This window comes from Gottfriedia acidiceleris (assembly GCF_002128425.1).
Lineage (GTDB): Bacteria > Bacillota > Bacilli > Bacillales > Bacillaceae_G > Gottfriedia > Gottfriedia acidiceleris.
In genome coordinates this window covers 57,672-113,966 of the sequence record NZ_NESS01000013.1, presented here as the reverse complement: position 1 = coordinate 113,966, position 56,295 = coordinate 57,672, and the positions used below count along the sequence as shown (strand labels likewise).

The following is a 56,295-nucleotide window of genomic DNA, read 5'->3' as shown; positions in this document are numbered from 1 at the left end:
GCAAACTTAATAATTAATGTTTTAGCATGTTTATCACTTGTGTTAATCGTATTTAGTGGAATCACAATGTGGTGGAAACGCCGTCCAACAGGAACAGTTGGAGTTCCAAAAGCAAGTGAAGGAAATAAATTTTATTTAGGTGTTTTGTTGATTTCAGTAATTTGTGGACTTTTAATGCCAATGGTTGGTATATCAATATTTGTCATAGGTTTAATCGAGTTTATAGTTAAATTTATTAAAAAGAAAGTTCGTCAGACTGGTATACAATAAAACAATGATTAATTTATAACTGAAAAAAGCTAAGCTAACAAATAAACGTTTGCTTAGCTTTTTTAGTAATAAAAAACATTAGAAATAAACAGAGGTGTATCATGAAAATAATAAATGGCTTTATACTATTATTGGTGGCTGTAACAATTTTTTATGGATGTGGCAAGTCGGAAGAAACAGTCTCGAACAAATATTTAGATAATTTAAGTGTTACTCTATCGGATCAGCCAACTTCTAAAGATTCAGAACATAGCTATGAAGTAACTTTAAAAAATAACGAGAATAAATTAGTTAACGTTGATTCAGTGGAAATAATATTAAATATGAAAAGCATGAATCATAAAGCAGATGGAAAATTAAAGAAAGTTTCAAAAGGTGTTTATCAAGGAAAAGTGAAATTACCAATGGATGGCTTATGGGATAAGACAATTGTATTAAAACAAGAGAAATTTGTCCGTAAGGTGAGTGGGGGAGCATTAAAGTAACACAAAATAGGTTGCAAAATAAGTAAAAGTTGAAAACTAATTATGCAGCAACAAATACGTTAGTTGAAGAACACGAGTAACTATTGCTACTTTTTTTGGAGTAAACTAGAAAGTTGAAGTAATTCTTATTGGTTCTTTTTAACATGAATTTGACCGAAATCGGGTGTATCCTAAACAGCTAATTGGATTTTTTGAAAAATGACCTTCGAAAAACCCAGTGATATCAACGGGTGTATCCTATACATTTAAACCAATACAATCGACACAGTACGCTAATGTCCGCGTATAAAAACATAGATGTGTTCCATTCTATGAAGAGCTTTTTCAAGCAGGAGCATGAGAAGGCAGTGAAATAGAGAGCGGGTATGGAGAATTAAATAGCGTGCGAAATTGGTAGAAAGTGAGAAACCAGAAAACCTGTTTGAAGGCTTTTCTGGTTTTTTGTCATTGAATCCAATTTAATACATTTGCCCCGTTTTCATTGGTACGTATATCTAATTGAATTTTTGTACTTTCCAAATAGGAATATCACATAATTGCAAATAGAAGACTGCAAATTTATAGGATAATACAAAAAAATAACCATAAACGAGTTATGATTATTCATTTTATTTGGCAAAACAAGATCTTTTCAAATTGGTGTAGTTCTTTTAAAAGTATAGGACCGTATAAATATAAGTAGTAATAATATTTTAAGATAAAACCGAAATTGATTTAATTGTAGTTAATATACTTGTAGTAATTGCAACACCTAGAACTGTTAAAATTGAATATAGAACTCTTATGTCTTTTAAGAAAAAAATCCCAAGGGATATGATGATCGAATCAATAACTAAAATTACTAAACCAAAATTTACTGAAAATGTTTTTGAGAGAAAAAAAGCAATTAAATCAATTCCTCCAGGACATGTGTCTTTCCTTATCATAATTCCAATTCCAGAACCAATTACTAATCCACCTAAGAAAGCACTGACTAAAATCGGTAAATGGATTGTCCCTTCAAATGGCATTAACAAATCAATCATAACTGAAGTAAAGATAAGAGCAATTATGCTGTTAATAAAATATGATCGATTTTTTATAAATGTAAACAAATAGATTGGAAGGTTTAAACAGAAAACGAGGAATCCTAATTTAATTCCCCATATGTAATTCAAAATAAGACTAATTCCTAAAATTCCACCATTTAATAAGTGGAGGGGGACTATAAAGGCATTTAATCCTATACCAATTAAGAGACTACCTAATACAATCGAAGTAATTTTCCTTTGCATATCACTTCTCCTTTTTAAACATTTTTATGAAGAATTCTAAGTATATATACTCATCTAATTCTAATGATTATTTTTATTTTAAGACATTCCGTAAGAATAAGAATAGTGGATTGTAGTCCAAGGAGGGTAAAGATGAATATAAACGATTTATGTAATAAATTTGATGAAATTGCTGGTGGTAAACATCATCTAGAAAATGGTACTTGTTCTGTTACAATTCATAGGAACATCAATGTTTCAATATTAGGGAAACCTTCAAAATCAGCTCATACAATCGGTGCTTCAATCTCTTTTCAAAGTTTAGATGAGAAAGGATATTCCCTCAATCTAGGAGAAATCGCTTTAATTGATGAGGAAGTTTATCCATTTACTAAATCATTACAAGATTAAGGGATATTAGTCAGTGCATTGCATAATCACTGGCTGTTTATTAAACCAAATATTGTATACGCTCATTTTATGTCTATTGAAAATCCATTAGAATTTGCAATGAAAGTAAGAATTTGTCTTTAATTATCTTGTCCGTTAGTTATATAAATGGGCTTTTAAGCATACATCTTAAAGGCCCATTTATAGGTTTTACATAAATTTACCTGTTTTAGGAAAAATTATATTCAAATTAAAAGTGGAGGAATGGTATATAATGCTTAACTATAAACAAGTAAATAGTTCAGTGAATAATAACCAAATTCCATTTCAAAGTGATTTAACTCGAACTTTAAGTAAAGAGATAAATGAAAATATTAATAGAATAAAAGCAGATTTAGGTGATAGTTCTGATCTCATAATTAGACAGGAAACTATTGGAAAAGATATGGAGCACTCCTACGCAATTATACGAATTGATGGCATCTCTAATGAAGAAGTTGTAAACGATGGTATTATTGAGAAAATTGTTTACTTAAATTTACATAAATTGACTTCCAATGCTAAAAAAATTTCGATATTGGATTTGGAAAATGGATTAAAAGGTGTTATTTCAGTATCAAGTTTGAAATCACTATCTAGTTACACCAATCTTCTAACAGCTCTTCTTCTAGGAGATACGATTATATTATTGAATCAAGACTGCAATTTTTTAGTTGCTTGTACAAAAATGGTTCAATCAAGGGATATAACTGAGCCTTCGACACAAACAATTATACGAGGTCCAAAAGATAGTTTTACAGAGAGTATAAGGACAAATACGTCCCTTATTCGTAATCGAATTCAGCATACGGCACTTCGATTAGAAACATTTAAAGTAGGAGAAGTGACCAGAACTGATGTAGAAATTATGTATGCACAAGGTGTTGTTAATCAGGAACTCTTAAAAGAAGTAAAAAAAAGAATCAAATCAATTAAAATTGATGCCGTTATTGATTCAAGTTATCTAGAGAAATATATCCATAATGATCAACAAACTTTTTTCCCAACCTCAATCTTTACTGAACGACCTGATGCTGCTGTTGGTAATTTATTAGAAGGTCGAATAATTATTCTTATTGCTGGTAGTCCATTTGTAATGATAGTACCAGCAACTTTTAACCAATTTTTTCAATCTCCTGAAGATTATTATCAAAGTACATATGTATCGACCTTTATAAGAGTACTTCGATATTTTTGCTTTTTATTAGCTATGTTTGTACCAGGAATTTATGTTGCAGTTACTTCATTTCATCAGGGAGTTATTCCCACGATTTTATTAGTAAATTTTGCAGAACAGCGTGAAGGAGTGCCATTACCTGTAATTGTAGAAGCAATATTAATGGAAATAGTATTTGAGTTATTAAGAGAAGCTGGTGTTCGAATGCCAAGATTAATTGGACAAACACTTTCAATAGTCGGTGCTTTAATATTAGGACAAGCAGCCGTTCAAGCTGGTTTTATATCAAATTCCATGATCATTATTGTTGCAGTTACTGCAATAGCTAGTTTCGCTATTCCATATTACAATATGTCGATTGTAGCGAGACTTTTTCGATATGCAATATTGTTGGCTGGAGCATATATAGGCTTGTTAGGAGTTTTAATTGTGAGCATGACAATCTTGATTCATTTATTAAGTCTTCGTTCGTTTAGTGAACCATACTTTGCTCCTTTTGCTCCATTTCGCTTTAAAAGCCAACGAGATACTATTTTAGTTCTGCCTCCAGGAGGTAATCCTAATCATGTTAAAGAACAAAGTAATGGTGAATAAGTAGGTAAAACAAGTAAAAAAGAAACACCATTGCTTAAAATAATTAGGTGTTTCTTTTTATTACATTTTAATCTTCAGTGAAGGCTAATACATATCCTTTAATTTTTTAAAGGGTGAAGCAGCTTTATTAATACTTTGATGATGAATATTCTCTTTTTGAAGTTCTTTAAATAAAGAAATAAGGATTAAAATCACTATAAATGCAAAAGGAAATGCAGCAAGAATTGCAGCAGATTGCAAGGAATCAAGTCCACCATTATTCAATAAAACTGCTGCAATAATTGATATTGTAATACCCCAAATAAATTTGATAAAAATTTGTGATTAAACAAAGTCCAATTATAGTTAATACACCGCTAAGTGGCAAGTGGCTGAACTTCGCAAAAAGTCCAACTTCTTCCCCATTAGTTGCAAATTTGTTTAATGCGTTTGAAATAAGTCTAAATGAATAGAAGTTCCTCCAAATACTGTAAACTAAAACATACATATCAATGCTTGTACAAATATTACTCCTGTAACGAACTCGCGAATTGTTCGTCCCATGGAAACACGTGCAATAAAAGATCCAACAAATGGTATCCATGAAATCCACCAACCCCAATAAAAAATAGTCCAGTTTTGAATCCACTCGAGCGCCATCTTTTTTTAATCGACTCAGACGTAAGCTCATTGTATGTAGATTTTGAATGTAATTTCCTATAGTTGTAGTAAAGTAATTCATTAGTTCTTGTAGCCAATTTTTATACTTAAGTATATCCCATTTCTACAAAGGAGAGATTAAATGGAACACGGATTATTAGAGGTTTCAAATATGATAATAGGAGAATTCTTAATATTACTTTTATTTGGTGTGATTGCTTGGTTAGTTGCAAATAAATTTAATAAACCATACACAATATTTCTTGTAATTATTGGTTTAATAATTGGTTTATTGAATATTGATTTTTTAGATAAAATTGCTGATTTATTTACAAATAGTGAGACTTTTTCATTGATAGTTCTTGGTCTCTTTTTACCTTCGCTTCTTGGAGAGGCTTCGATGAAGTTTGAATACAATGAAATTAAAAAGTTCAAAAATGAAATCTTAAGTTTAGCTTTATTAGGTACTTTTTTAACATTTGTTCTTGTATCAGTTGGTCTGATTTACATTTGTAAGTTACCAGTAGTAGTATCATTCACCATTGCTTCACTTATGTGTGCAACTGATCCTATATCAGTAATGGGAATGTTTAAAACTTACAATGTAAAGAAAAGTATTGCAGCTAGTTTGGAAGGTGAAAGCCTGTTTAATGATGGAATAGCCGTTGTATTCTTTAAAATATCTACCGTATTCTTATTAAGTTATATAAATATGGGCTTATCAGGTATTGGAGCTGGTGTTTTATTATTCGTTAAGGTTGTTCTGATTGGAATCGTTATAGGGTTATGTTTAGGATTTTTAGCTTCATACATGATTAGCTTTGTAGATAATTATCCTCTTGAAACAATGGTGTCTTTCTTACTTTTTTATGGAAGTTATATTATTTCAGAGCATTTTCATGGAAGTGGTGTAATTGCAGTAGTAGTTGGAGGCATTGTATTTGGGAATTATGGAAAGAAAATCGGAATGAGCACGGTAACTGAGGATTACATAGCAAGTTTTTGGGACATCATTTCGTTTGTAGGAAATACGATTTTATTTCTACTTATTGGTTTAGTAGTTTATCGATTAGATGTACTAGCGAATTGGAAAGTGTCTTTATTAACAATCATTATTGTATTAATTGCAAGATCAATTGCTGTAAGTATTAGTCTATTAAAAATCAAAACTTTTACAAATTCTGAAAAGTTTCTGATTAACTGGGGAGGATTAAAAGGTGCGTTGTCAATTGCACTGGCATTGACTTTACCCGTTGACTTTCCATATAGAGTAAATATCTTGTTAATTGTATATGCAAATGTGGTATTTTCATTGCTAATACAAGGCTTGAGTATACCTAAAGTAATAATGCATTTAAAAAGTAAAGAACCAGCTAGACAGTGATGGGAAAGTCAAATCGTTAAACAACTTAGGATATTGTGTTTGGAAAAATTGAATAAAATAAAAAAACAAGCGACTAGCTTGTTTTTTTATAATTTGTTGGTTTAATCAAGTCCATTTATATTTGGTCGCCATTCTTTTTCTACTATTTTTCCATTTTTCCATGTTTGAATCCAACTATCGTTATAATTTATGCCATATGATATATCAATTTGATTATCAAGATCTACGTTATGGCAGGCAAAATAATAGTTAATTGCTTTATCTTTTTCTATACCAACATAGATAATGTCTACTTTTTTATATCCTTTACCATAGACTAAATAAATTGTTTCCATGTGACACCTCTTTCAAATTTAATTATAGACTTACATAATCCTCATTTGTTTTAGTATAGAACTCATTTGTAATCTATCAATAGAAAAGTTTTAATTGAAATGTAAATATATCTCCTTTAATATAAGATAATATACTAAACTAATATATAAGTTTTTAATGGAGGAGTCTGTCATACAAGGGAGTATTATGCCTTGGGACAGGCTTTTTTTTGTTTTAGATTAAATATTCATATTCACATCAGTTTCGGGGGGAAAGAAATGGAACATTTAGAACATGGGTATAATTGGAGGTATTATGCAACTATTATTGTATTTTTAGTTGCCTATGCATTCATTATAACTGAAAAAATGAATAGAGCCTTAATAGCTTTATTAGGTGCAGGAATCATTGTTGGAATTGGCGCAGTTGATTTGCATTCTGCATTGACCACTCATATTGAATGGGAAACTATAACACTTTTAATTGGAATGATGATAATTGTATATATTACAAGTAAATCAGGGCTATTTGAATATATAGCAATTAAGACAGCTAAGATTTCAAAAGGACAACCTATACTTATATTAATCTCATTGTCATTACTAACAGCCATTTGTTCAGCATTTCTTGACAATGTAACAACGATTTTATTAATAGTTCCAATTACATTATCTATAACCAAAATTTTAAAAGTCGATCCAAGACCATTCTTAATACTGGAAGTTATTTATTCTAATATTGGTGGAACAGCAACATTGATAGGTGATCCGCCTAATATTATGATTGGATCTGCTAATAAACATTTGTCGTTTAATTCATTTTTCATTAATTTAGCGCCTATTATCGGAATTATAGTTCTGTTATTAACTATCATAATATATTTTATTTATCGAAAAAGGTTAGTAACATCGTCAGACCAAATTAAAATATTGATGTCAATCAATGAAGCAGACTATATAAAAGATAAATCCTTATTAATTAAATCCCTTATAGTACTTGGAGTGACTTTATTAGGATTTATTCTTCACTCTGTTTTACATTTAGATGCAGCGCTTGTAGCCATTTTAGGTGCAACAATACTAATGATAATTGGTGTAAAAGAACATGATCTAGAAGATGTATTTGCGAATATTGAATGGGTGACTATTTTTTTCTTTGCTGGTCTATTTGTACTAGTAGGTGGGTTAGTAGATATTGGATTAATCGGTTCATTGGCTAAAAAGGTCTTAGAATTAACAAATGGAAATATTCATGTGGCAGCACCTTTAATTTTGTGGGTGTCAGGAATTGCTTCTGCTACAATCGATAATATTCCTTTTGTTGCAACTATGATACCTTTGATTCAAGATTTATCCGTAGGGATGGGGCTTTCACCAGACGCTCCGCAAATTGAAGTATTATGGTGGTCACTTGCATTAGGGGCTTGTCTTGGCGGAAATGGAACATTAATAGGCGCTTCTGCAAATGTTGTAGCAGCAGGAATTGCATCAAGAGAAGGACACAAGTTTGGATATTGGGAGTTCTTGAAGATAGGTCTTCCAATCACATTATTTTCACTTCTATTATCTAACTTATATTTATATGTTAAATTTCTAATGTAAATCACTTAATTTACGAATATTTTATGTAATTGCTCAAATCCTATAACTGAAATTTAAATTAATGTCTATTATATTCAAAGTAAATTTATTTGGAAAGTATTTTTATAAGATTTTTAAGAGTCGGGTTTATAAGATGACCATTCTTATTATTAAGAATGGTCATCTTCACGCTGTTGAAAAAAGACTTCGTCAAATAAATGCCACGAATTTTTCGTGGCATTTTTGTTTTTGTTGTTCATTTAGTCTGTTTTTTGGTAAATTAAATGAAGACCTATTTCCTTTAGTGAGAGAAGTTTGGTCCATTTAATTAAGTTTTGTATGATGGCGGTCATCAAAACTTGTCTTTTTACTTTGTGAACTCCTCGGTATCGTGCATAACGTAAGCCGTGGAGTTCTTTACTTTGGGCAAAACTTATTCAACGGTTGAAGGTCTTACTGACTTTAATATCTTTCCTCGGGTTGATAGTCTTTGTTCACTTAACTTATCGTAAATTGGTTGATTAACTGAAATTCTTAAAACACGATCATCTTTTTTGAATGTGTAATTTTAAAAAATTAATTAAAGAAAGGATGAATAATAGATTAATGCAGTTAACACTTGTCATTAAAACGATCGCTGTTTTTTTTAGCGGTAAACAGTCTGAATTTTATAAATAATTTTACTTTTTTATAATAATTGTAATTTTCAGGTTATTATAATAAAATAATTTTATGTAGAAGTGAAGAGTCATTTCTACACAATTTGGGATATATTTTCTTAAAGAGAATGTTATCAATTAATAGTTTTATCTACTTCATTGTTAAACGGAGGAATTTCATGGATACTCAAGTACTTATATCGATTTCTATTTATTTTATTTTTATGTTAGCTATTGGTGCTTACGCTTATAAAAAGTCTACTAATAGTTTATCTGAGTATATGCTAGGAGACCGTGGTCTTGGACCAGCAGTTACTGCACTTTCAGCTGGTGCAGCTGATATGAGTGGCTGGATGCTGATGGGATTACCAGGAGCAATGTATGCGACTGGGATTTCTTCTGTATGGATCGCAATTGGTCTAACGGTTGGTGCATATTTAAACTATTTACTTTTAGCTCCAAGACTACGAGTTTTTACAGAGATTGCAGACAATTCCATTACAATCCCAAATTACTTTGAAAAGAGATTCCAAGATACAAGTAGAATATTAAGAATTGCTTCTGCAATTGTTATAATTATTTTCTTTACATTGTATTGCTCAGCTGGTCTTGTATCTGGTGGTACATTATTTGAATCAGCATTCGGTATCGACTATAAAATTGGGTTATTTGTAACGGCAGGAGTTGTAATAGCTTATACTTTATTTGGGGGCTTCTTGGCTGTTAGTTTAACAGATTTTGTTCAAGGTTTAATTATGTTTATCGCACTTATAATGGTTCCTTTGGTGGCTTTTACGAATATAGGTGGTGTAAAGCCTGTGTTTGATGAGATTCAACATATTGATCCAAAGTTATTAAATATTTTCACTGGGACTTCTTTCGTTGGAATTGTTTCATTACTTGCTTGGGGATTAGGTTATTTTGGACAACCACATATTATTGTACGCTTTATGGCTATATCGACTGTCAAAGAATTAAAACCAGCTCGACGAATTGGAATGAGTTGGATGCTTTTTACAATTGTAGGTGCGACACTTACAGGACTTGTAGGAATCGCTTATATATCTATTAATAATTTAACGTTAAAAGATCCTGAAACAATCTTTATCTTTTTCGCAAATACTTTATTTCATCCCTTAATTACAGGCTTCTTGTTATCTGCAATTTTAGCAGCTATTATGAGTACGATTTCTTCACAGCTTTTAGTAACATCAAGTGCATTAACTGAAGATTTATATCGTATTTTTGGTAAAAAAGACATTACGGAGAAAGAGCTTGTACGAGTTGGGCGATTAGCGGTTTTAATCGTTGCACTTGTATCGCTTCTATTGTCATTAAAACCAAATGATACGATTCTAAACCTTGTAGGTAATGCTTGGGCAGGCTTCGGAGCTGCATTTGGACCAGCAATTTTATTAAGTTTATTCTGGAAACGAATGACTCGTTGGGGAGCGCTTGCGGGTATGATTGTAGGAGCTTTAACGGTTATTATTTGGATAAGTGTAGATGTTATTAAACAAACGATTAATTTATATGAAATGGTACCAGGTTTTATTTTAAGTTTAGTAGCGGTTATTATTGTTAGTTTAATAACTTCAAATCAAAATCAAAAAATAGAAGAACAATTTAAAGAAATGGAAAAAAGACTAGCATAAAAAAAATTTTATTATATAGATAAACTTGTTAGTACAGTGGTAAATTCATAGGTAATGGAAAACTGAAAAACCAGCTTGTTGGTTTTTCTGTTTTTTAGAATCCAATTCTTAAAATGATTTAAATGGAATAGAATAAGAATTCACGTAAGATTGCCAGCATAATTAGCCGAAAAAAATGATCGACAATTCGTCGGTCATTTTTTATTAAGTAAACTATTTGTTAACCTATCAATAGGAAAGTTAAAATAAAGCTAATCACTTTTTGTAAACTGTCACAAATTAACGTGCTGGGCAATAGACTAAAAATGAAGTACGATTAGACGCAAGTAAAACCCCAAAAAGCCCGATAGAGGGCTTTTTGGGGTTTTATAATGTAAATATATGATTGCTAAACTTTTCTTTTTTGTTTTAACGATCATAAAATAATCCCACTTGTATACATAAATACCTTTGTGTTGACCTCACATTGAACTTTTGAATAGTCCTTTTCCCAATTTAATTTCTTCCATATATCGGGATGATAGGCCATTAAATATCTGCCAATTCCTAATGCATCACAATTCGCATCTTGAAGTATGTTAAATACTTCATTTAGCTCCTTTTTGATATTTTCAGCAATTTTATTTTCTATTTCCTTTTTCTTTTTATTACTAGCTAAATTTTCACCTGTATATTCAGTTAAATCAATCTTAATTTTTAAATCGATTCTTACCTTAGGTCGTTCTTCGTTTTTGATTTGTATGTTTCTTTTTATACTTTTTACTTTAAAAGAGATAACTTCATTATTGTTCCCTAATGGTTCAGACAAACTCATCGTATTACTTTTTTTGTCTTGAAGTAATAACAATAATTTTGACTGTTTATTATTTAAGACTTTTCCAGTAAATTGATTGTTTTCTAAAAGTGCTACACCTTTAATTTTAATAGTTTCATCATTTGTTTTTTCTAAATAAGGTAGGACTAAATCACTGCCTGGATCATCCATTTTTTTGTAAATAGTTTCTTGTGTCTCTTTTGGAATAACAGAAATATTTTCAGCAGCTTCAAGCATTTCTGAAAGTGACTCACTGATAAAAATATCCTTGTAAGTTTTCATTTCAATAATACTAGAGGCCTGGCCTTTTACAATTGCTACTCGTGAAGTTAGAGGGCTTCGAATAAATCGGAAAAAATTATCAAAATAAGGATACAAATTATTTTTTGCCAGTTTTTCACCTAAAAGCATCACTAGTAATTTGTTGGCAGAAAAACTACCAGGAATTTGGTAATCAATATTGTTGCGTACATCTCTTACAGTTGCACCTTGATCATTAATAATATAATTAGTGGCCTCGGTTTGGTCACCTTTTGAAATATTGGTTCTGACACTTGCCGTTGCTTTAATATTGTCTTTGGGAATTTGGTCAAATGCAATACTTAATACTAGTGCAGAGTCCTTCAATGAGTGTTGATCCCAGCAGCCTGTTAGAAAAAAAATTAATAAATAAGTAATGAAATGATATTTTTTCATGACAATTTAACTTCCTTACTTTTAATCTTAAAGAGTAGGGATATACATAAGATTAACGCTGGAATCAAAAGTATAAAAATAAAACTCGAAATTGATAAAGTTTTTATCAGAATATCTATAAATCCAGTTGAAGAAGGTACTAAATTACCAACTAAAAAGATAAGAAAGCAAATTGTCAGAGTAGAAAATGTATTATTTCTTTTTTTTCTTATTAAATTTGAAATACCGACATTAGCTAGGTTTAAATAAGACACATAGGATGAGGCAATTATGACAAACCAAACTGAAAGAAATAGTAAATCTAGACGTTCTAGTTCTTTAAAAAAAGTTAAGGTTTTAAATAAATATATTGTCGGTTCTGGTATTAACTGCATTTCCTTTTTACTAAAAAATATGAAACATAAAACGACAGTAAATAGATTAATCATGGTAATAAATAAAATAGAAAAAATAGTACTTTTTATCGTTTTTCTATGAGAACCTTGGATAAAAGGGTAGAGAACTAATAGGCACTCAAAACCATGTAAGAAGATATAGGACTTATAACTTCCTTTAAATATATGGACAAAGTTAACTTGAACTACCGGTAGCAAAAACTTCCATTCCACTTGTTGAAATGCTTCTATACTAAAAATGAAAATGATTAAAAATGTCCAAAATGATAATTGGAAAAATCGAGTCGTAGTCCGAATATTTTCTTTCCCTAAATAAATCCCAATTATGAATAAGAGTAGTAAAATACCCCATGATGGTGAGTTTGGAAAAACCCATTTACTAAAAATAAATAGATAAAATTGATTAATTAAATAGGCAATATAAATAAAATATAAAATATAACTAATTTTCAATACTCCACCAATCCACTTTCCAAAAAATAACGTACAAATTTCAAAAATTGTTAAATTCGGAAACCGCTTAAGTAAAAATGAATAGAGAAATATAGTACAAACTGAATACAGACAAGAAAATAATAAGGAAATCCATCCATCATGACTACTTTCTTTATATAAATGCATTGGTAACGTTAATATAGCTACATTTAATTGGGCGATTACCAAATAAAAAAATAATTGAAAGGATGAAATAGTCTCATTTTGCCTAATTATCATTTTTTCCACCCTTTCATATTTTTGGATTGAATCGTATCAATAGGAAGTGCATTTGTTGGCCTGGTCTTCATTTTCCAATTTGGTATTCTAATTATAGCGTCCTTTAAATCTTTTATACGAATTGGAGCAAGAGGTGAAAAGTATGGAGAACCAAAAGATTCAAGTTTAACCATATGAATAAAGATAAGCGTTAAACCGAATATAATCCCTACAAATCCGTATAGTGATGCCAAAATAATCATTGGAAAGCTTAATAATCGAAGTGAAAAACTCATTTCATGAACAGGAACAACAAATGACGCAACTGCTGTAATTGCGAGTACGACTGTCATGGTATTTGAAACTAAGTTAGCCTCTACAATAGCTGTTCCGATAACGAGTCCTCCAACGATGCCGATCGTTTGAGCAATTGGGCTTGGTAATCGAACGGCTGCTTCTCTTAATAATTCCAATATCAATTGCATAATGATCGCTTCGACAAATGGTGAAAAGGGTACGAATTCGATACTGTTTTGAATAGTTGTAACTAATTCATATGGGAGAATTTCATACCCAAAAGAAACAATTGATATGTATACTGCAGGTAAAGTTATACAAAGAAAAAAACTAAATAGCCTAATAATCCTTAAAAAAGTTCCAATTAAAACTCTTCCATTATAGTCATCAGGCGTTTGGAAAAACATAAAAAAAGTAGCTGGCATAATTGAGACTGTTGGACTGCCTTCAACTATTACGCCAATTTTTCCGTCGAACAAATTAGATATAACGCGATCTGGACGCTCTGTTTCTAATAATTGTGGGAAAGGAGATAACGAACTATCCTCGATAAATTCTTCCAATTTACCTGTTGTTAAATTATTTTCAAGTTCAATTGAGTTAATACGGTTTTTAACATTTTGTAGAATATCTTTATTTACTATATTATCTAAATATAAAATTCCAACATTTGTAACAGGATCACCAACTTCCAAAACTTCTATTTTAAAGTGAGTACTTCTTATTCTGTTTCTTAGAAAATTGATGTTTTTACTTAAACTCTCAACAAAACCATCATGAGCACCTGCAACTACTCTTTCATTTACTGGTTCACTAGTCGATCTTACTTCAAATAAAACAGTATCAATTATATAGGCTTCCTTTGATCCATCCTCTAACAAAATTGTTTTTCCATTAATAAGAGAATCGTTAATTTCATTAAAACAATTAGTTGTAGAAATAGTTGAAACTGGAAGATCCGTCATAATATTTCCATGTTTTATATTTAAAAGTACTTTAATAATTTTTTCGTTAATAATTTCTTTATTTGAGATTGTATCAATAAAAGCAATACACAGTGGTCTATCATTGAAAGTAATCTTTCTTGTTTTAAAATCAAAAACATTTGAAAACTCATCTTTTAATTTTTCTAAATTACTATTAATATCTTTCAGTAATGGAATGGTTGGTTCCGTTTTCAATAATATTCCACCTCCTGTGGAATATTGTTTGTAAAATTGTAAAACATATTCATAGTCAATTTAAGGAATGTGTACGACTGATAAACGATTGATAATTCACCATATTGGGGCAAAACATTGGATACCGTTTTAGAAGCTCTTGGGATATTGAAAAAGCGGTAACCTCTAATGAGGTTACCGATTTTTTGTTCATTCCTCCATATCAACAGGCGATTTAATTTGATCTTTATATAAATCAAAATACAGTTGACCATTTGTTCCTCGAACACAATATGAAACATCAGCTAATTTTAAACCTCGCCGTTCAATTTCAGTAACGATCCAATCCTTTGTTAGGTGGTTTTGAGTGATGTTTTTATCTATAATTTGACCATCCATAATGATTTCAATAGGGAAATCTGATTGGGAAGGACTAGAAATCCCCAAATCTTTTCTAGTTACAAAACGATACGAGGGCTTCTTTAATATAGATAAATGTCCGTCAGGTTCAAAAATAGCGAATTCTACTTCTTCTATATCAAAAACATCTCTTCTTCTTAGTGCTTGATTGAATGAATCCATTGTAACTTTTAGTTTTTCTATGTTTTTTTCTAGTATTTTCCCATCTTGTATGACAACAGTAGGCTGTCCATTGAATAACGCTCTAGCTTTTTTATTTTTTAATGAAACTAAAGTAGCAAGAAATAAAAACGTACTGAAGATTGTTAATGCAGTAATATAGTTACTAAAATGTATAGAAGTATTAAACGTCAAATTACCTGCAATAGATCCTAATGTAATTGAAGTAATATAATCATGGTAAGTCATTTTTGATATTGTTTGTTTTCCAAGTAAGTGGGTAATACAAATAAGTAAAACAAACGCTGAAAAAGTTCGAATTATGACTTCAAAAGTTCCAATCATTACCTTCACCTTTAACTTTTTTTCTTACTATATTTTTACATAAAATCTATAGAAAATACGTTAAAGTAAATTCTTTTATAAAGTTATGAAGGACTCTTTTAATCTTAGAAAAATTGTTCAATATATAACCGGTCCAAAGTGACAATCTTTAAAAGTACAACATTAAGAAGTTAATATGATAAATAATAATTAAGTAATGGTGAACGATCGTCGATAAATTACAGAGTTTAACAAGGGCCTAAATGAAGGCTGAAAAGAATAGTAACCTTCTCAAACTACTGGCATGAAGTTTGAAGAAGGTATTTACCAATTTTTACCGAACTCCCAATAATAACCTTTTTAAAGATTGGGTGGTACTTATAGTAAATCAAAATGAAATATATAGTAGTGTACAAATTAAAAATAGTATAATCGAGCAACTTCGGAACGCCGGTTGCGTTTTTGCAGAAGAAGAGGCTCAGCTTCTTATTTCTGAAGCTGATACTTTAGAAGAACTTTTAACCATGGTAAATCTGCGAGCAGCTGGCTCACCCATTGAATATATTCTAGGTTGGGCGGAGTTTTATGGCAATAGGATTGCAGTAGTACCAGGTGTCTTCGTTCCTCGCCGTCGGACAGAGTTTCTTGCTCAAAAGGCTATTGAATTATCAGTACCTGGTGTCAAAGTGATTGATCTTTGTTGTGGTTCTGGAGCAGTGGGTGTAGCGATTTCCATGGCTGTTGGGTTGGTTACGTTGTATGCTGTCGATATTGATCCTACTGCAGTTCAGTGTGCTAAGTGCAATGTTTCTAAACTAGGTGGTCTTGTATATGAAGGTGATCTTTATAATCCACTGCCACCTCAATTACTTGGGAATGTTGATATTATAGTGGCGAACTCACCATATGTTCCAACTGAGGCAATAAAGTCGCTCCCTCAGGAGGCACGTCTTTATGAACCAAAAGTGGCACTTGACGGTGGTAATGATGGAAATGACATTCACCGAAGAGTGGCAGAAAATGCGTCTTTTTGGTTAGCTTCAGGCGGCCATTTATTAGTAGAAACAAGCAAAATTCAGGCACCTCAAACAGTAGAAATTTTTAATCAATATGGACTAATAGCCAGGTTAATTCACAATAATGAATTGGACTCTACAATCGTAATTGGTACAAAACCATCATAAAAAAACAACCAGAAAACCCGGATAAAGGGTTATTCTGGTTATTTTTTATAAAAGATTAAACTATAGCAAAGATTATTTTTTGTTAGACTTTTTTGCTAAATTCTGTAGTTCACTTTGAGGCTCAGTTGAAAATTCAACGTCTTTTCCGTATCCTTGTGGATTAACACTTGGAGCTTTTTGTCCTCTTCCAGATGATTTCTTACTCATGTGCATTCACCTCCAAGGATAGTGTTTCCGAAGAAAGTAGATTTATGAGTAAAAGTAATCTAGTGCATTCTATATAGAAAGATTTTTCTCTTTTTCGAAGTTGGAAGATGTACTAGAGTCAGATAATACTTGGTTTAAAAATTTTTTTGTAATTGGCATAAAATAATTAAGGATTAACCCACCAAAACAAACGGTTAGTATCGTTCCAATGCCGATTGGTCCACTTGAAATTAATGCAGCTATTAAGAAAATAAGATAAATGACTGTTTTCGAAAAAAAGATATTTGTTCTAGTTAATTCTTGTAGGATTAATGTTAACCGATCAACTGGAATCGGTGCAAAATTTGTGTGTAAGTAGGTTGCAGTTCCTACACCTGAAATAATTAATCCGATACTATAAAAAGCTATTTTGCTGTACCAAAATTCAGGTGTTATGAAATTGTGTAATAAAAACAGCCACATATCAATGCCAATACCCGTTATAAAGGCAGTTACTAAACCTAAAAATTCTGGTCTTTTTCTTTTTAATAAAGAATTTATACATAATAGTAATAAAGCAACGATTATTTCCCAACTTCCTACAGTCAGACCCACATTTTTGGATAACCCTACTAAAAGTGCATCAAATGGTGAAGTTCCAAGGTTAGATTGTATATTGATTGAAATACCTAGTGTTAATATTAAAATTCCTAATACATAAAAAAAATACTTCGTTTTAATTAATCGCTTTATCATTTAGTTATTTCTTTTAGCATGAGAATATGTGGGATTCCATCTTCTATAAAGATATTAGAGGAAGTATGATATCCAAGCTTTTTATAAAAACCTTCTGCATGTGTTTGGCCATGCAATTTTACTTTTTTGGCTCCTTGTTCTACCGCGATTTCTTCTAATGCTTTAATAATGGATTTTCCAAGACCAAATTTACGGAAAGGTTCGAGGATGCAGATTCTTTCTAATTTACCTACTTCATCAATAAACCTAATCCTTCCCGTACCGACTGGTTGTTCATTGTAATGAACTAATATGTGTTCGCAATGACTATTTAATTTATCATATTGATCAAATTCATCTTCTATAGGTACACCTTGTTCTTTTACAAATACATCTTTCCTTATTGCAAAAGCTATTTTTAACTCTTTTTCATTCATTACTTTTTTTGTATTCGTCATTTTTATCAGTCCCTTTTAACCAAATTTTTTACTGTATTATTGCAAATGCAACAAAAATAAGTTAAATTTAATATATATCATTTTTATTGCATTTACAACAATATTAATACTAAGGAGTTAATTATGAAGGAAATTCTTCGTGAAATTGGGATGATTGCAAGAGCATTAGATTCGATTAGTAATATTGAGTTTAAAGAATATGACCTTACAAAAGGTCAGTATTTGTATCTAGTGCGAATAGTTGAAAACCCAGGAATCATTCAAGAAAAGTTAGCTGAGATGATAAAGGTAGATCGAACAACAGCAGCACGTGCTATAAAAAAACTTGAAATGAATGGATTTATTGAAAAGAAAGAGGATAAAGAGAACAAAAAAATAAAAAAGCTCTTTGCAACAGAGAAGGGGGAAAATGTTTATCCTTTTATAAAAAGAGAAAATGATTATTCCAATATCGTTGCATTAGATGGATTGTCCGAAATAGAAGTTGAAACTATTTTCAATCTTCTTCTAAAGGTAAGAAAAAATGTCGAAAAAGACTGGGAATTTGTTAAAAAGGGAAACAAGAGAAATTATTGATTAAATAGAGGAGAGACATATTAATATGACAATAAATATAACAAAGTGTAACTCTAAAGATTCGCACAAACTTCAACAAATCGGATATGAAACGTTCAATGAGACATTTAAGGATCAGAATACACTAGAAAATATGAATGCTTATTTAGAAAAAGCATTTAATATAAATCAAATAGAAAAAGAACTGTCCAATAAATCTTCGCAATTCTTTTTCATTTATTATAATCAATTCATCGCTGGCTATTTAAAGGTCAATACGAATGAGGCCCAATCTGAAGAAATGGGTGATGAATCACTTGAAATTGAGAGGATTTATATAAAGAAAGAATTTCAAAAACACGGTCTTGGTAAAGTTCTGTATATTAAAGTTTTAGAAATTGCGGAGGAACTCAATAGAAAGAAAATCTGGCTAGGCGTATGGGAAAAAAACGAAAATGCGATTGCTTTTTATAAAAAAATGGGATTTGTTCACACTGGGTCACACTCATTTTTTATGGGGGATGAAGAACAAACAGACTTTATCATGACTAAAACACTCATATAGTTTTTATTTGAGTCTTACCTATCGTTCATATTAAGGATTAAGTAAAGAGGGCAGAGTGAAAAGAGTGCTCAATTTGGATAGTCAAAATAAATTTGCAAATAATAAAATTATCATATTTCAATTAAAAAATGGAGTAAGTAAACCACTTGAAAACTTTAATATTCTGTTCAATTATTTTTTTTCCTATTATCATGATTGGATTAGCTAGATTTAATCGGATCTTTAACACAATTTTTAATATAATAGCAATCATCTGTTATATAATTTTTGGGGGAATTTCAGCAATATCAATTTATCAAATTATAAAACATGATGTTGTTTTTATGACAAATATTCATGCTGTATTTCTTAATATTTATTTTTTAATTACTGGCTCTTACTTAGGGATGTTTGGTTTATATCAATTGATTAATCTGACGATGAAACAGCTTAATCAAACTAATAAGTAATTTACAATGATTGTTCCAATGAAAAACACCATAATGCATCATTTAAGTAAATAATGCATTATGGTGTTTTTATTCTGTTATTATTCTATTTGCATTTTTTGTTTTGAATCATACTCTTTTTTCGAAAGTTCACCTGGCCAATATGCAAATCTACCTAATACTGTAGTAATTGCTGGAACTAAAAGTGGACGAACAATGAATGTATCAATTAATACTCCAACACAAGTAACGATACCAAATTGTACTAGTACTTGAATTGGTAAAGTTGCTAACACTAGGAATGTACCGGCCAAGATTAATCCAGCGGATGAAATAACAGCCCCAGTTTTTGCTACTCCATTTGCTACTGCATCGCGATGAGCTTGCTTCTTCTTATTTTTCCATATTTCAGAAACCATGAATATATTGTAATCTTCACCTAATGCTACTAAAAATACAAATGAATATAAAGGAATAGAACCTTGGATCGCGTTAGCCCCAAATCCGTAGTGAAGAATTAGCCAGCCTGCACCTAATGCAGAAAGATAAGATAATATGACTGATAAAATTAAGTAAATCATTGCTGTAATAGAACGTAAATAAGTTAACAGTAATAATGCAATTAATCCAATCATTACAGGAATAATAACAGATTGATCGCGCTCAGTTATATTTTTTGTATCTAAATTCGTTACTGTTTCTCCACCAATCCAGTAATGCTCATCTACTTTTTGTATATTATTTTCGTTCAATAGCTTCTTAATTTTCTTTTCTAGTTGAGGAATTCTCTCTAATCCTTTAATAGAATAAGGATTTTCGACTAAAGAAATTTCATATAATTGTAATCTTTTATTATTTTTGCCTGTATTAGGTTTAGAAACATCTTTTACGAATGAAAGTGATTCTAATTCCTTTTTTACAGGAATATTTTTATTTTCTGTATCGATTATTACTTTAACAGGTGCTAATAAACCTGATGAATAGTGGTCTGATATTAAATCAAATCCTTCTCTTGAAGGCATATCTTTAGGAAATGATTGAAGTAAATCATATGTGTATTGTACTCGAGGTACAAACAGAGCTAGCCCGCCTAAGAGAATGATAGAAACTAGAATAATTGTCCAAGGTTTATGAGTAACCAGTTTTCCTATTTTTTTATTAAATGTCACTTTGGTTTGTTTTTTCGTAATCGATTTTCCTTTTTTATTAGCTCTCAAAACTTCCATTTCTTCAGTTCTTGGAATAAAAGGAAAAAATGAAACTCTACCAAATAAGGATAGAAGGGCAGGAAGGATTGTTATTGCAGCAATACCCATAAAAAGAACTGCCAAACTAAATGGTACTGCGAAACGATGAAACGCACCATATTGAGCTAATAAGAGTGTACCTAAACCAATAACAACTGTTAAAGCGCTCATCGTAATGGCTCCACTAGATTCCTTAATCGCGAGTTGAAGTGCTTTATATTTATTTTCTTCATAAAGTAAATATTCACGATACCTAGATATCAAAAATAAACAATAATCAGTACCAGCACCAAATAATAAAACGGTCATAATCGAAACGGCTTGTGAATCAACCGTTATAATACCTTTTTCACCCAAAAATCCTAATAAAGGGTTTACGATTCCGTAAGCGAAACCAACTACTATTAACGGGACAATTGCCATAATTGGTGAACGGTATAGGAGGATTAAGAAAACTAATACAAGCGATACAGTTGATAATAAAAGTTTTACATCGGCTTGTGAAAATAAACTTACAGCATCTGTTTGAATTCCAACTGGGCCAGAAAAGCGAACTTTTAGACCAGATTCTGTTAATTTTCGTTTTACTGGGTCATCACCAGTATTATTTTTAATTAGCTTTTCTAGTATGTCGATATTTTTTTGGAGTACTTTATCATCTGCTTTTTTATCAAAAAGAACAGTTGTAATGATTGTAGTACCATCCTCTGAAGAACTTCGTTTAATTGCTTGTGTAGGCATTAAATCATATGACGGTGATGTTAATTGATTTTTCAATGGGTACTTTTGAAGTTCTTTATAAACAGTTTGAATGACTTTGTAATCGTCTTCCTTTAGTCCATCTTTACGGTTCCAAACAATTAATAAAGGGTTTCCAGAATCAGTTGGAAACTCTTTTTTTATTAGCTGATCAGCTTTTTGCGACATGGATTGCTTAGGTAGGTTATCTGCTGTATTATTTTCTACTTCATTTACAGAAGGAAAACTTAATGATAATACAATCGTTAATAGAACCCATAATAACAATGTTATCCATCTTGTACGTTTACTACATACAAATTTTCCCCATGAATGAAAGGGATGATGTTTCATACTGAATTCACCTCTCGTAAAAATTTATTACCATAATTATATATACTGGTCAGTTAATTATTCAAGAACTTTTATTATGATATAATGAAAAGGAAATAAAAGGTTAGGAGAGAAGCAAATTGGAACAAATGAAACGGCCTCTTGGTAGACCACCACAGGATTCAAAAAAAAAGCCTACAAAAACAACAATCGTTGAAAATGCAATCCAATTGTTTCTTCAAAACGGATATCAATTAGTTTCAATGGATGACGTAGCTAAGAATTGTGGTGTGACCAAAGCAACGGTTTATTATTATTATCCAACTAAAGCAGATCTTTTTACGGATGCAATGGTTCAAATGATGCTTCGAATAAGTGAACGAATGGCTGAGATTTTATCTTCGAATAAGTCGTTGAAAGTAAATCTCCACGAAATGGTTAAAGTCCATTTAAGAGCAACTTTTGAAATTGATTTAAAAGCTTTTACGAAGGAAGCGAAAGTTTCTTTATCAGATGAGCAGTTACAACAAATGAACAACGCGGAAGAAATGATGTATAATGTGATTGAAAAAGCAATGACAACAGCCATTGAGAATGAGGAAATACCTCGAGGCAATTCAAAATTCTATACCCAATTGTTTTTTGCAATTCTATCGATTGGGAATTATAGAGATACAGATCAAAAATCAATTTTTTCTACAATAGATGAAATGGCCGAACAAATCATCGACTTCTTTTGGAATGGAATAATGGGCAAAAAATAAAAGAAGATTTACTTTCTGAGTAAATCTTCTTTTTTATGAAATTAAAACGAAATTTCCCTAAACGAAAGAAATCGCTTTCAATTTCAGCGTTATTATATCTTTTCTAAGTTGTTTTCATCTTTTTCTGACATTAATCTTGCAATAACTTCTTCTATGAAAATAAAAAATACAGTACGAGTTTTCTCAAACGGTAAAAGACTTTCATCTTGTGTCGAATTTGTTAAGTAAAATATATTATCTATTTCTAAAGCTAATGAAGTGTTGTACTCCTCTAAAATCATTAATATATTCGCCCCACGAGCTTTTACTCCATTAATAAGGTTCTCGAAAGAAGTGAACTTACCAGTTACTGAAAAGATGACAAAAAGTGTTTCCTCATCAGCCAAATGTTGGGCATAAGATTCACTTTGAGCCACAGATATATTTTTTCCTGATACTAAAGTGAGTTTATAAGCAAAGTATTCAATGCAAATAAATGATGGCCCTAGGCCGAAAAAAACAATTCTGTCGTATTTGTTAAATAAGTCTAAGAAATTATCAATCAGAACGGAGTCAAAGTTTTCTAGAAAATTTTTTAATCGATCTATTTCACTTGAAATTTTTTTGTTTTCTATAGGCATTTGCTGGCCACTAAAAAATTGCTTGTATTGTTTAAAGCTCTCAAACCCTAATTTTCTTACTAGTTTTGAAACCTTAGAAGGAGACACTTCGCAATAGTTAGCAGCTTCTAATATTTTAATGTTAGCGTTAGTTGGAATCATTTTAGAAAGTTTATTATGAACAGAAAGCTCGATCTCATTTAATTTATTTATATTTATATTTATCATACGGTCTCTCATTTCTAGTAATTTGAAAATATTTTAATCTATAGTATTTTTTTAGTCAATAATAGATATGAAATAAAATGGAAAATTTTCCGAAAATACTTAAAAAAATAAAAAATAAAGAAAATTTTCACATGAATTCGTTTACATTTTGAAATTGCTATTGTATTATTGACCTTGTTAAAACAAAAGATTAAGAGGATGGTATAAAGCATGAATACTGAAAAAGTTAGTATTAATGATTTCTCAATGGATTTCTTTAGCTTAAAAGGTAAAGTTGCTATGATTACAGGAGGAAATTCTGGATTAGGCCAAGGTTTTGCATTAGCACTTGCAAAAGCTGGAGCAGACATTTTTGCAGTTAGCATTGCTGATGATGATGGAGAAACAAAAAAACTGATTGAGTCAGAAGGTGTTCGTTACCATCTAATGATTACAGACGTTACGAAAGAGGGCGCTTGTAAAGAAATAGCAGAAGAATGTATTGATACATACGGAAAAATAGATATTCTCATGAATAATGCAGGTATTTGTATAAACGAACCTGATGTTACGAAGTTTACTAGACTTCAATGGGATAAAATGGTTGCGATTAATTTAACAGCTGGATTTGAATTATCTCATGAAGTGGCAAAGTATATGATTCCGCAAAAAAGTGGAAAAATCATAAATACTTGTTCGTTATTTTCATATCTTGGAGGACAATGGTCACCAGCATATGCTGCGACTAAACATGGTTTAGCAGGTTTTACAAAAGCTTATTGTGATGAACTAGCTCAATTTAATATTCAAGTTAACGGAATTGCACCTGGATACTTTGCTACTGCAGTAACTGCTGAGACAAGAGCTAATCCTGTAGCAAATCAACGAATACTAGATCATATTCCAGCAAATAGATGGGGAAATATTTTAGATTTAATGGGTGCAGTTGTATTTTTAGCTTCAGACGCTTCGAATTATGTAAATGGCATTTTATTAAATGTTGATGGTGGATACTTAGTAAGATAACGGAAAATAGAAATAATACAAAGGAGTAATATACCGATGACTAAAGAACAATTATTAAAAGACGAAAATACGAAGGTTAAAGAGCAATTAGTAAAAGAATTAGAATCTATTATTTCTGTCGATCAAATAGTTACAGAACATGAAGCTCTACATGATGCATCAGCAGATCGATATAAAAAGTATGCGAAAGCTAAAAAGGTTCTTGATGTTCCAATGCCTATGGCAATCGTATATCCACACTCTACTAAAGAAGTTCAATCACTTTTGAAATTCTGTGATAAAAACAGAATCAATGTCATTCCTAGAAGTGGAAAAACTGCTACTGAAGGTGGGCTTGAAAACTGGAAGGATTTAGCGATCGTAATCGATGGATCAAAAATGAATAACATTATTAAAATTGATCAGTATAATATGCAAGCAACAGTTCAAGCAGGTGTGAAACTACAAGTTTTAGAAGATGAGTTACGTAAAATTGGCTACACTACAGGTCACTCACCTCAATCAAAACCAGTAGCACAATTTGGTGGATTACTGGCAACAAGAAGTATAGGGCAATTCTCAACTTTATACGGTGCTATTGAGGATATGGTTGTAGGATTAGAATGTGTATTTCCAAACGGACATATTTCTAAAATTAAAAATGTACCAAGAAGAGCTGGTGGACCAGATATTCGACATATTGCAATTGGAAATGAAGGAACATTATGTTATATAACTGAAGTTACCGTTAAAATATTTAAATACTATCCTGAAAACAATGTTTTTCATGGTTATTTAATTAAGGATATGGATACTGGTATTAAAGTTTTAAGAGAAGTAATGACTAACGGATTTAGACCGTCAGTTGCACGAGTATATTCTGAAGAAGATGCAAGACAGCATTTCTCACATTTCTTTAAAGACAAATGTGTACTAATTTTTATGTCAGAAGGACCAAAAGGTATTGTCAAAGCGACAACTGAAGCGATTGAAGAAGCGGTTTCTAAATACGAAGATGGAATTATTGAAAAAGTTGAAGATCAACTAATTGAAGATTGGTTTAGTCACTTGAATTGGTCTCAAGAGCATATTGATAATGAAATCCAAAGAATGGTTGATTTTAATAAGCACGATGGTTTTACAACTGAAGTATCAGCTGACTGGGAAAGCATCATTCAAATTTATCATAATGTAATGAAAAGAGTAAGAGAAGAGTTTGATAGAATTGAAGATGTAACAATGCTAGGCGGACACTCATCTCATAGTTATTTAAACGGAACAAATATGTATTTTGTTTACAACTACAATATTAACTGTGCACCAGAAGATGAAATGAGAATTTATCATCATCCAATTCATTCTATTATTATAGAAGAAACATTAAAGCTTGGTGGCTCAATGTGTCATCACCATGGTATTGGAAAATATCGTAACGAGTGGACAGAACAGGAGCATGGTTCTGCTTACTATATGTTAGAAAAATTAAAAGAAGCTTTTGACCCTAATGGCATCATGAACTTTGGCACAATTTTCCCTCAAGAGGAAGGAAAAAAATATTTATAATCGTTTAATTGGGGTGTTTGTATGAACAAGTATGTAATGGGGATAGATAATGGTTCGCAAAGTATAAAAGTGGCCATTTATGATATGGAAGGAAATGAAGTTGCTTTTGGTTCCTTTCAATTAAAAGAAACTTTATCGCCTGAACCAGGTGTAGTAATACATCCCGATGATGATTTATGGGATAGTGTGTATGCAGCAATGAAAAATTGTTTAGCTGATTTTTCTGGCAATCCTAAAGAGATTGCCGGAATTGGCTTATGTACAATTAGATGTTGTCGTGTTTTATTAAAAGAGGATGGTAATCTAGCTTATCCAGTGATAAGCTGGATGGATTCCAGACTTGCTAGGCCATATGAACATATTGATGATGAAGTAAAGTATGTAACGACAACTTCTGGATATCTAGGTTTCAGATTGACTGGAGAATTTGTTGATACCGCTTCAAATTATGAAGTTCATTGGCCATTGGATCATAAAACATTAGATTGGTCTAAAGATGATGAAGACTTTAAAGCCAATGGTTTAAAAAAAGATATGGTATTTGAACTTGTCAAACCTGGTGAAAAGTTAGGGATTTTAAGGAAGGAACTTATAAGTGAATTCGGTTTTAATTCAGATATACCGGTAGTAGCAACAGCAAATGATAAAGCTGTAGAGGTTTTGGGCTCTGGAATTAAGGACGAAAGTACAATAATGATTTCTCTTGGAACATTTATATCGGCTATGCTATTAAGGGGTAAAAATTCTGAAAATACTAAAAATTACTTCTCTACACTAGCTTGTATTCCTTTTAAATACGTTTATGAAACAAATGGCATAAGAAGAGGTATGTGGACTGTAAGTTGGTTTAAAAAATTAATTGGTGAAGAACTTGTTACTGAAGCTAGAAAAATGGGTGTATCGGAAGAGGAGTTTTTGAATCGTAAAGCACAAGATGTTCCTGTGGGAAGCGATGGTCTAATTACAATCCTTGACTGGTTGGCTTCACCATCTATTCCTTATCGAAAAGGTATTATGATTGGTTTTGATCAACGTCACACTAAATATCACATCTATCGCTCAATCTTGGAAGCGATTGCATTTAACGTCAAAAATAATATTGATGATATGTTGGATGAAATCGATGGAAAGTTAAGTGAAATAGTCGTCTTGGGTGGTGGATCGAAAAGTGATTTGATGATGCAAATTATCGCTGATCTTTTTGGAAAACCATTACATAGACGTGAAGGAAGCAGTAGTGCTTGTCTAGGAGCAGCTATATGTGTATGCCAGCATTTATCTGTTTATAAAGATTTTTATGAGGCAATAAGTAAAATGATTAAAACACAAAAAACATTTATTCCAAACAAAAAGAATAACGAGTTTTACAATCGAATTAACGAGTCAGTTGTTAAGAATGTAAGAATACATACTGATGAGATCTTAAAACTTTCTTATCCAATATTTAGTTAAGAAGAGGAGTCTTTTTATGGAGAAAAATTACAAAAGGTATTTTCAGTTTTTCCTTATTGTATTAGCAGCAGGCTCAATATTTCCACTAATCTATTTAAAAACAAACTATCAAGAAACAATTTTAGAAGTTTATGGAATATCTCTTAAACAATTAAATGGTATATTTTCTGTATTGGGTGTAGCTTATCTCGTCGGATATTCTCCAAGTGGATGGCTCGCTGATAAGTTTTCAGCTAAGAAACTTTTATTCATTTCACTTTTAGTTTGTGGCCTTACTGGATTATGGTTTGCTCAAGTTCCGAGCTACCCAATGGTTTTAGTTATTTTTGGAATTTGGGGATTCTTTTCAGTATTCACCTTTTGGGCAGCTCATTTAAAGCTTGTAAAGTTAATTGCTAAAAAGGAAGAAGAAGGAAGATTCTTTGGTGCCTTGGATGGTGGTCGTGGATTAATAGAGGCAATTTTAGCTAGTATTGCATTATTTATTTTTACAAGCGTATTAGGTGATAGTTCACAAACCGTACATAAGAAAGAAGCTTTACAATATGTTGTTTATATGTACTCCATTATGCTTATATTGGTGTCCGGTCTTATCCTAATCTTTGTAAAAGAGGATCGTCCTACTTCAAAAGATGAAAAAACTTTATCTAAACAAGGCATTAAAAAAATCAACGTTAAAGATTTTAAAAAGGTTTTCAGTAATAAGTTTATTTGGTTACTTGGTGGCATTATATTTATGTCATATATTGTTACTTGGGCAGTATATTATCAAGGTGGATTTTTACAAACGAATATAAAAATTGATGCAGCAACTGTAGGGAAGGTTACTGTATTAATGCTTTGGATGAGGCCAATCGGTGGAATATTAGGTGGATTTTTAGGTGATAAATTTGGAAAGAGTATTATTTTAACAATTGCTTTAAGCTTATCTGCTATTTCTTTAATTACAATTTCAACCTTACCGATTACATTGCCCCATATTTACTTTAATGTTTTAGTAGTATTAAATGGATTATTAATTTACACAATTAGAGGTCTTTATTGGTCGTTGCTAGGTGACTGTAAAATCGATGAAAAGATTCTAGGTTTAGCAATTGGATTTGTTTCATTTATAGGTTATTTGCCGGATATTTTAATGCCAATCGCAAATATTGTGTTGTTTAAGACTTACGGAAGTCACGGTGGTTATAATGCTTACTTTACCTTCTGTGCATCCGCGGGCATTATTGGGATTTTTATGACGGTATTATTTAGAATGTCCTTGAAGAAGAGCAGGAATTTAAAAGAAACAGTTGAATTAAGTACTACAACTGGATAATAATTCAAGAAGAGGATGAGCCAAAAAAGTAAAAAGCTAACATCGAGTGCTCATCAATTCGCAATTATTATTAAAATAATTTTCAACTAGGCTTTCAACTTTAATACCTTAAAAAAAGTTTAAAAGAAAAGGCTTAGGATGAAATGAATTACATATCTAGTGTTCCTAATTTTAAACTTTGAGGTGTCAAAATTGAAAGATATTTTACTTATTTTATTATTGCAATTGATCTATGTACCAATCTTAACATTAAGAACCATCTTCCTTGTTAAAGGATTGAGTATGGCTGCCGCGTTATTTGGCTTTATAGAAGCTATAATCTATGTTTTTGGATTGTCGCTTGTTTTTTCGGGAGACCAAAGTACATTATCAATGATTGTTTATGCAGTTGGATTTGGTATTGGCATTCTAATTGGAAGTTACGTAGAAAATCGCTTAGCAATTGGCTATACAACATTAGTAGTTAATTTGACGAACAAAAATAAATTACTGATTAACCGACTTCGCGAGGAAGGATTTGGAGTGACAGTGTTCCAAGGAGAAGGAAGAGACAGCGAGCGTTATCAATTAGATATATTGACAAAACGTAACAGAGAACCGGAACTCATGGAACTAATTGAGCAGTATGAACCGAGCGCTTTTATTATTTCATATGAAGCGAGAAGGTTTAAAGGTGGATTTTTATTAAATTCAATGAAGAAAGCAAAGCAGAAAAAATCGAAAATATTATAGTAAAAAAATCAGAGAAACATAATATCGTTTCTCTGATTTTTTTTATCAAGTTATAGACTAAAAAATGTTACAAAAGATAAGAGAATAGATGTAATGACGATTGCAATAAGCGGACGAATCGATTTTGTCCGTAATTCTTTTAAGTTAATATTTAATCCTAAACCAGTCATAGACATTGTTAATATAAATGATGTAAAAACGGCTATGTCTGACATAGTTTTATTTGATATCGGAATCTTTTGACCAAGGATGTAACTTCCTACAAAACTCATTATAACAAAGCCAATTAAGAACCATGGGAACTCCAGTTTTGCTTCTCCGTTTAATTTTCCTTTCCGTTTCATCCAGAATAGAAGGATAAAACAAACTGGAATTAATAGAAATACACGGGCAAGTTTGGCTAGCAATGCGTGAGCAAGCGCATCTTGACCTGCAGGGGCAGCTGCTAAAGCTACATGGGCAATTTCATGAAGGCTTATTCCGACCCACGCACCATATTCAGTTGGGCTAATTGGTAATAAAGGATAGATTAAAGTATAAATGATGGAAAATATTGTGCCGACTAATGCGATGATTCCAACCGCCATAGCTGTGTCATCATCTTTTGCTTTAATAATTGGTGATACGGCTGCAATTGCAGCAGCTCCACAAATGCCAGTGCCGATACTTAGCAATAAAGATAAATTAAGATCTGCTTTAAGCCATTTTGCAATAGCCATAAGTACAACAATCGAAAATATGATAGTTCCCAAACCTTTCAGTAATAAAGGCAAACCATCATTAAAAATGACAACCATGTTTAGTTTTAATCCGTACAGTATGATGGCAAATCTTAAAAGTCTTTTTGAAGAAAATTGAATTCCTACGCGTAATTTTTCAGGATAACCAAAAAATTGTCTATACACTAAAGCAAGTAAAATGGCACATGCAAGTGGTCCAACATGATCGAAGCCTGGTACTTTTGCCAACAGAAAACCTAAAACTGCTATGATGAATGTAAAAGCAACTCCATAGATCATTGATACATTTAACTGTTTAGAAGGTTTATTATTTTGATTAGGATTTGTAATGATTATTGCTTTTTGTTCCATCGTGTTCATCTCCTCGTGACGTTTTATATTATTATCGTATCGAATCATTTACTATAAGGAAAATAAATTATTATTATAGTTATGATAAGTAAATCCGATAGTAAGGAGGAGACGTATATAAAAAAACAGAGCCTTATTATGTTTGGGCTTTGTTTTTTAATTTTCGAGCAAGTTCAATGGGGTGAAGGCGAAACTCCAGAAGTGAGTTTTATAGGAGCCTTATTATAACGAACTAATCTCAATATTAGTAAGACTTACATACAAATTAAAATCTTTAATTTTATTTCATTTTTATTTATGAGTATACTTAGTGTAGTAATATTTTTAATATTCAAAATAATTAATTTATAAAACAATTCCAAGTAGTTGGAAAGGGGGGATTCACTTAATGAGTAATAACTTATACGAAAACTTGAAAAGAAGCTCAATTAATTTCCCAGAATGCTTCGCTTATATTTATGGTGATCATTGTGTTACCTACAGGGAATTAAATCAGCAGGTAAATCAATTTGCTGCAGGTTTGTCTGCACAAGGAATAAGCAAAGGAGATGGAGTTGCACTTTTATTAGGAAATAGCCCAGAATTTCTCATTGCTTACTATGGAATCTTACGACTAGGTGCATTTGTTGTACCAATTAATCCTTTGTTTACTAAAGAAGAAATCAGCTACATATTAGAAAATAGTCAAGCCAAAGCAGTTATTGCTCATGGATCTTTGGAGGCGAAGTTTTCAGAGGTAAAGAAACAGTTGGTAAATCTAAACTTAGTCATTTATACCGAACCAAAGAATCAGGAATGGACATGGGAGCATCTTATGACATCGGGCACACATTTAATTGCATGTCCAGTCGTTGATCAAGAAGATCTTGCAGTCATTCTGTACACATCTGGTACTACAGGGAAACCAAAAGGTGCAATGTTAACACATCGAAATTTAGCATCGAATGCAGACTCTATTTCAAACTTACTTGAACTAGACGAAAACGACCGAGTCATTGCCGTTTTGCCAATGTTTCATGTTTTCTGTATGACAGTTTGTTTAAACGCACCGATTGCTTGTGGCTCAACAGTTTTAATTCAGCCTAAATTCAGTCCTGGCGATGTAGTAGGTACCATACAAAAAAGAAATGCCACTGTATTTGCAGGAGTTCCTACGATGTACAATTTTATCAATCAATTACCTGAAGCTTCGTCAGATTATTTCAAATCCATTCGTATATGTATTTCAGGTGGTGCTTCGATTCCTGTAGAGCTTCTGCAAAAATTTGAAAGTAAGTTCAACGTACCTATATTAGAGGGATATGGACTTTCGGAAACAGCGCCACTTGTTGCAATTAATCCATTAAAAGGAATTCGGAAACCAGGATCAATCGGTAGAAATATTCCAGCTGTTCAAAGCAAAGTAGTAGATAAATTTGGAGAAGAATTGCCAAGAGGTGAGGTTGGAGAATTAGTTGTTCAAGGACCAAATGTAATGAAGGGGTATTTAGGGATGCAGGAAGCTACATTGGCCGCTTTTAAAAACGGGTGGTTTTACACCGGTGATCTCGCAACAATGGATGAAGATGGATACATCTACATTGTTGACCGAAAGAAGGACATGATTATTGTTGGAGGTTACAATGTTTATCCTCGTGAAGTGGAAGAAGTACTATATCAACATCCCGCAGTTGTTGAGGCAGCAGTAGTTGGTGTACCTAATAAGGAATACGGAGAAAGTGTAAAAGCATACGTCGTAGTTAATGATGAACAGTTTACAGAAAACGATATTATTCATTTTTGTAAAGATAAGCTAGTTAAATACAAGCTTCCTAAATATATAGAATTTTTTAAAGAGCTACCAAAGAATTCAACTGGAAAGATTTTGCGCAGAGAGTTAAGAGAATTGACTGAAGTAAAGTAAACAAATAAATCATTCATAAAGGGAGGATTCATTATGTCAACAATTTTAAAGGAAAAGGTTAAAGGGTCAGTAGCTTGGAAAGGAACAGACCTAGCAAAAGATGAATCTTGGATTTATTACTTATCTGAGGAAACAATTGTTGAGCTTGAAAATGCACTAGCCCATGTTAAACAAAAGGGGTTAAAAGCACCAAATTTTAACAAAGAAGACTTCAAAGTATCAAATCTTTTAAATGAAATTGATTACTTTGTTGAGGAACTTGAGAATGGAAGAGGATTTCTATTAATTCGAGGATTACCGATTGAAAGATATACAGATGAAGAAGCGAGCATCATTTATTGGGGTCTCGGCCTTCATATGGGTACTCCAGTATCGCAAAATGCTAATGGTGAACTCTTAGGGCACGTTAGAGATCAAGGTCTTAGTTTAGAAAATTCAAACGTTCGTGGTTACCAAACGAAACTGCATCTTCCTTTTCACGCTGATGGTTCTGATGTAGTAGGTTTGTTAAGTCTACGTAAAGGGAAATCAGGGGGAGAGAGTAGCATTATAAGCTCGATGGCAGTTTACAATGAGATTTTAGAGAAGAACCCTGAATATTTAGGCATACTTTGTCGTCCGTTTAACTTTGATCGCCGTGGAGAAGAGGGGCCAGGGGAATCGCCAATATTTACTTCACCAATTTTTAGTTACTATGATGGAAAACTAAGTTGCCGATATGTTCGTTTATTTATCGAATCAGCACAATCAAAAACTGGTATCCAGTTATCAAAAGTTGAAATCGAAGCATTAGATTTACTGGATTCTCTTCTTCATGATGAAAATTTACATTTCAATATGATGCTAGAGCCAGGCGATATGCAATTTGTCAACAATTATACGGTGCTTCATTCACGAACTCAATATGAAGATTACGAAGAACTAGATCAAAAACGCCATTTACTAAGATTATGGCTCACGATGCCAAATGGCCGTGAAATTTCTCCTGATTTCGCAATGTTTTTTGACGAAAATACTGGAAAACCGGGTCGTGGCGGTGTACCTGCTCGTAATAAAACAGCGGGCGGTATTGTTGAAACTTTAAAGTAATTTTACTTCAGTAAGAATGAGTGTGTGCACCTTTTCTTTTTTTGGAAAAGGTGTTCCTTAAATAGTGAAAAGTGAGGATTTACTTGTATGTCAAAAACTCCAAAGTACGCTTGGGTAATCTTATTATTTCTAGTTCTTACCGGTATGATCAACCAAGTCGATAAAATTATCATTGGTTTGGTTTCAGTTCCTTTAATGAAAGAATTACATTTAAGTCCAACGCAATGGGGAGTTGTTGGAAGCTCATTTTTTTGGTTTTTTACATTTTCCTCAATGATACTTGGAGGAATGGCTGATTCGAAAAATACGAAAAAAATGTTGACATGGCTATCATTTATTTGGCTAATTGTTCAGTTTGTAACTCCTTTTGCTTCTAGCCTAACTTTGCTTTTGATAACAAGAATGTTTTTAGGATTAGGTGAAGGTCCAGCCCCAGCTCTTTCTACGGCAATCATGGGAAAATGGTTCCCAAAACATAGGCATGGTATAGGTTTTGGTGCGGTTCTTTTAGGAACGACCGGGGGTTCGGCAATTGCTTCCCCACTATTAATATCTTTAATTGATAAGCAAGGATGGAAATCGGCATTTTTAGTGATGGGTGCTCTAGGACTGATTGTGTTAGTTTTATGGTTAATTTTCGGTAAAGAAAGTCCAACAGAAATTGGACTATCAGCAATTCACCAAACGGAGAGCCAGTCTTCCACCATTCCTAAAGTTTCAATGCGACAGTTTTTTCCGCATCTATTTTCTAAAAACTTTATATTAACCGTTTTGTGTGGTGGTTGTGCATATTGGTTATTGTCCATTCAGGCAGTATGGTTCCCGTCCTACTTTACAAAAATTCAACAGTTTGACGATCAGACATTAAAACTAGCCGTATCATTGCCTTTTCTTTTTGCAGCTTTTTGCCAAATTGGATTTGCAATGCTATCTGATCGTCTTTACCGTAAAACAGGCAATATTCGTAAAGCCCGCATTAATCTTGCAGGTCTCATGATGATATTATCTGCTATCTGTTTATATCTAGCGATTACGGTAAATTCAGCTTCTATGTCTATTGTTTTCTTTACTCTTTCACCTGGTTTTGCGTATGTAATACTCTCACTTGCGCCTGCTATATTGATGGAATTCTTTTCTCCTCATAACATTGGAAAGGCGCAAGGGGCATTCATTGCTCTTGCAAGTATATCTAGTATCATTGCTCCTTTAGTCTTTGGATACTGTATTCAACATGCTCTGACTGAAGCAATTGGTTATAATTATGCGTTTCAAATTTCTTCATTTGGAATGCTGATTATAGGAATTGCATTTTGGCTTGGTGTACATCCCGCAAATCAAAGAAACGTAATAAATGAGTCTGGGGAGCAAATGAGTAGTTAAAGCATGGTCTACAAGTAAGGAGAAATATAAGTTGAAAATAATAATTTTAATTTGACTATTAGTTTAGTAATCTTCAATTTCAAAGGAGGAGCTTTAATGTCAATCATTTTAAATGAAAAAATTCAAGGACGGTCTGCATGGAAAGGTATTGATTTAGCTAAAGATGATTCATGGATCTATTTTTTGAACGACACAACAATTGCTGCTCTTGAGAAGGCCTTATTACATGTTCAACAAAGGGGGCTAAAAGCACCTGATTTTAAAAAGGAAGATTTTCCACTTCCTGATCTATCTGACGAAATTAAATACTTTGTTGACGAGTTAGAGAATGGAAGAGGATTTTTATTAATCCGCGGATTGCCAATAGATCGATTTACGGATGAGGAAGCAAGTATTATTTACTGGGGGCTTGGACTCCACTTAGGGCTACCAATCATACAAAGTAAAAATGGAGAACTTCTAGGTCATATTAAAAATGTAGGTAAAGACTTTAACGATAATACAAAAGTACGTGGTTATCAAACGAATGTCCATCTTGATTACCATACAGATCTTGCTGATGTAGTAGGATTACTATGTCTTCGTAAAGCAAAATCTGGTGGTTTAAGCAGTATCGCAAGTGCGATGTCTATCTATAATGAGATTCTAGAAAAGCATCCAGAGTATCTTGAAATTCTTTATCGTTCATTTGCTCATGACCTTCGTGGAGAGGAAACGCCAGGTCAATCACCTGTCGTTCAATCGCCGATTTTTAGCTATTTCGATGGGAAATTAAGCTGCAGATATATTCGCCAATATGTCCAATCAGCACAAATGAAAACAGGTATCTACTTGTCGGAAGAGGAGATTGAAGCATTTGATTTTATTGATTCCCTTACTCATGATCCAAACTTCCATATCGATATGATGATGGAACCAGGTGACATACAATTCGTTAATAATTATACTGTTTTTCATTCACGTACTCATTTTGAAGATTACGAGGAAGATGACAAAAAACGTCATCTATTAAGATTATGGCTTATGATGCCAAATGGTCGTAAAATTGCTCCAGATTTTGAGTTTTATATTGGTGGGACACCCGTAAATAGATAAAGAATTAGTGAGAATTTAAATTGATATGATTTTTTAATTTTAATAATTGGTGATTTTATTCAAGTAATAACGTGGATAAGATCACCAATTTATCATTTAGATTGACTAATTGTCTGGATAAAAGTTTTGGTGAAGTAAATTAAAGCGAAAGAGGTTGATGTTGTTTGGCTAAGTTAGATCCACAAGCAGAGAAGTTTTTAAATGCATTAAAGCAGATGCCACCTATTCATGAACTAGATCCTAAAACCGTAAGAGAAATGTTATCAAAGTCACCACGTCCTCTTATAAATTTAGAAACACTATCAAAAATAGAAGACTTTATGATTGCGGTAAGTAATGAAGAAGAAATTAATTGTCGAGTATACATACCAGAAGGTTCTGGCCCTTTTCCATTATTCATATACTACCATGGTGGTGGATGGGTACTAGGAGATATTGAATCGACGGACGCAAGCTGTCGCATAATTGCCAATAGGACAAACAGCATTGTTGTATCCGTAAACTATCGACTTGCACCAGAATATAAGTTTCCGACTGCAGTGGAAGATGCATATTCTGCTTTGGAATGGGTTTATGAAAATGGTTTTTCCTTTAATGGGGATGTCTCTAGATTGATCGTTGGTGGAGATAGTGTAGGTGGAAATCTTGCTACAGTCGTTACCATGATTGCAAGAGACAGAAAGGGTCCCAACATTGCTGGACAAGTTTTAATCTATCCTCCAACAAATCTTGAGTTTAATACAGAATCACATCAAATGTTTGCAAAAGGATTTGGTTTAGATAGAGAACAGCTAGTTTGGTTCCGAACTCATTATTTAAGAAATGAAGAGGACAAGACGGATGAGTACGCTTCTCCGTTGATAGCAAAAGACTTAAGTAACCTCCCGCAAGCATTAATCATTACTGCGGAAAATGATGTCCTCCGTGATGAGGGATTGGCTTATGCTAATCGGTTGGAAAAATTCGGAGTCCATGTTGAATATGCTTGTGAATCCGGAATGATTCATGGCTATTTTGCACATGTTGCTATTTTTTCAAACAATATTGAATCAACAGTTTCTAAGATTGATAAATTTTTACGTACAGTAAGTAATTCACTAAAAATCTAAAATGAAAAGAGCCTCATTAAACTATGAATGAAGCTCTTTTTCTTTAATAATTAACTTATAAACTATGAAGCAGTTAAAATAATTTCCAACTAGTATATTAGAAATATACGGTATTCCCAATGCCGCCAGTTACTGGAATTACTTCTCCGGTAATAGATGTTGATAATGGAGATGCTAGGAACGTAACGACGTAAGCAATCTCCTCTGGAGTAATCAAGCGACCGAGAGAGTTTAATGATTTTACATGTTGAATTGCTTCTTCATTAGTTACTTTGTCTCTAAAAGCTTCGGTATCAACAATTCCAGGATAAATTGCATTGACGTTAATTCCATGCTTTCCTAATTCCATTGATGCAGATTTTGTTAAATGGACGACAGATGCGTTACGAGGACCAGAGCTAAAATAATTGCCTCCAATCCTAGCAGCTAGTCCACTTATATTAATAATTCGACCCCACTTATTTTCAATCATATATGGTGCAACAGCTCTAATACTACGAAAATAACCCATATATTTTTCTTCAAAATCTTTTATAATAAGCTCTTCTTTAATACTATTAAAGTCTTCTGGCTCATGTCCACCTACGCGGGCACCACTGTTAACTAATATGTCTATGCTTCCCATTACTGCTGCTGATTTTTCTACTAGATTTAAGATAGAGTCTGGATCGGTAGTATCTGCCACAATTGGATATATGTTTCGATTTGTTTCTTGTGCCAGTTCCTCTGCGGCTAGTCTTAATGTGACTTCATTTCTTGAACAAATCGTGCAATCTACACCTTCAAGAGCTAGCTGGCGGGCAACAGCTTTACCAATACCTCGGCTACCCCCAACAATAAGTGCTTTTTTTCCTGATAATTTTAAGTCCATTGTTTAGCCTCCAGTTAGATTCAATCATACTAAAAAAAAATTGAATGATTTAGTATTTACGCATTTCTATCTTAATTCTACCTATAGATAATATTTATATAAAATTAAAGATTTTAATTTGTAATTTAGTTGTGCTAATATAATGTGGTCTTTAAATTCCATATGTACAACGGTATATATTTTATATATTAGTAGTATTTACATGTAAGTAAAAATGTTTAATTTTATTTAACTGAAAATTATGAATATAATAAATATAAAGAATATTTTAATGATATTTAGGTTATGAATCTATGTAAATAAGGGGGGGAAGGGAGCTTTGTAGTTTGGTAGAAAAGGCGATATAGCAATATTGAAAGCGTTTTCAGAAACAGAAGAATTGTTAATTTTTTATAACCGTTTTAGTCAGAAAACAAGTTGCTTTTTAGAGATGTTCAATAATTAGAAGGAAAGAAAGGGAGATTTATTTGAACACACCAAAATATTCTTGGATTATTTTATTAATTCTAGTTGCTTCTGGCATGGTCAATCAAGTTGATAAAATCATAATAGGTTTAGTTTCAGTTCCATTAATGAAAGAACTTCATTTAAGCCCATCACAATGGGGATTAGTAGGAAGCTCATTTTTTTGGTTTTTTACCATCTCTTCCTTTATTCTTGGTGGCATGGCTGATACTAAAAACACGAAAAAGATGTTTACTTGGATTATGTTAATATGGTTAGCCGTTCAATTTACAACACCTTTTGTATCTAGTTTATCTCTATTAATGTTTTCAAGAATGATATTAGGAGCAGGAGAAGGGCCAGCCATTTCAATTTCAACTTCAATAATTGGAAAATGGTTTCCAAAGCATAGACATGGAATTGGTTTTGGTGCAGTTCTCTTTGGAGCAACAATCGGACCTGCAATTGCATCTCCACTATTAATCTCTCTAATTAATCAATATAGTTGGAGAGCTGCCTTTGTAGCAATGGGTGCGGTCGGATTTATTGTTTTACTTTTATGGATGATTTTTGGAAAAGAAAGCCCAAAAGATATCGGGATCTCTACATATGAACAAGAGGATAAAAACACAATGATCCCACATAAGGTTTCTTGGAGGCAGTTTTTTCCACATATTTTTTCTAAAAACTTTATTTTCACCGCAATTTGTGCAGGTTGTGCGTATTGGCTATTGTCTGTTCAAGCGGTTTGGTTTCCAGCATACTTTTCGAAAGTTCAACACTTTGATGGTAAAACATTAAAAATGGCAGTGTCTTTCCCTTTTCTCTTCGCGGCCATTTGCCAAATTGCATTTGCCTTAATATCAGACCGAATTTACCGCAAAACACAGGATATTCGTAAGGCAAGAATAAATCTTGCAGGAATTTCAATGATGTTATCCGCTATTTGTTTATATGTTGGTAGCGTCGCAAGTACAAGTGCGATCTCCATCCTGTTCTTCATCCTTGCACCGGGATTTGCAATCGTCATTCTTTCACTCGCACCGGCAATGTTAATGGAGTTCTTTTCACCTAAAAACATTGGAAAAGCGCAAGGGACCTATGTTGCTCTTTCAAGTTCCACGAGTATTATTGCTCCTGTTATATTTGGGAATTTTATTGAAAAAGCAGGAAGTGAGTCAATAGGATATGGTTACGGATTTTTGGTTACATCTTTAGTTATGTTTGTTTTTGGGTTATTATTTTGGATTGCTGTGCGCCCTGCGAATCAAACAAGCACTACGATCAAAGTAGAAGAACAAGTCATTTTATAAAAACGATGATTTAATCGAGGGGGAATTAAAATGTGCAAAAATAAGAAGGTCTTAGATGGAATTGATTGCTGTGTAGAATGTCATGAAGAATTATCCATTATGGAGAGAAATCGAAGCAACTGTTGGAGCTGCCAGGATAAAATAACTGAAACTTACGCTGATGACTATATTGAAAAGGAAATTGAAGACAAAATTAAACAGAATATTAATTCCTGATATCAAGCTAAGATACGATAGATTCAAATTAAAAGAGAAGCTCCGCGTCCATTTCGAACGCAGTTGCTTCTCTTTTTTAATTTTTAATAATTTCCGTTTTTAAACAACTAATATATTTGTTTGCATATGTAGATAAATGTTTATCTTCTGAACGAACTAATCCTAAAGAAATATTAACAGTATTATGGTTCACTAAATCGATTGGAATAATATCACCATTAATAACCGATGGATAATTTTGCATGACAAAATCAGGGGCAAATGTAATCGCTAAATTTTCATTGACGGCTTGGAGAAGTCCAGCCATATTATTTGTTGTAAATAGAATTTTCATAGGTTTATATTTAATAAAAAAATCTTGAATAAAATATTGCATTAATTCGCCTTTATATATGACAAGCGTTTGATCAAGAATTTCTTCTGGGGTTACGGTACCAAGTATAGCTAAAGGAGAATGCTTAGAAACGTAAACTTTCTGCTTGCCATCAAGGAGTGCTTCAAAAGAGATCCCTTCCATATTTACCCCTAAATCCCTTGAATATGTAATTAGTCCAAAATCAGTCTTATGCTGTCTAACATCATCAATCACTGATGTACCACTTTTTTCAGTAACCTCAAGATTTACATGAGGATAATCATGACTAAATGTAGAGATTGCTTTAACGAGAAATGTCATTAAGCCAGGTAAAGAAGATATGTTAAGCTCACCCACCTCGGCGGAGTTAAATAGGTTAGCTGCCTCCTTTATTTCTTCAAGTTTTTTTTGAACTTCATAAGCAAGCTTTAAAATGACTCTGCCTTCATCAGTTGGGACAGCACCATGCCCCCGAGAACGTTTAAATACTTTAATATCTAGCTCTTTTTCTAAGTTAGTTATGGACTGGCTAATTGTTGACTGAGTCACGTGTAGATTTTGTGCAGCTACTGACAAGGAACTGTATTTTGCAACTTCAACAATATAAATAAATTGTTCAATATTCATGGTTGACCCCTTTTTTGAATATTAGTGATACTAACATACATATTAAATTTTTTAATTTTTTTTCATTATAATTTATATGTATAATCAATATCAATAAGATTTTTAAAAATTAGAATATTCTAAAATTTAGGAGGAGGAGTAGAATGCAATTAGCACAATTGTTTGATTTAACAGGAAAGACAGCGGTCGTTACAGGAGGCGGAAGTGGGCTAGGACGTGTAATGGCATTAGCTTTAGCAGAAGCAGGAGCAAATGTAGTAATTTGTTCTCGTCGTTTAGAAGTTTGTGAAGAAGTCGTGAAAGAGATAGTGGAATTAGGAAGACAAGCATTAGCTATATCTGTGGATGTAACTAGTCCCGAATCGATTGAAAAGGGATTAGAAAAAGTTATTTCTCAATTTGGAAGCATCGAAATCTTAGTAAATAGTAGTGGAACAGTTTTTGAAACGCCAGCAACAGAAATGCCTTTAGAACAATGGCAGTCTATGCTTGATACGAATGTGACAGGAACTTTTTTAATGTGTCAGGCAGTTGGTAAACATATGATCAATAATGAATACGGCAAAATCATCAATATTTCTTCTAGTATAGGCTTTAAAGGTGTTGACCCTGAAGCTGTGGATTCTGTCGGTTATACAACAAGTAAGGGAGCCGTAATGACTTTAACGAAGGACTTAGCAGTTAAGTGGGGGCGCCACGGTGTTTATGTAAACTCAATTGCTCCGGGAGTTTTCACAACAGGAATGAATAACCCAGAAATACCTGGAACTCTTGTACATAAAGCCGGCCCATTCATTGCTACTCAAGTGCCACTTAGAAGGTTAGGTAGTGATCATGATTTAGTAGGTGCAACCCTTTACTTTGCTTCAGCAGCATCTGACTATTGTACAGGACAAATTTTAGTTCTTGATGGTGGTCTTGGTGCTAAGTAAATTTTATCAAAGTAAATAGGAATGTAAATTAGCCAAACTTATATACAAGTTAAAAATATTAATTTTACTTTACAGAAAATTATAAATATACTGATAATAACGAATTCGAAATAGCTTTTAGTCAGCTTACCGAAGTAAGGGACTACTATAGCCGAATTTAATAAACATAAGATTGGAAGAGGGGATTTAAGTGAGTAATGTTAAAGATGTAAAAGAAGTAATAGTACACCATGCTGGAAATATTAATGTAGATGAGTTGCCTTGGATTCCATATTTTGGTGATTCAAAGTTTAAATTACTTAAAGCAAACCCTGTAACAGGGCAAACACTTACATTATTATATGTACCTGCGAAAATGCAGCTCCCTGCACATTTCCATCCTGGAACGGTTATTGTATATACTGTTCAAGGAACGTGGAGATATTTAGAGGAGTCTTGGATCTCTAAACCAGGTGATGTGGTATATGAGCCTGCTGGATCGAAACATACACCTACAGCTGTAGGCGATGAAGATGTCATTACTTTTAATATTGTAGAAGGAACATTGGACTATATCGGTGAGGATGGCGAAATTCTTGCTAGAGATAATTGGGAAACATTCTTAAATAGATACTACGAATATTGTGCAGCTGAAGGAATCGAACCTGTTGATGTGACTAAATTTTAAAAATAGTGTATGAAAAGAGAATCTAAAACGTCCTGTGACGAAAAGGATTCTCTTTTCTTATAGATGAAAATCATAAGTTTTTTATATATTAGTAATACTTACTTGTAAATCAAATTCTTTAATTTTATTTAACTATTACTTATGCGTATAATTAGATACGAACTAATATTTTTAAAATTTTAAATATTCAAAAAAGAGGAGGTTCAACTATATATGCCAGCTGAAACAGTGTTAATTACAGGTGCTTCAAAAGGTATCGGATTGGAATTTTCAAGGATCTTCGCAGGACATCGCTATAACTTAGTTTTAGTTGCTAGAGATGAGGTGTTATTGGAAAAACAAGCTGGCCTTTTAAAAAAGGAATACAGAGTAGAAGTTAATACTTTTGTCGGTGATCTAAGTAATCATGAAACCGTAGAGAGCTTATATACATACCTAAAAAGGGAAGGAATCAATATCGATATATTGATTAATAATGCCGGGGCAGGCGGATTAGGATTAATGACAGAATTAGATATTAAGAAAGAAATAGAATGTTTGCAGCTAAATATGATTTCCTTAACCTATTTAACTAGACTTATAGCGGATGAAATGATTAAGCGAAATCACGGTAAAATTTTAAATGTTGCTTCAACAGCGGCTTTTCAACCAACTCCACGGATGTCAATGTATGGGGCAAGCAAGTCATATGTTTTATCTTTTACAGAGGCGATAGCTGAAGAACTTAAAGGAACCGGGGTTCAAGTTAGTGTATTATGTCCCCCTTCAACAAAGACACCACTTACTGAGGGGCTTGCTTCAACAGGAACAAAAATTTTCATTAAAAACTTAATGGACCCTAAAGCAGTTGCTAAGTGTGGTTTTGAAGGTTTAATGAAAAATAAAACTGTTATCATTCCAGGTTTTAAAAATAAACTGATGGCAAAATCTGTTGGAATACTGCCAAGGAAATGGGTAACTACCTATACCCGAAAGATGATTGAAGAAAAAGTGTAAGTAGCTTAAAACAAACTTTTAAAGAGTAAGATTTAACGAAGTGAGGGATCATGAATGCAGAATGTATATTTAGTAGAGGCATTAAGAACACCAATTGGATGTTTCGGTGGTTCATTGAAAGATGTAGGTGCTGTACAACTTGCATCAACAGTTGTTAAAGAGGTGTGGCAACGTTCTGGTCTATCTGCTGAATGTGTTGATGAAGTGGTACTAGGTAATGTTCTAAAATCCGGGCTAAAAGGAAATCCAGCAAGACAAGCAGCAATTAAGGCCGGTTTACCTGTTTCTATACCATCCATAACAATCGATAAACAATGTGCATCTGGAATGCGAGCAATTACATTAGCTTATCATCAAATACTTGCAGGAGATTCACATATTGTAATTGCAGGAGGGACTGAAAGTATGAGTAATGTCCCTCATTTAGTAATGAATGCAAGATGGGGACAAAAAATGGGAGACTTAAAGACAGTAGATGCAATTTTTCATGACGGACTTCACTGTGCAATTGAAGGTTACCATATGGGAGTTACTGCTGAAAATTTAGTTGAAGATTATCATATATCTCGTAAGGAGCAAGACACATATGCTTTGGAAAGTCAGCTAAAAGCAATTAAGGCAAGAGAAGAAGGGAAATTTGAAAACGAAATTATTCCTGTTACGATTAAAACTAAGCAAGGTCCCATTTTATTTAAAGAAGATGAGAACTTAAAAAATACTAGTCTTGAAAAACTACAAGCTCTTAAACCAGCTTTTAAAGAAAATGGAACAGTGACAGCTGGAAATGCTTCTTCATTAAATGATGGAGCTGCTGCAGTTATTGTTGCATCTGAACAAGCAGTTAGAGAATATGGTTTAAAACCCCTTGCCAAAATTCGTTCGGTAGCAAGCTCGGCTGTTGCTCCTTCTATTATGGGAATCGGGCCAGTTCCAGCAACACAAAAAGCCCTGCAACGAGCAAATCTAACAATACAGGATATTGAATTGGCAGAGATTAATGAAGCGTTCGCTGCACAAGTGCTAGCTGTAAATAAAGAATTACGTATATCAGAGGAGATAATTAATGTAAATGGTGGTGCCATTGCATTAGGGCATCCAATCGGTTGTTCAGGTACAAGAATTGTAGTTACTTTATTACATGAGTTAATACGACAAAAGAAACAAATTGGTTTAGCAACCTTATGTGTTGGTGGCGGACAAGGAGTATCTATTATTGTAGAAGCAATATAATCTAGGCAAAAATAAAAATGGTAAGCAAAATTCAATGAAAATTTGCTTACCATTTTTATTTATAATCTAGAACCGTTTTTTAAACAAAATCAATGAAGATAATCAAATGTATTTTTTGCTAACAAAATAAAGGTTACTGTAATAAAAAGAATTCGAACGTAACCACTTCCTTGCTTAATTGCAAATTTTGAACCGCAAATAGCTCCTGCTATTTGTGCAAGTCCCATTGCTAAACCATAGGCATAATGGATTTGTCCCAAGTACATAAACATTAATAATGCAGCTATATTACTACCAAAATTTAAAAACTTTGCGTTGCCTGCAGCTTTTAAGAAATCAAACCCAATCATTAAAAAAGCAAATATTAGGAATGAACCAGTTCCAGGACCAATGAATCCATCATAGAAACCTATACCAAAAATTAAAAGCATAAACAGAATAATACGAGGAACTGACAGATTTTTATTGGTAGTCGTATCTCCCCAATCTTTCTTAAAAATAGTATAAATTGCAACTGCTGCAAGCATAACGAGCATAAGAGGCTTAAGAACAGTAGGGTCAATTAAATGAACCGTCCAAGCTCCCAAAATGGAACCAATAAAGGTGAGTGGGAATAACTTATAGACAGATTTTATATCAAGTTTTCCAGAACGATAGAACATGATTGTGCTCGTTAAAGAGCCAATTGACCCAGCTAATTTGTTCGTTGCGACAGCAGCAGCTGGAGAAAGACCAGTAAATAATAATACTGGCAAAGTAATTAGCCCACCGCCTCCAACAACGGAATCAATAAAAGCAGCTAAAAATCCAAATACAATTAAAGTTAATAATAACGATGGATCAATATGGAATATCATCAAATCTACCTTTCTTTTATTTACTAATTAGATAGTAGTTAAATTATAAAACAATGTAAATCATTAATTGAGTAATATAAGTATATTTTTATAATAAACCAATTATAAAGAAATAATGGCAAAAGATTAATTCATATAAGTTATTTAGAGTTTAATACGAATTATTCACAGAAAGAATAGAAGGTTTTAATGACAACTTGTACCACTTTCTAAAATTTTGCATATATTGATATGTGATTATTTAATGAAGAGGTGTGTATGGATTGAAATTCGAACAATCAAATACTACAACAGAAATAGAACAGGCTAAAGAAAAACTCTTTGAAAAAAACGTCAATCGTTTAATGAAAGAGATTGTTACAAAGATCCAAATGAAGATGGCAATAGAAGAACTAAAGGTTAAACGTATTGTCAAAAAAGACGGTCTTGAAAATGTTGAAGTTATTAAACAAGTACAAAACGATTTAACGAAAATATTAGAGGATGCAATTGAAGAAGTGCAACTTAAAATGAATGAAATTGAGCTTTATTTTAATTCATTAGATGAGATAAAAGGCAAATCAAAAACAGAGGAAAATGATTTCAATAAGTAAAATAGAGTGGGAAACAATAAGTTTCTTCACTCTATTTTTTATGCCAACGTTTGAGTTGAATTAATCGAAATAGCTCATTTATTGTTAATTTGGATATTAATAATAATTTGATTATCACAACGAGAAGAAGATGAAGACTTTTGTACAGCACTTAATAATTTAACTATTAGATCTGTACAGCAATCTCATTTATGCTCACCGGTATGCTTTCGATTTTTCTCATCTTTGCAACAACAATCGATATTTATATTCACTTTATATGTTCAAGCTATACGGCTTGTCAATGTTTTTGACTATACGATTTTTATTTATTTGGTTAAAAATCTCTAAAAGATATTAGCCTAAAAAATAAAATAGAAAAGCTAACTAAAATAAGAGTTACCTTTTAATTCAATTAAAATGAATTAACTTCCTCAGTTGAAATTACTTTCTTGTTTGGCTGTTTTTTATGCAACCATTGATAAATTATTGGTATGACTAAAAAGCTATTTAAAGTAGAGGTGATCATTCCACCTATTACTACAATTCCTAAAGTTTGTGAAATGACAGTATCACCATGATGTGAAAATGCTAGTGGTAAAAGTGTTAAAATCGTTGTTGCTGCTGTAATTAAGATGGTCTAGTTCTTGAAAGACTACCAGATAATATGAGAAAATAATCACTACATTAAAGAGTATTGAATATTGAGGTCTTAATATGAACGAAATCATCCATTTATTAAATGAGTATGGCTATATCATCTTGTTTTTATCATTGATGTTGGAATTGATTATAGTGCCAATTCCGAATGAAGCATTGATGAGTTATGTAGGTGTGTTATGTTTTCATGGGAAAATGAGTATTGTATTGTCCATTATTTCTGCCGGCCTTGGAGGAGTAGTTGGGGTAACAATTTCTTACTGGTTAGGATATAAACTTGGTACACCATTTTTTCGTAAATTTGGACACTATATACATATGGGTCCAGAAAAGATTGAAAAGATGTCAAAATGGTATGAAAAATATGGAAAGGTATTATTACTAGTATCTTTCTTTATTCCGGGGATTAGACATTTCGCAAGCATTATTTCTGGAATCATTAAATTACCATATCGATCCTTTGCTATATTTTCTTATATAGGTGTATTTCTTTGGATTGGAACCTTTATATGGTTAGGGCAGGCCATGGGACCTAAATGGGATATCTATCAAGTGGAAATTAAAAAATGGTTAGTATTAGGTAGCATATTATTAGGATTTATAGTACTCGCTTTTTTTGTCGTAAAAGCAAATAAGGAAATAATTAAAGAGTCGTTACTATTAATTTTTGAATCAAGTTTTAAGAGATTTAAAAGCTTCATGAAAATAAAATTAATCATCTTAATCTGTTTAATTTTTCTCGTTTCGTTTTTTATCTTAATGGTCGGGTTAATTCAAGACACAATTAGTAATGAATTTAATAAATTCAATTCCGTATTTAAGACCATTGTTTTTAATTTATTTAATCAACATTGGCATGGGAGTATGAACTTTATATATTCATTATCGACATGGAAGGTTTTAGTGACGATTTCGCTTGCTACAATCTTAGTAATCCTGATAAATAACAAAAATAAATGGCTAGAATTGCTCTTTTTTATCGCTAGTTTAGTTGGAATTCTTATACTATCCATAGGGATTCCTTGGATATTCAACTTTATGCTCGGCGGTAATGTAAGTAAAAACTTTCCTAATGAAAAGTCTATGTTGATTTTGACAATATTAGGTTACTTCATTATTATGTTAATTCGACATAATAAAGCTTATTTATTTAATATCGTAATGTTCTTCGTTTTTATATTTGTTGTTTTACTATTTTCGATTAGCAGCGTCTATTTGCATCATTTATTGCCTAGTGATATTGCAGCTGGGTTTGTATTCAGTTCCGTTTGGTTAAGTGGAATTATATTCTCACTGGAGTTATTTCGTTTTGTTTCACTTTTAAAAGTGAATATGCATGAGGAAAAATTGTTAAAAAAGCAAACCAAATAAACGATAATATTTCAAAGAGTGAAAGTGTATGCCTGTAGTAGACAGTAAAGTTATTAGTTGTCTACTACAGGGATTCTTTATTTTTGAATGTTATATTATTTAATGTGGTTGATTTTCAATTGTGGAGTTAACAAATTACCGAATTCAAGACGTGATGACTGTTTAGTTCATGTTTTCCGTAACTCCAGATATAGCGTAATAAAGAATATCTAACATTTCGTCAAGCTCCGATTCTTTTGATGCTAATGGAGGCATAAATACGATAACATTTCCAAGAGGACGTGTGAGAAGCCCAAGCTCTTTTGCTCTTTTCGTTACTTGCACTCCGATTCGTTCATTCCAATGGAAAACTTCTTTTGTATGCTTTGATTTTACTAGTTCAATCCCAATCATCAAGCCACTTTGACGTATATCTCCAACATGTTTTAACTCATTAAATTTCATTAATTTTTCTTGGACATAAGAAGAGATTTTTTCGACGTGTTGTAATAATTTTGTGCTATTAAATAAATCTAGATTCGCTATTGCAACAGCGCATCCAAGAGGATTACCTGTATAACTGTGACCATGAAAGAAAGTTTTCTGTTCTTCGTATGTACCTAAAAATGCTTCATAAATTCTATTTGTTGTTAATGTTGCTGCTACCGGTAAATAGCCACCGGTTAACCCTTTTCCACAAGTTAAAATATCTGGTGTGACTCCTTCTAAATCACAGGCAAACATTTTACCAGTTCGTCCAAAACCTGTTGCGACCTCGTCAGCTATAAGTAATACATCATATTTTATACATAATTCCTGTATTGCTTTTAAATACCCTTTTGGCATGACAATAATACCACTTGCTCCTTGAACAATTGGCTCGATTATTAATGCTGCAATTGAATTAGCTTTTTCGATAAATAAATCTTCAACTTCTTTTAAATAGGAATCTCTAATTTCTTCTTCGGTTCCTACGTATTTTGAACGATAAAGATGTGGATAAGATATTTTTATACTTGGAAATAGTAACTCATTATATGCCTGATGATATAAGTCTATTGCGCCAACTGATACTGCTCCGATTGTATCTCCATGATACGCTTCCTTCATTGTTACAAAAGTATTCTTATCTTGTTTTCCAATGTTTCGCCAATATTGATAAGCCATTTTAATCGCAATTTCTACAGAAGTAGCTCCTGAGTCTGAATAGAAAACTTTTTCTAAACCTGTAGGAGAAATCTCGACTAGTCTCTCTGCTAAAAGAATCGCAGGTATATTGGCCATTCCTAAAAGTGTTGAATGGGCAACCTTTTCTAATTGTTCATTAATCGCCTTATTTAATTCTGGAATATTATGGCCGTGGACATTTAACCAAATAGAGGATACCCCATCATAGTATTCATTTCCTAATACGTCATATAATTTTCTATCTTTTCCATATGAAATAATCAATGGATCTTCATTTATGTAATCCTTCATTTGAGTAAATGGATGCCAAAGATACTGCTTATTTTTTGAAGATAATTCTTCATAGATTTCGTATTCCATATATGTTATCCCCCTTGAATTATATGTTAACCTAAAACTTAAATTTAGTTGACATATATTTTAATTGCATGGTAATTTAATTTTGTTGGTTTGTCAAATTTTGCTAGTTTGTCAAACTCATAAACTAATAGGGGGGATACAATGAAAAATAGGACTTTATCATTAACAGTAATATCTTTATTTGCCTCACTAACATCGATCGGAGCTTTTATTAAGATTCCCTTACCAGTGATTCCTTTTACGCTTCAAATACTTTTCGTATTTTTAGCGGGCTGTCTTTTAGGCAGTAAAAAAGGGATGATGAGTCAACTATTATATGTTTGTATTGGATTAATTGGAATACCAGTATTTGCTTCAGGTGGTGGACCTGAATATGTTTTAAAACCAACATTTGGATATTTAATCGGTTTCATCGTTGCAGCGTTTGTAATTGGAAAGATCGTTGAAAAAACGAGGGAACCAAAACTTAAGAATTTTATTTTTGCTAATGTAATAGGGTTAGTTATTGTTTATATTTTAGGCATTACATATGTTTATATTTCATTAAATACTTGGTTAAATAGTCCCGTTTCATTAAAAGAAGTTCTAATGATGGGACTCGTATATAGTATTGGGCAAGATTTGTTACTAGCTGTTTTTGGAGGAGTATTGGCGGTGCGCCTACATGCTCATTTTGCAAAAGCTAGAGAAAACGAAAAAAAGGTGGCTGCTTAAGATGGGTAAAGGATATTTTGTTACTGGAATTGATACGGATATTGGTAAAACCTATGTAACTGCTCAAATGGTGAATTGCTTGCAGAAAAAAGGAATTGATGCGATTCCTTATAAACCAGTTCAAAGTGGAGTAGTAAATGTTAACAATAGAGTCATAGGGGAAGATGTAGCTTTTTATAAAGAGAAACTAGAACTGACAGAAGAGCATGATTACTACAGTACATATACATTTAAAACACCTGTTTCACCACATTTAGCTAGTAAATTAGAAGATGTTTTTATTAATGAACAAGTTATTTTAGAAAAATATAAGCAATTAGAAAATAAGCATGATGTTGTTTTTGTTGAAGGGGCAGGTGGAGTTGCGGTTCCATTAAAAGAAAATTTTGGAACGATTGATTTAATCAAACTATTAAACTTACCAGTAATCCTAGTTACAACTTTAAAGCTAGGAACAATTAATCATACTGTATTAACAACTGAGTATTTAAAATCACACCATATTAACCTAAAAGGTTTATTAATTAATAAAGTACCATCAGTTATGAGTGAAATGGAAAAAGATAATTTAGTTATGCTAGAAAAATTAACAGGCCATGACATTCTTGGAGTCATACCGGAGCAAATGGATTTCTTTACAGAAAAATCTATTTTGGAATTTCAGCAATTATTAACGAAAAATCAATGAAATGGTGAGTGATCATATGGATTGGACTAAATTAGCGCAAGAGGTTATTTTAGGTAAAGAAATTTCAGATGAGGAGGCCTTAAGCATATTGTCATGTGATGATGATGACTTACTTTCACTTTTACAAGGTGCATTTATTATTAGAAAACATTATTATGGAAAAAAAGTTAAACTTAATATGATTATTAACGCTAAAAGTGGTTATTGTCCTGAGGATTGCGGCTATTGTTCCCAATCTTCAATTTCTAGTGCACCTATTGAGAAATATCCTTTTCTATCTAAAGAAGAAATTCTTGATGGAGCGAAGCGTGCTTTTGAACTAAAAGCAGGTACATATTGCATTGTTGCGAGTGGACGAGGACCAACGAACCGAGATGTAAATGTAGTATCAGATGCGGTTAAGGAAATTAAAGAATTATATGGTTTGAAGGTATGTGCTTGCTTAGGGCTTATTAAGGATCATCAAGCAAATGAGCTTAAAGAAGCAGGTGTTGATCGATATAATCATAATTTAAATACATCAGCTGAGCACCATAATTATATTACAACAACCCATACATATCAGGATCGAATCGATACGGTTGAGAAAGTTAAACAGTCAGGCATATCTCCGTGTTCCGGGGCCATTATTGGAATGAAGGAAACAAAAAAAGATGTTATTTCGATTGCGAGGTCATTGCGTAAATTGGATGCAGATTCCATTCCGGTAAACTTTTTACATGCTATTAATGGAACAAAACTAGAAGGAGTGAATGAATTAAATCCACGATATTGTTTAAAAGTATTGGCACTATTTAGGTTTATAAATCCTACTAAAGAAATTCGAATTTCTGGAGGGCGTGAAGTAAATCTACGTAGTTTACAACCACTAGGGCTTTACGCTGCAAATAGTATTTTTATCGGTGATTATTTGACTACGGAGGGGCAGGAGACAAATAGTGACCATGCAATGCTAGAAGATTTAGGTTTTGAGATTGAGTTGGTTGGAAAACAAGAAAAGATATTCTCATAATAAAAAAAACGAAAATCTTAAAAATGAGATTTTCGTTTTTTTTTTGATAATATAGACGAATGTTATTCTTGTATAATTTTACGATGCTAAATACTTATCAATAATTCTATTAAGCTCTAATTCTTCTGTTGATGATAAAACAAAATTAGCATGGCTTAAAATAGTAGAATCTCCAATTGCAACAGAGAACATATTTGCAGCATTGATCGCATCAACGCCTGCAGCAGCGTCCTCTACACCGATACAGTTTTCAGGGTTGGCCGAAACTGCTTTAGCAGCTTTTAAAAATACCTCTGGATCTGGTTTTGAATTAATGACCGTTGCAGCGTCAACTATGTGATCAAAATACTGGGTAATTCCTAAAGCATTAGCAACCATTAATGCATTCTTTGAAGCCGAGGCCATTGCAATTTTAATACCAGCTTTCTTGATTTGAATTAGGAAAGATTCGACTCCTGGTAATAGGTCCTTTTCAGAAATTTTACGGATTAGTTCAACATAATGAGCATTCTTTTTCGTTGCTAACTCATTTTTTTCGCTTTCACTAAAATCATTTTGTCGGTTTCCTAAAGTTAGGATTCTTTCTAATGAATCTGTTCGACTTACTCCTTTTAGCGTTTCATTAAACTCTCGGTCAAAAGGAATTCCTAAGTCTTCACCTAGTTTTTTCCATGCTAAATAATGAAATTCAGCAGTATCAGTAATTACACCATCTAAGTCAAAAATAAATGCTTCAATTTGCTTTTTCAAAATGATACCTCCATTGATTCAATCAATTTAATTTTGCAACTGATTTTCGTTCGATCAGTTTTGTAGGAACGATAATGTGATTCGTTTTTTCAGTTTTATTTTTTACATGCTTAAATAGTAAGTCTGTAGCAATTTCACCTAGCTTCATAACAGGGATCTCAATTCCAGTTAAAGGAGGAGAAAACAATGGAGAAAAAATTCCATTATTATAACCTATAATTGATATATCTTTCGGAATAGAAATACCTAACTTTGAAGTTGTATTATAAAGTCCAATAACCTTCAGGTCATCAATTGCAAAAATTGCAGTAGGTAAATCCTTAGATTTCAATAGTGATTCTGATGTTTCATAGGCTTTTTCCATTGTATATCCACTATCAATAATACGATCAGATCGAAGTGGAATTCCGTTATCAAGAAGACATTTTTTATATCCTTCCAATCTGTCAATTGATACATGATAATCAAGTGATGAATGAAGGCATGCAATATCTGTGTGCCCTTGATCAATCAAATGTTGAACTAATTGATAACTGTCATTAAAGTTGTCAGTATCTACTGAGTAGATATGTTTATAGTTTCCTTCTACTCTTCCAATAACGACTACTGGAATTTCATATTTATCTAATTCTTTAAAAAAGTCCTCATTTGCAGGTGAACTCAACATTAGAATTCCTTTGATCATTCTCCCGCGAATTTTTTCTATGCACTTTTCTAACTCATCTTTACTATTTTTTGATGTTTGTATAATCACGTCAAAATTTTCTACTTCTGATCTCGTTGAAATAGAGTGAATAATCTCAGAGAAAAAGGTGTTTCCCGCGGTTGTTTTCGTAGAACGGGACATTACCAAAATGGCATCAAATCCAGATGATGTAAGAGCTCGAGCTAATTTATTAGGTTGGTAATTTAACTCTTCAATAGCTTTCATAACTCGGTTACGACTTTCTTCTGAAATATTATCTTTATTATTTAGTACGCGAGATACAGTGGACTTTGAAACGTTGGCTACACGAGCAATATCATAAATTGTAGGGCCCATTTGTATTCTCCTCTTCTAATTTAAAGCGATTTATGAAATTAAACCGTTTACATTTTAAAGTTTATAATTCTTAAAAAAATATGAGGCGGAATTAAATAAAGTGTATATCGAAATGTTATTTTCACACATAATAATTCAGGAGCGGTTAATCGAAAAAAATTGTTCTTAATATAAATGATAGTATCGATTTTTTTTAAAATTTGTCAAGACTGTGAACAAAAAATATGAAAAATAACGTGTTTAATCTTGTAACAACACTAGGGCAATTATATTGATAATGGTAGAAAGTATCAATAACTAAAAATTAGTAAAAAGATTAAATAAATAGATACTATTTTGAAATAAATAAACTTTTTACAAAAAAACTTATTTTAAGTAAATTTTTTAAATTGACAGTAAGCGCTTTCTATAATATATTGAATTTGGGAGCGGTACCAAAACAAAAATTTTATTTTTTTAATCTCTGTGGGAGCGATACCACAAGGAGGAATCTTATGAGTAAAATTAAAGAAAGATTAGCTTATATTTATGAAAACAAAGATATTGATCAACTTTATAGTGCAATCGTAAAACGCATTGAAGAAGCTAAAATAAACATTACGAAAAAAAGAAAACAAAATTGGGACGAATCAGATGTAGTTTTAATTACTTACGGTGATCAGTTCCAAGAAGAGGGAATTCCAACATTAGAAACTTTTAAAAAGATGTTTGATGAACATTTAGCAGATAAATTTGAACTTGTTCATATTTTACCTTTTTATCCTTACACTTCTGATGATGGTTTTTCAGTAGTTGACTATAAGAAAGTAAATCCTGATTTAGGGGATTGGTCACATGTTGAAAGTTTATCGAAATCAGCAAGAATCATGTTTGATTATGTATGTAATCACATCTCAAGTAAGAGCGAATGGTTCCAAGGATACTTAAACGGTGATCCAAAATATCAAGACTACTTCATTGATATGGATCCTTTAGTTGATTTAAGCTCTGTAACTAGACCAAGAGCACTTCCATTACTATCAAAATTTAAATTAGCAAATGGTGAAGAGAAGTACATTTGGACAACCTTTAGTGACGATCAAATTGATTTAAACTTTAGCAATCCACAAGTTTTATTAGATATGATTGATGTTTTACTTTTCTACCTTGAACAAGGTGCGGAATATGTAAGACTGGATGCAGTAGGTTATATGTGGAAAGAAGTTGGTACTTCTTGTATCCATCTTGAAAAAACACATGAAATCGTGAAATTATTCCGAGATTTATTAGATGAGGCAGCAAAAGGTACAGTAATGATTACTGAAACAAATGTACCTCATTTAGATAATATTTCTTACTTCGGAAATGGTCATGATGAGGCACAGATGGTTTATCAATTTCCACTTCCACCATTAGTTTTATATTCACTTCATAAAGGAAATGGAAGTGTATTAACAAAGTGGGCAAAAAATCTAGAAGGTTCTGGAGAAGATACAACATTCTTCAACTTCTTAGCATCTCATGATGGAATTGGGCTAAATCCGATTCGTGGAATCATTTCAGAAGATGAAATTTTATCATTAGTAAATGAGTTAAAGGAAGAAGGAGCATTAGTAAATTATAAGAAGAATTCAGATGGTACTGAAAGTCCATATGAAATAAATGTAACTTACTTAGATGCTTTAAATAAACAATCTACAAGTGATGATCTAAGAGTAAAAAGATTCTTGCTAGCGCATTCAATCTTATTAACATTCCAAGGCGTACCGGCTATTTACATCCAAAGTATGTTAGGTTCTAGAAATGATTATGCGGGTGTTGAAAAAACAGGAATGAATCGCTCAATTAATCGTCAAAAGTATGCACTTGATACGATTGAAAAGGAATTAATGGAAGAAGGTTCATTAAGAAATAAAGTTTTCACAGAACTTACAAAAATTATCCAAGTACGTAAAGAAGAAAAACTATTTAATCCTGACGTAAAAATGGATGTACTTGAAGTAAATGAAAATGTATTTGCGATTAAACGTGTTAATGAAGAGGATAGTGTGGTAATTCTTCATAACCTATCAAATGAGCTAGCGAACTGCGATTTAAACGGAAAATTTATGAATATTATTACGGGAAATGTTGAAGAATTTAATGACAACATTACTTTAAATCCATATGAATTCCTTTGGTTAAAACCTTTAAAATAGGAGGCAGAACAATGAAAAAAGTATTAAGTATGTTCTTAGTTTTAATGTTAGCTGTTGGATTAACAGCGTGTGGCGGTAAAAAAGAGAATGGTAAAGTAACGATTGAATTTATGCATTCTTCTGTGGAACAAGAAAGATTA

At 32.2% G+C, this 56,295-nt stretch carries 55 protein-coding genes and 2 pseudogenes (1 of these 57 cut by a window edge); 35 read left to right on the top strand and 22 right to left on the bottom strand.

All coding sequences use genetic code 11. The features are described 5' to 3' along the window. A pseudogene (locus tag B6K90_RS23840) lies at positions 1 to 270 on the top strand (PepSY domain-containing protein); the annotation flags it as partial. Positions 271 to 371: 101 nt separating this feature from the next. Next, a complete protein-coding gene (locus B6K90_RS19065; RefSeq protein WP_088014353.1) occupies positions 372 to 755 on the top strand; it encodes a FixH family protein in 384 nt (127 codons plus the stop codon). A 692-nt stretch (positions 756 to 1,447) separates the two neighbouring features. On the opposite strand, the gene B6K90_RS19060 is transcribed toward B6K90_RS19065, so the two are convergent. Continuing rightward, positions 1,448 to 2,029, bottom strand: coding sequence for a YitT family protein (locus B6K90_RS19060; protein ID WP_088014352.1), 582 nt, complete (start codon positions 2,027 to 2,029; stop codon positions 1,448 to 1,450). Between the two features lie 63 nt (positions 2,030 to 2,092). Between B6K90_RS19060 and B6K90_RS19055 the strand changes: the two are divergent. Both B6K90_RS19055 and B6K90_RS19050 read left to right on the top strand, forming a co-directional pair. After that, positions 2,093 to 2,542 (top strand): annotated as a pseudogene (locus B6K90_RS19055) (DUF1259 domain-containing protein). A gap of 130 nt (positions 2,543 to 2,672) precedes the next feature. Further along, on the top strand, positions 2,673 to 4,208 hold the full coding sequence (locus B6K90_RS19050) for a spore germination protein (protein ID WP_088014351.1): 1,536 nt from the start codon (positions 2,673 to 2,675) through the stop codon (positions 4,206 to 4,208). An 84-nt stretch (positions 4,209 to 4,292) separates the two neighbouring features. Here the strand turns inward: B6K90_RS19050 and B6K90_RS19045 are convergent, their stop codons facing one another. Beyond that, a complete protein-coding gene (locus tag B6K90_RS19045) occupies positions 4,293 to 4,472 on the bottom strand; it encodes a BCCT family transporter (RefSeq protein ID WP_235821846.1) in 180 nt (59 codons plus the stop codon). 210 nt (positions 4,473 to 4,682) lie between these two features. Beyond that, on the bottom strand, positions 4,683 to 4,847 hold the full coding sequence (locus B6K90_RS24605) for a BCCT family transporter (protein ID WP_088014348.1): 165 nt from the start codon (positions 4,845 to 4,847) through the stop codon (positions 4,683 to 4,685). Between the two features lie 142 nt (positions 4,848 to 4,989). Between B6K90_RS24605 and B6K90_RS19030 the strand changes: the two genes are divergently transcribed. Beyond that, complete coding sequence (locus tag B6K90_RS19030) at positions 4,990 to 6,231, top strand: cation:proton antiporter (protein WP_088014347.1); 1,242 nt, start codon at positions 4,990 to 4,992, stop codon at positions 6,229 to 6,231. A gap of 101 nt (positions 6,232 to 6,332) precedes the next feature. On the opposite strand, the gene B6K90_RS19025 is transcribed toward B6K90_RS19030, so the two are convergent. Beyond that, entirely contained in the window at positions 6,333 to 6,566 is a 234-nt protein-coding gene (locus B6K90_RS19025; protein ID WP_088014346.1) for a hypothetical protein, read from the bottom strand. A 258-nt stretch (positions 6,567 to 6,824) separates the two neighbouring features. Here B6K90_RS19025 and B6K90_RS19020 point away from each other — a divergent pair, with 258 nt between their 5' ends. Then, on the top strand, positions 6,825 to 8,147 hold the full coding sequence (locus B6K90_RS19020) for an ArsB/NhaD family transporter (RefSeq protein WP_088014345.1): 1,323 nt from the start codon (positions 6,825 to 6,827) through the stop codon (positions 8,145 to 8,147). 239 nt (positions 8,148 to 8,386) lie between these two features. Here B6K90_RS19020 and B6K90_RS19015 read toward each other — a convergent pair whose 3' ends face one another. Next, the gene (locus B6K90_RS19015) at positions 8,387 to 8,563 is read right to left on the bottom strand and encodes a transposase (protein WP_088014344.1); all 177 of its coding nucleotides are present in this window, start codon (positions 8,561 to 8,563) and stop codon (positions 8,387 to 8,389) included. Positions 8,564 to 8,964: 401 nt separating this feature from the next. Between B6K90_RS19015 and putP the strand changes: the two genes are divergently transcribed. Beyond that, positions 8,965 to 10,440, top strand: a complete 1,476-nt coding sequence (putP, locus tag B6K90_RS19010; protein WP_088014343.1) for a sodium/proline symporter PutP — start codon at positions 8,965 to 8,967, stop codon at positions 10,438 to 10,440. Between the two features lie 415 nt (positions 10,441 to 10,855). On the opposite strand, the gene B6K90_RS19005 is transcribed toward putP, so the two are convergent. From B6K90_RS19005 to B6K90_RS18990, 4 genes are all read right to left on the bottom strand, one after another. Beyond that, positions 10,856 to 11,950, bottom strand: a complete 1,095-nt coding sequence (locus tag B6K90_RS19005; RefSeq protein ID WP_088014342.1) for a Ger(x)C family spore germination protein — start codon at positions 11,948 to 11,950, stop codon at positions 10,856 to 10,858. Continuing rightward, positions 11,947 to 13,059 carry a GerAB/ArcD/ProY family transporter gene (locus tag B6K90_RS19000; protein WP_088014341.1) on the bottom strand — a complete coding sequence of 371 codons (1,113 nt, stop codon included), beginning with the start codon at positions 13,057 to 13,059 and terminating at the stop codon, positions 11,947 to 11,949. Before B6K90_RS19000 ends, B6K90_RS19005 begins: the two co-directional genes overlap by 4 nt. Then, positions 13,056 to 14,516: a spore germination protein gene (locus B6K90_RS18995; RefSeq protein ID WP_167555431.1), complete on the bottom strand. Its 1,461-nt coding sequence runs from the start codon at positions 14,514 to 14,516 to the stop codon at positions 13,056 to 13,058. Before B6K90_RS18995 ends, B6K90_RS19000 begins: the two co-directional genes overlap by 4 nt. 189 nt (positions 14,517 to 14,705) lie before the next feature. Then, positions 14,706 to 15,419 carry a DUF421 domain-containing protein gene (locus B6K90_RS18990; protein ID WP_088014339.1) on the bottom strand — a complete coding sequence of 238 codons (714 nt, stop codon included), beginning with the start codon at positions 15,417 to 15,419 and terminating at the stop codon, positions 14,706 to 14,708. Positions 15,420 to 15,769: 350 nt separating this feature from the next. Here B6K90_RS18990 and B6K90_RS18985 point away from each other — a divergent pair, with 350 nt between their 5' ends. Beyond that, positions 15,770 to 16,582 carry a putative protein N(5)-glutamine methyltransferase gene (locus B6K90_RS18985; RefSeq protein WP_235821845.1) on the top strand — a complete coding sequence of 271 codons (813 nt, stop codon included), beginning with the start codon at positions 15,770 to 15,772 and terminating at the stop codon, positions 16,580 to 16,582. Positions 16,583 to 16,654: 72 nt separating this feature from the next. On the opposite strand, the gene B6K90_RS18980 is transcribed toward B6K90_RS18985, so the two are convergent. The 3 genes from B6K90_RS18980 to B6K90_RS18970 form a co-directional block, all read right to left on the bottom strand. Next, positions 16,655 to 16,789: a hypothetical protein gene (locus B6K90_RS18980; protein WP_056467807.1), complete on the bottom strand. Its 135-nt coding sequence runs from the start codon at positions 16,787 to 16,789 to the stop codon at positions 16,655 to 16,657. Between the two features lie 69 nt (positions 16,790 to 16,858). Then, positions 16,859 to 17,524, bottom strand: coding sequence for a YczE/YyaS/YitT family protein (locus tag B6K90_RS18975; RefSeq protein ID WP_088014338.1), 666 nt, complete (start codon positions 17,522 to 17,524; stop codon positions 16,859 to 16,861). Then, entirely contained in the window at positions 17,521 to 17,961 is a 441-nt protein-coding gene (locus B6K90_RS18970; protein ID WP_088014337.1) for a GNAT family N-acetyltransferase, read from the bottom strand. The genes B6K90_RS18975 and B6K90_RS18970 overlap by 4 nt, the downstream gene beginning before the upstream one ends. 123 nt (positions 17,962 to 18,084) lie before the next feature. On the opposite strand from B6K90_RS18970, the gene B6K90_RS18965 reads away from it, so the two are divergent. The 3 genes from B6K90_RS18965 to B6K90_RS18955 all read left to right on the top strand — a co-directional run bounded on the left by B6K90_RS18965 (position 18,085) and on the right by B6K90_RS18955 (position 19,530). Next, on the top strand, positions 18,085 to 18,537 hold the full coding sequence (locus tag B6K90_RS18965; protein ID WP_088014336.1) for a MarR family winged helix-turn-helix transcriptional regulator: 453 nt from the start codon (positions 18,085 to 18,087) through the stop codon (positions 18,535 to 18,537). A gap of 25 nt (positions 18,538 to 18,562) precedes the next feature. After that, a complete protein-coding gene (locus tag B6K90_RS18960; RefSeq protein WP_088014335.1) occupies positions 18,563 to 19,081 on the top strand; it encodes a GNAT family N-acetyltransferase in 519 nt (172 codons plus the stop codon). A 146-nt stretch (positions 19,082 to 19,227) separates the two neighbouring features. After that, positions 19,228 to 19,530, top strand: coding sequence for a transposase (locus B6K90_RS18955; protein ID WP_088014334.1), 303 nt, complete (start codon positions 19,228 to 19,230; stop codon positions 19,528 to 19,530). Positions 19,531 to 19,610: 80 nt separating this feature from the next. Here the strand turns inward: B6K90_RS18955 and B6K90_RS18950 are convergent, their stop codons facing one another. After that, positions 19,611 to 21,848, bottom strand: a complete 2,238-nt coding sequence (locus B6K90_RS18950; protein ID WP_088014333.1) for an MMPL family transporter — start codon at positions 21,846 to 21,848, stop codon at positions 19,611 to 19,613. A gap of 119 nt (positions 21,849 to 21,967) precedes the next feature. On the opposite strand from B6K90_RS18950, the gene B6K90_RS18945 reads away from it, so the two are divergent. Beyond that, the gene (locus B6K90_RS18945) at positions 21,968 to 22,591 is read left to right on the top strand and encodes a TetR/AcrR family transcriptional regulator (RefSeq protein ID WP_088014332.1); all 624 of its coding nucleotides are present in this window, start codon (positions 21,968 to 21,970) and stop codon (positions 22,589 to 22,591) included. A gap of 92 nt (positions 22,592 to 22,683) precedes the next feature. On the opposite strand, the gene B6K90_RS18940 is transcribed toward B6K90_RS18945, so the two are convergent. Then, a complete protein-coding gene (locus B6K90_RS18940) occupies positions 22,684 to 23,418 on the bottom strand; it encodes a MurR/RpiR family transcriptional regulator (protein WP_167555430.1) in 735 nt (244 codons plus the stop codon). A gap of 210 nt (positions 23,419 to 23,628) precedes the next feature. Here B6K90_RS18940 and B6K90_RS18935 point away from each other — a divergent pair, with 210 nt between their 5' ends. The 5 genes from B6K90_RS18935 (at position 23,629) to B6K90_RS18915 (ending at position 29,467) form a co-directional block, all read left to right on the top strand. Then, the gene (locus B6K90_RS18935; RefSeq protein ID WP_088014330.1) at positions 23,629 to 24,423 is read left to right on the top strand and encodes an SDR family NAD(P)-dependent oxidoreductase; all 795 of its coding nucleotides are present in this window, start codon (positions 23,629 to 23,631) and stop codon (positions 24,421 to 24,423) included. Positions 24,424 to 24,459: 36 nt separating this feature from the next. Next, positions 24,460 to 25,965 carry an FAD-binding oxidoreductase gene (locus B6K90_RS18930; RefSeq protein ID WP_088014329.1) on the top strand — a complete coding sequence of 502 codons (1,506 nt, stop codon included), beginning with the start codon at positions 24,460 to 24,462 and terminating at the stop codon, positions 25,963 to 25,965. Between the two features lie 21 nt (positions 25,966 to 25,986). Beyond that, entirely contained in the window at positions 25,987 to 27,417 is a 1,431-nt protein-coding gene (locus B6K90_RS18925; RefSeq protein ID WP_088014328.1) for an FGGY-family carbohydrate kinase, read from the top strand. A 16-nt stretch (positions 27,418 to 27,433) separates the two neighbouring features. Next, on the top strand, positions 27,434 to 28,735 hold the full coding sequence (locus tag B6K90_RS18920; protein WP_088014327.1) for an MFS transporter: 1,302 nt from the start codon (positions 27,434 to 27,436) through the stop codon (positions 28,733 to 28,735). 192 nt (positions 28,736 to 28,927) lie between these two features. Next, positions 28,928 to 29,467: a DUF2179 domain-containing protein gene (locus B6K90_RS18915; protein WP_088014326.1), complete on the top strand. Its 540-nt coding sequence runs from the start codon at positions 28,928 to 28,930 to the stop codon at positions 29,465 to 29,467. Positions 29,468 to 29,517: 50 nt separating this feature from the next. Here the strand turns inward: B6K90_RS18915 and B6K90_RS18910 are convergent, their stop codons facing one another. Then, the gene (locus B6K90_RS18910) at positions 29,518 to 30,558 is read right to left on the bottom strand and encodes a YeiH family protein (RefSeq protein ID WP_088014325.1); all 1,041 of its coding nucleotides are present in this window, start codon (positions 30,556 to 30,558) and stop codon (positions 29,518 to 29,520) included. A gap of 388 nt (positions 30,559 to 30,946) precedes the next feature. On the opposite strand from B6K90_RS18910, the gene menE reads away from it, so the two are divergent. The 5 genes from menE (at position 30,947) to B6K90_RS18885 (ending at position 37,134) form a co-directional block, all read left to right on the top strand. Continuing rightward, positions 30,947 to 32,461, top strand: a complete 1,515-nt coding sequence (gene menE / locus B6K90_RS18905) for an o-succinylbenzoate--CoA ligase (protein WP_088014324.1) — start codon at positions 30,947 to 30,949, stop codon at positions 32,459 to 32,461. Between the two features lie 33 nt (positions 32,462 to 32,494). After that, a complete protein-coding gene (locus B6K90_RS18900; RefSeq protein ID WP_088014323.1) occupies positions 32,495 to 33,550 on the top strand; it encodes a TauD/TfdA family dioxygenase in 1,056 nt (351 codons plus the stop codon). 87 nt (positions 33,551 to 33,637) lie between these two features. Next, positions 33,638 to 34,930 (top strand): MFS transporter, encoded by a 1,293-nt coding sequence (locus B6K90_RS18895; protein ID WP_088014322.1) that lies wholly within the window; start codon positions 33,638 to 33,640, stop codon positions 34,928 to 34,930. 96 nt (positions 34,931 to 35,026) lie between these two features. Continuing rightward, complete coding sequence (locus tag B6K90_RS18890; RefSeq protein WP_088014321.1) at positions 35,027 to 36,025, top strand: TauD/TfdA family dioxygenase; 999 nt, start codon at positions 35,027 to 35,029, stop codon at positions 36,023 to 36,025. 164 nt (positions 36,026 to 36,189) lie between these two features. Further along, the gene (locus B6K90_RS18885; protein WP_088014320.1) at positions 36,190 to 37,134 is read left to right on the top strand and encodes an alpha/beta hydrolase; all 945 of its coding nucleotides are present in this window, start codon (positions 36,190 to 36,192) and stop codon (positions 37,132 to 37,134) included. A gap of 97 nt (positions 37,135 to 37,231) precedes the next feature. On the opposite strand, the gene B6K90_RS18880 is transcribed toward B6K90_RS18885, so the two are convergent. Further along, positions 37,232 to 38,005 (bottom strand): SDR family NAD(P)-dependent oxidoreductase, encoded by a 774-nt coding sequence (locus B6K90_RS18880; protein ID WP_088014319.1) that lies wholly within the window; start codon positions 38,003 to 38,005, stop codon positions 37,232 to 37,234. Positions 38,006 to 38,472: 467 nt separating this feature from the next. On the opposite strand from B6K90_RS18880, the gene B6K90_RS18875 reads away from it, so the two are divergent. After that, positions 38,473 to 39,762 (top strand): MFS transporter, encoded by a 1,290-nt coding sequence (locus B6K90_RS18875; protein ID WP_088014318.1) that lies wholly within the window; start codon positions 38,473 to 38,475, stop codon positions 39,760 to 39,762. A 30-nt stretch (positions 39,763 to 39,792) separates the two neighbouring features. Next, positions 39,793 to 39,978 (top strand): hypothetical protein, encoded by a 186-nt coding sequence (locus B6K90_RS18870; protein WP_088014317.1) that lies wholly within the window; start codon positions 39,793 to 39,795, stop codon positions 39,976 to 39,978. A gap of 76 nt (positions 39,979 to 40,054) precedes the next feature. Here B6K90_RS18870 and B6K90_RS18865 read toward each other — a convergent pair whose 3' ends face one another. Further along, the gene (locus B6K90_RS18865) at positions 40,055 to 40,960 is read right to left on the bottom strand and encodes a LysR family transcriptional regulator (RefSeq protein WP_088014316.1); all 906 of its coding nucleotides are present in this window, start codon (positions 40,958 to 40,960) and stop codon (positions 40,055 to 40,057) included. Between the two features lie 143 nt (positions 40,961 to 41,103). Here B6K90_RS18865 and B6K90_RS18860 point away from each other — a divergent pair, with 143 nt between their 5' ends. The 4 genes from B6K90_RS18860 (at position 41,104) to B6K90_RS18845 (ending at position 44,785) form a co-directional block, all read left to right on the top strand. Next, a complete protein-coding gene (locus B6K90_RS18860) occupies positions 41,104 to 41,892 on the top strand; it encodes an SDR family NAD(P)-dependent oxidoreductase (protein ID WP_088014315.1) in 789 nt (262 codons plus the stop codon). Positions 41,893 to 42,082: 190 nt separating this feature from the next. Further along, positions 42,083 to 42,559, top strand: a complete 477-nt coding sequence (locus tag B6K90_RS18855) for a 2,4'-dihydroxyacetophenone dioxygenase family protein (RefSeq protein ID WP_088014314.1) — start codon at positions 42,083 to 42,085, stop codon at positions 42,557 to 42,559. 213 nt (positions 42,560 to 42,772) lie between these two features. Next, positions 42,773 to 43,555 (top strand): SDR family NAD(P)-dependent oxidoreductase, encoded by a 783-nt coding sequence (locus B6K90_RS18850; protein ID WP_088014313.1) that lies wholly within the window; start codon positions 42,773 to 42,775, stop codon positions 43,553 to 43,555. Between the two features lie 54 nt (positions 43,556 to 43,609). Next, entirely contained in the window at positions 43,610 to 44,785 is a 1,176-nt protein-coding gene (locus tag B6K90_RS18845; protein WP_088014312.1) for a thiolase family protein, read from the top strand. Positions 44,786 to 44,874: 89 nt separating this feature from the next. Here B6K90_RS18845 and B6K90_RS18840 read toward each other — a convergent pair whose 3' ends face one another. Next, positions 44,875 to 45,642 (bottom strand): TSUP family transporter, encoded by a 768-nt coding sequence (locus tag B6K90_RS18840; protein WP_088014311.1) that lies wholly within the window; start codon positions 45,640 to 45,642, stop codon positions 44,875 to 44,877. A gap of 263 nt (positions 45,643 to 45,905) precedes the next feature. Here B6K90_RS18840 and B6K90_RS18835 point away from each other — a divergent pair, with 263 nt between their 5' ends. Continuing rightward, a complete protein-coding gene (locus tag B6K90_RS18835; RefSeq protein WP_088014310.1) occupies positions 45,906 to 46,235 on the top strand; it encodes a hypothetical protein in 330 nt (109 codons plus the stop codon). Between the two features lie 394 nt (positions 46,236 to 46,629). On the opposite strand, the gene B6K90_RS18830 is transcribed toward B6K90_RS18835, so the two are convergent. After that, the gene (locus B6K90_RS18830) at positions 46,630 to 46,827 is read right to left on the bottom strand and encodes an efflux RND transporter permease subunit (RefSeq protein WP_235821849.1); all 198 of its coding nucleotides are present in this window, start codon (positions 46,825 to 46,827) and stop codon (positions 46,630 to 46,632) included. A 104-nt stretch (positions 46,828 to 46,931) separates the two neighbouring features. On the opposite strand from B6K90_RS18830, the gene B6K90_RS18825 reads away from it, so the two are divergent. Then, positions 46,932 to 48,245: a VTT domain-containing protein gene (locus B6K90_RS18825; RefSeq protein WP_088014309.1), complete on the top strand. Its 1,314-nt coding sequence runs from the start codon at positions 46,932 to 46,934 to the stop codon at positions 48,243 to 48,245. 162 nt (positions 48,246 to 48,407) lie between these two features. Here the strand turns inward: B6K90_RS18825 and bioA are convergent, their stop codons facing one another. After that, positions 48,408 to 49,772 carry an adenosylmethionine--8-amino-7-oxononanoate transaminase gene (gene bioA / locus B6K90_RS18820; protein WP_088014308.1) on the bottom strand — a complete coding sequence of 455 codons (1,365 nt, stop codon included), beginning with the start codon at positions 49,770 to 49,772 and terminating at the stop codon, positions 48,408 to 48,410. A 141-nt stretch (positions 49,773 to 49,913) separates the two neighbouring features. On the opposite strand from bioA, the gene B6K90_RS18815 reads away from it, so the two are divergent. The 3 genes from B6K90_RS18815 to bioB are packed head-to-tail and all read left to right on the top strand — an operon-like array spanning position 49,914 to position 52,186. After that, positions 49,914 to 50,486 carry a biotin transporter BioY gene (locus B6K90_RS18815; RefSeq protein WP_088014307.1) on the top strand — a complete coding sequence of 191 codons (573 nt, stop codon included), beginning with the start codon at positions 49,914 to 49,916 and terminating at the stop codon, positions 50,484 to 50,486. A gap of 1 nt (position 50,487) precedes the next feature. Beyond that, positions 50,488 to 51,174, top strand: coding sequence for a dethiobiotin synthase (gene bioD / locus B6K90_RS18810; protein ID WP_167555429.1), 687 nt, complete (start codon positions 50,488 to 50,490; stop codon positions 51,172 to 51,174). A 16-nt stretch (positions 51,175 to 51,190) separates the two neighbouring features. Beyond that, positions 51,191 to 52,186: a biotin synthase BioB gene (gene bioB / locus B6K90_RS18805; protein WP_088014305.1), complete on the top strand. Its 996-nt coding sequence runs from the start codon at positions 51,191 to 51,193 to the stop codon at positions 52,184 to 52,186. A gap of 78 nt (positions 52,187 to 52,264) precedes the next feature. Here bioB and pgmB read toward each other — a convergent pair whose 3' ends face one another. Both pgmB and B6K90_RS18795 read right to left on the bottom strand, forming a co-directional pair. Beyond that, complete coding sequence (pgmB, locus tag B6K90_RS18800; protein ID WP_088014304.1) at positions 52,265 to 52,936, bottom strand: beta-phosphoglucomutase; 672 nt, start codon at positions 52,934 to 52,936, stop codon at positions 52,265 to 52,267. 22 nt (positions 52,937 to 52,958) lie between these two features. Further along, positions 52,959 to 53,978, bottom strand: a complete 1,020-nt coding sequence (locus B6K90_RS18795) for a LacI family DNA-binding transcriptional regulator (RefSeq protein WP_088014303.1) — start codon at positions 53,976 to 53,978, stop codon at positions 52,959 to 52,961. 494 nt (positions 53,979 to 54,472) lie between these two features. On the opposite strand from B6K90_RS18795, the gene B6K90_RS18790 reads away from it, so the two are divergent. Continuing rightward, entirely contained in the window at positions 54,473 to 56,155 is a 1,683-nt protein-coding gene (locus B6K90_RS18790; protein WP_088014302.1) for an alpha-amylase family glycosyl hydrolase, read from the top strand. Between the two features lie 11 nt (positions 56,156 to 56,166). Next, on the top strand, positions 56,167 to 56,295 hold the 5' portion of the coding sequence (locus tag B6K90_RS18785; RefSeq protein WP_088014301.1) for an ABC transporter substrate-binding protein. It continues 1,158 nt past the right edge of the window; only the first 129 of its 1,287 coding nucleotides appear in the window; its start codon is at positions 56,167 to 56,169; its stop codon lies off the right edge, out of view.

Bases quoted from the DNA above. Each gene is read 5' to 3' on its own strand.
- bioA (WP_088014308.1), bottom strand. From the start codon at position 49,772: ATGGAATACGAAATCTATGAAGAATTATCTTCAAAAAATAAGCAGTAT.
- B6K90_RS18925 (WP_088014328.1), top strand. From the start codon at position 25,987: ATGAACAAGTATGTAATGGGGATAGATAATGGTTCGCAAAGTATAAAA.
- bioD (WP_167555429.1), top strand. From the start codon at position 50,488: ATGGGTAAAGGATATTTTGTTACTGGAATTGATACGGATATTGGTAAA.
- B6K90_RS18895 (WP_088014322.1), top strand. From the start codon at position 33,638: ATGTCAAAAACTCCAAAGTACGCTTGGGTAATCTTATTATTTCTAGTT.
- B6K90_RS18845 (WP_088014312.1), top strand. From the start codon at position 43,610: ATGCAGAATGTATATTTAGTAGAGGCATTAAGAACACCAATTGGATGT.
- B6K90_RS24605 (WP_088014348.1), bottom strand. From the start codon at position 4,847: ATGGCGCTCGAGTGGATTCAAAACTGGACTATTTTTTATTGGGGTTGG.
- B6K90_RS18900 (WP_088014323.1), top strand. From the start codon at position 32,495: ATGTCAACAATTTTAAAGGAAAAGGTTAAAGGGTCAGTAGCTTGGAAA.
- B6K90_RS19025 (WP_088014346.1), bottom strand. From the start codon at position 6,566: ATGGAAACAATTTATTTAGTCTATGGTAAAGGATATAAAAAAGTAGAC.
- B6K90_RS18975 (WP_088014338.1), bottom strand. From the start codon at position 17,524: ATGATAAAGCGATTAATTAAAACGAAGTATTTTTTTTATGTATTAGGA.
- B6K90_RS18965 (WP_088014336.1), top strand. From the start codon at position 18,085: ATGAAGGAAATTCTTCGTGAAATTGGGATGATTGCAAGAGCATTAGAT.
- B6K90_RS18910 (WP_088014325.1), bottom strand. From the start codon at position 30,558: ATGGAACAAAAAGCAATAATCATTACAAATCCTAATCAAAATAATAAA.
- B6K90_RS18880 (WP_088014319.1), bottom strand. From the start codon at position 38,005: ATGGACTTAAAATTATCAGGAAAAAAAGCACTTATTGTTGGGGGTAGC.
- B6K90_RS19060 (WP_088014352.1), bottom strand. From the start codon at position 2,029: ATGCAAAGGAAAATTACTTCGATTGTATTAGGTAGTCTCTTAATTGGT.
- B6K90_RS19065 (WP_088014353.1), top strand. From the start codon at position 372: ATGAAAATAATAAATGGCTTTATACTATTATTGGTGGCTGTAACAATT.
- B6K90_RS18790 (WP_088014302.1), top strand. From the start codon at position 54,473: ATGAGTAAAATTAAAGAAAGATTAGCTTATATTTATGAAAACAAAGAT.
- B6K90_RS18950 (WP_088014333.1), bottom strand. From the start codon at position 21,848: ATGAAACATCATCCCTTTCATTCATGGGGAAAATTTGTATGTAGTAAA.
- B6K90_RS18815 (WP_088014307.1), top strand. From the start codon at position 49,914: ATGAAAAATAGGACTTTATCATTAACAGTAATATCTTTATTTGCCTCA.
- B6K90_RS19030 (WP_088014347.1), top strand. From the start codon at position 4,990: ATGGAACACGGATTATTAGAGGTTTCAAATATGATAATAGGAGAATTC.
- B6K90_RS18930 (WP_088014329.1), top strand. From the start codon at position 24,460: ATGACTAAAGAACAATTATTAAAAGACGAAAATACGAAGGTTAAAGAG.
- B6K90_RS18840 (WP_088014311.1), bottom strand. From the start codon at position 45,642: ATGATATTCCATATTGATCCATCGTTATTATTAACTTTAATTGTATTT.
- B6K90_RS18860 (WP_088014315.1), top strand. From the start codon at position 41,104: ATGCAATTAGCACAATTGTTTGATTTAACAGGAAAGACAGCGGTCGTT.
- B6K90_RS18940 (WP_167555430.1), bottom strand. From the start codon at position 23,418: ATGATAAATATAAATATAAATAAATTAAATGAGATCGAGCTTTCTGTT.
- B6K90_RS18865 (WP_088014316.1), bottom strand. From the start codon at position 40,960: ATGAATATTGAACAATTTATTTATATTGTTGAAGTTGCAAAATACAGT.
- B6K90_RS18920 (WP_088014327.1), top strand. From the start codon at position 27,434: ATGGAGAAAAATTACAAAAGGTATTTTCAGTTTTTCCTTATTGTATTA.
- B6K90_RS18890 (WP_088014321.1), top strand. From the start codon at position 35,027: ATGTCAATCATTTTAAATGAAAAAATTCAAGGACGGTCTGCATGGAAA.
- B6K90_RS18970 (WP_088014337.1), bottom strand. From the start codon at position 17,961: ATGACGAATACAAAAAAAGTAATGAATGAAAAAGAGTTAAAAATAGCT.
- B6K90_RS18960 (WP_088014335.1), top strand. From the start codon at position 18,563: ATGACAATAAATATAACAAAGTGTAACTCTAAAGATTCGCACAAACTT.
- B6K90_RS18935 (WP_088014330.1), top strand. From the start codon at position 23,629: ATGAATACTGAAAAAGTTAGTATTAATGATTTCTCAATGGATTTCTTT.
- B6K90_RS18980 (WP_056467807.1), bottom strand. From the start codon at position 16,789: ATGAGTAAGAAATCATCTGGAAGAGGACAAAAAGCTCCAAGTGTTAAT.
- B6K90_RS18795 (WP_088014303.1), bottom strand. From the start codon at position 53,978: ATGGGCCCTACAATTTATGATATTGCTCGTGTAGCCAACGTTTCAAAG.
- B6K90_RS19020 (WP_088014345.1), top strand. From the start codon at position 6,825: ATGGAACATTTAGAACATGGGTATAATTGGAGGTATTATGCAACTATT.
- B6K90_RS19050 (WP_088014351.1), top strand. From the start codon at position 2,673: ATGCTTAACTATAAACAAGTAAATAGTTCAGTGAATAATAACCAAATT.
- bioB (WP_088014305.1), top strand. From the start codon at position 51,191: ATGGATTGGACTAAATTAGCGCAAGAGGTTATTTTAGGTAAAGAAATT.
- B6K90_RS18825 (WP_088014309.1), top strand. From the start codon at position 46,932: ATGAACGAAATCATCCATTTATTAAATGAGTATGGCTATATCATCTTG.
- B6K90_RS18870 (WP_088014317.1), top strand. From the start codon at position 39,793: ATGTGCAAAAATAAGAAGGTCTTAGATGGAATTGATTGCTGTGTAGAA.
- B6K90_RS18990 (WP_088014339.1), bottom strand. From the start codon at position 15,419: ATGATTGGAACTTTTGAAGTCATAATTCGAACTTTTTCAGCGTTTGTT.
- B6K90_RS18850 (WP_088014313.1), top strand. From the start codon at position 42,773: ATGCCAGCTGAAACAGTGTTAATTACAGGTGCTTCAAAAGGTATCGGA.
- B6K90_RS19000 (WP_088014341.1), bottom strand. From the start codon at position 13,059: ATGATAATTAGGCAAAATGAGACTATTTCATCCTTTCAATTATTTTTT.
- B6K90_RS19005 (WP_088014342.1), bottom strand. From the start codon at position 11,950: ATGAAAAAATATCATTTCATTACTTATTTATTAATTTTTTTTCTAACA.
- menE (WP_088014324.1), top strand. From the start codon at position 30,947: ATGAGTAATAACTTATACGAAAACTTGAAAAGAAGCTCAATTAATTTC.
- putP (WP_088014343.1), top strand. From the start codon at position 8,965: ATGGATACTCAAGTACTTATATCGATTTCTATTTATTTTATTTTTATG.